49 protein-coding genes are annotated in these 50,204 nt (G+C 70.6%); 33 read left to right on the top strand and 16 right to left on the bottom strand.

The features are described from left to right. The first annotated feature begins 107 nt into the window (after positions 1-107). The 8 genes from AB0435_RS24170 to AB0435_RS24135 all read left to right on the top strand — a co-directional run bounded on the left by AB0435_RS24170 (position 108) and on the right by AB0435_RS24135 (position 7,054). The gene (locus AB0435_RS24170; protein ID WP_366427940.1) at positions 108-752 is read left to right on the top strand and encodes an HAD family hydrolase; all 645 of its coding nucleotides are present in this window, start codon (positions 108-110) and stop codon (positions 750-752) included. A gap of 66 nt (positions 753-818) precedes the next feature. Further along, complete coding sequence (locus AB0435_RS24165) at positions 819-2,063, top strand: MFS transporter (RefSeq protein WP_366427939.1); 1,245 nt, start codon at positions 819-821, stop codon at positions 2,061-2,063. Continuing rightward, positions 2,014-3,183 carry an acetoin utilization protein AcuC gene (locus tag AB0435_RS24160; RefSeq protein ID WP_366427938.1) on the top strand — a complete coding sequence of 390 codons (1,170 nt, stop codon included), beginning with the start codon at positions 2,014-2,016 and terminating at the stop codon, positions 3,181-3,183. Before AB0435_RS24165 ends, AB0435_RS24160 begins: the two co-directional genes overlap by 50 nt. A gap of 234 nt (positions 3,184-3,417) precedes the next feature. Continuing rightward, positions 3,418-4,233 carry a phosphatase gene (locus tag AB0435_RS24155; RefSeq protein ID WP_366006207.1) on the top strand — a complete coding sequence of 272 codons (816 nt, stop codon included), beginning with the start codon at positions 3,418-3,420 and terminating at the stop codon, positions 4,231-4,233. A gap of 128 nt (positions 4,234-4,361) precedes the next feature. Then, on the top strand, positions 4,362-4,571 hold the full coding sequence (locus tag AB0435_RS24150) for a helix-turn-helix domain-containing protein (RefSeq protein WP_067299677.1): 210 nt from the start codon (positions 4,362-4,364) through the stop codon (positions 4,569-4,571). 110 nt (positions 4,572-4,681) lie between these two features. Beyond that, complete coding sequence (locus AB0435_RS24145) at positions 4,682-4,780, top strand: AURKAIP1/COX24 domain-containing protein (protein ID WP_003948845.1); 99 nt, start codon at positions 4,682-4,684, stop codon at positions 4,778-4,780. A 196-nt stretch (positions 4,781-4,976) separates the two neighbouring features. Next, positions 4,977-6,023: an NAD-dependent epimerase/dehydratase family protein gene (locus AB0435_RS24140; RefSeq protein ID WP_366006206.1), complete on the top strand. Its 1,047-nt coding sequence runs from the start codon at positions 4,977-4,979 to the stop codon at positions 6,021-6,023. Positions 6,024-6,037: 14 nt separating this feature from the next. Further along, positions 6,038-7,054 carry a lysophospholipid acyltransferase family protein gene (locus tag AB0435_RS24135; RefSeq protein ID WP_366427937.1) on the top strand — a complete coding sequence of 339 codons (1,017 nt, stop codon included), beginning with the start codon at positions 6,038-6,040 and terminating at the stop codon, positions 7,052-7,054. 150 nt (positions 7,055-7,204) lie between these two features. On the opposite strand, the gene AB0435_RS24130 is transcribed toward AB0435_RS24135, so the two are convergent. The 4 genes from AB0435_RS24130 to AB0435_RS24115 form a co-directional block, all read right to left on the bottom strand. Next, positions 7,205-8,401, bottom strand: coding sequence for a DUF5667 domain-containing protein (locus AB0435_RS24130; RefSeq protein WP_366006204.1), 1,197 nt, complete (start codon positions 8,399-8,401; stop codon positions 7,205-7,207). 204 nt (positions 8,402-8,605) lie between these two features. After that, positions 8,606-9,391, bottom strand: a complete 786-nt coding sequence (locus AB0435_RS24125; protein ID WP_116212650.1) for an ECF subfamily RNA polymerase sigma factor, BldN family — start codon at positions 9,389-9,391, stop codon at positions 8,606-8,608. Positions 9,392-9,895: 504 nt separating this feature from the next. Further along, positions 9,896-10,837, bottom strand: coding sequence for an HAD-IB family hydrolase (locus AB0435_RS24120; RefSeq protein WP_366006203.1), 942 nt, complete (start codon positions 10,835-10,837; stop codon positions 9,896-9,898). A gap of 216 nt (positions 10,838-11,053) precedes the next feature. Further along, positions 11,054-11,332 carry a glutaredoxin family protein gene (locus tag AB0435_RS24115; protein WP_366427936.1) on the bottom strand — a complete coding sequence of 93 codons (279 nt, stop codon included), beginning with the start codon at positions 11,330-11,332 and terminating at the stop codon, positions 11,054-11,056. Between the two features lie 346 nt (positions 11,333-11,678). Here AB0435_RS24115 and AB0435_RS24110 point away from each other — a divergent pair, with 346 nt between their 5' ends. From AB0435_RS24110 to AB0435_RS24085, 6 genes are all read left to right on the top strand, one after another. Next, complete coding sequence (locus AB0435_RS24110) at positions 11,679-12,449, top strand: redox-sensing transcriptional repressor Rex (protein WP_366006201.1); 771 nt, start codon at positions 11,679-11,681, stop codon at positions 12,447-12,449. Next, entirely contained in the window at positions 12,446-13,849 is a 1,404-nt protein-coding gene (locus tag AB0435_RS24105) for a glutamyl-tRNA reductase (RefSeq protein WP_366006200.1), read from the top strand. Before AB0435_RS24110 ends, AB0435_RS24105 begins: the two co-directional genes overlap by 4 nt. Beyond that, positions 13,846-14,880: a hydroxymethylbilane synthase gene (gene hemC, locus AB0435_RS24100; protein ID WP_366006199.1), complete on the top strand. Its 1,035-nt coding sequence runs from the start codon at positions 13,846-13,848 to the stop codon at positions 14,878-14,880. The genes AB0435_RS24105 and hemC overlap by 4 nt, the downstream gene beginning before the upstream one ends. Then, positions 14,877-16,535, top strand: a complete 1,659-nt coding sequence (locus AB0435_RS24095) for a bifunctional uroporphyrinogen-III C-methyltransferase/uroporphyrinogen-III synthase (protein ID WP_366006198.1) — start codon at positions 14,877-14,879, stop codon at positions 16,533-16,535. The genes hemC and AB0435_RS24095 overlap by 4 nt, the downstream gene beginning before the upstream one ends. Continuing rightward, on the top strand, positions 16,532-17,521 hold the full coding sequence (hemB, locus tag AB0435_RS24090; RefSeq protein ID WP_366006197.1) for a porphobilinogen synthase: 990 nt from the start codon (positions 16,532-16,534) through the stop codon (positions 17,519-17,521). The genes AB0435_RS24095 and hemB overlap by 4 nt, the downstream gene beginning before the upstream one ends. 129 nt (positions 17,522-17,650) lie before the next feature. Next, positions 17,651-18,103 (top strand): ATP-binding protein, encoded by a 453-nt coding sequence (locus AB0435_RS24085; RefSeq protein WP_366427935.1) that lies wholly within the window; start codon positions 17,651-17,653, stop codon positions 18,101-18,103. A gap of 1 nt (position 18,104) precedes the next feature. On the opposite strand, the gene argS is transcribed toward AB0435_RS24085, so the two are convergent. Continuing rightward, a complete protein-coding gene (argS, locus tag AB0435_RS24080; protein WP_366427934.1) occupies positions 18,105-19,868 on the bottom strand; it encodes an arginine--tRNA ligase in 1,764 nt (587 codons plus the stop codon). Between the two features lie 172 nt (positions 19,869-20,040). Between argS and lysS the strand changes: the two genes are divergently transcribed. Then, complete coding sequence (lysS, locus tag AB0435_RS24075; RefSeq protein ID WP_366006193.1) at positions 20,041-21,783, top strand: lysine--tRNA ligase; 1,743 nt, start codon at positions 20,041-20,043, stop codon at positions 21,781-21,783. A gap of 81 nt (positions 21,784-21,864) precedes the next feature. On the opposite strand, the gene AB0435_RS24070 is transcribed toward lysS, so the two are convergent. Together AB0435_RS24070 and AB0435_RS24065 are read right to left on the bottom strand one after the other, a co-directional pair. Then, positions 21,865-22,578 (bottom strand): hypothetical protein, encoded by a 714-nt coding sequence (locus tag AB0435_RS24070; RefSeq protein WP_366427933.1) that lies wholly within the window; start codon positions 22,576-22,578, stop codon positions 21,865-21,867. 133 nt (positions 22,579-22,711) lie between these two features. Then, complete coding sequence (locus AB0435_RS24065) at positions 22,712-23,551, bottom strand: hypothetical protein (protein ID WP_366006191.1); 840 nt, start codon at positions 23,549-23,551, stop codon at positions 22,712-22,714. A 210-nt stretch (positions 23,552-23,761) separates the two neighbouring features. Between AB0435_RS24065 and AB0435_RS24060 the strand changes: the two genes are divergently transcribed. Beyond that, positions 23,762-24,955, top strand: coding sequence for an RtcB family protein (locus AB0435_RS24060; protein WP_366427932.1), 1,194 nt, complete (start codon positions 23,762-23,764; stop codon positions 24,953-24,955). Between the two features lie 6 nt (positions 24,956-24,961). Here the strand turns inward: AB0435_RS24060 and AB0435_RS24055 are convergent, their stop codons facing one another. The 5 genes from AB0435_RS24055 to AB0435_RS24035 all read right to left on the bottom strand — a co-directional run bounded on the left by AB0435_RS24055 (position 24,962) and on the right by AB0435_RS24035 (position 27,920). Continuing rightward, positions 24,962-25,513, bottom strand: coding sequence for an LAGLIDADG family homing endonuclease (locus tag AB0435_RS24055; protein ID WP_366006189.1), 552 nt, complete (start codon positions 25,511-25,513; stop codon positions 24,962-24,964). A gap of 100 nt (positions 25,514-25,613) precedes the next feature. Further along, entirely contained in the window at positions 25,614-25,994 is a 381-nt protein-coding gene (locus AB0435_RS24050) for a VOC family protein (protein WP_366006188.1), read from the bottom strand. A gap of 115 nt (positions 25,995-26,109) precedes the next feature. After that, positions 26,110-26,874 (bottom strand): SDR family oxidoreductase, encoded by a 765-nt coding sequence (locus AB0435_RS24045; RefSeq protein ID WP_366006187.1) that lies wholly within the window; start codon positions 26,872-26,874, stop codon positions 26,110-26,112. A gap of 80 nt (positions 26,875-26,954) precedes the next feature. Beyond that, positions 26,955-27,305, bottom strand: coding sequence for a YnfA family protein (locus AB0435_RS24040; protein ID WP_366006186.1), 351 nt, complete (start codon positions 27,303-27,305; stop codon positions 26,955-26,957). 45 nt (positions 27,306-27,350) lie between these two features. Further along, a complete protein-coding gene (locus tag AB0435_RS24035) occupies positions 27,351-27,920 on the bottom strand; it encodes a hypothetical protein (protein ID WP_366006185.1) in 570 nt (189 codons plus the stop codon). Between the two features lie 279 nt (positions 27,921-28,199). Between AB0435_RS24035 and hemL the strand changes: the two genes are divergently transcribed. The 7 genes from hemL (at position 28,200) to ccsB (ending at position 36,010) form a co-directional block, all read left to right on the top strand. Beyond that, entirely contained in the window at positions 28,200-29,507 is a 1,308-nt protein-coding gene (gene hemL, locus AB0435_RS24030) for a glutamate-1-semialdehyde 2,1-aminomutase (RefSeq protein WP_366427931.1), read from the top strand. Next, positions 29,504-30,226, top strand: coding sequence for a histidine phosphatase family protein (locus AB0435_RS24025; RefSeq protein WP_366427930.1), 723 nt, complete (start codon positions 29,504-29,506; stop codon positions 30,224-30,226). Before hemL ends, AB0435_RS24025 begins: the two co-directional genes overlap by 4 nt. A gap of 169 nt (positions 30,227-30,395) precedes the next feature. Continuing rightward, positions 30,396-31,607: a hypothetical protein gene (locus AB0435_RS24020; protein ID WP_366427941.1), complete on the top strand. Its 1,212-nt coding sequence runs from the start codon at positions 30,396-30,398 to the stop codon at positions 31,605-31,607. A 100-nt stretch (positions 31,608-31,707) separates the two neighbouring features. Further along, positions 31,708-32,331: a TlpA disulfide reductase family protein gene (locus AB0435_RS24015; RefSeq protein ID WP_366427929.1), complete on the top strand. Its 624-nt coding sequence runs from the start codon at positions 31,708-31,710 to the stop codon at positions 32,329-32,331. Between the two features lie 40 nt (positions 32,332-32,371). Next, positions 32,372-33,109 carry a cytochrome c biogenesis protein CcdA gene (locus AB0435_RS24010; protein ID WP_366006213.1) on the top strand — a complete coding sequence of 246 codons (738 nt, stop codon included), beginning with the start codon at positions 32,372-32,374 and terminating at the stop codon, positions 33,107-33,109. Between the two features lie 4 nt (positions 33,110-33,113). Further along, a complete protein-coding gene (locus AB0435_RS24005; RefSeq protein WP_366006181.1) occupies positions 33,114-34,865 on the top strand; it encodes a cytochrome c biogenesis protein ResB in 1,752 nt (583 codons plus the stop codon). Beyond that, positions 34,862-36,010: a c-type cytochrome biogenesis protein CcsB gene (gene ccsB, locus AB0435_RS24000; protein ID WP_366006180.1), complete on the top strand. Its 1,149-nt coding sequence runs from the start codon at positions 34,862-34,864 to the stop codon at positions 36,008-36,010. Before AB0435_RS24005 ends, ccsB begins: the two co-directional genes overlap by 4 nt. A gap of 57 nt (positions 36,011-36,067) precedes the next feature. Here ccsB and AB0435_RS23995 read toward each other — a convergent pair whose 3' ends face one another. After that, positions 36,068-37,495 (bottom strand): alkaline phosphatase family protein, encoded by a 1,428-nt coding sequence (locus AB0435_RS23995; protein WP_366006179.1) that lies wholly within the window; start codon positions 37,493-37,495, stop codon positions 36,068-36,070. A 215-nt stretch (positions 37,496-37,710) separates the two neighbouring features. Beyond that, positions 37,711-38,019 (bottom strand): PLDc N-terminal domain-containing protein, encoded by a 309-nt coding sequence (locus tag AB0435_RS23990; RefSeq protein WP_366427928.1) that lies wholly within the window; start codon positions 38,017-38,019, stop codon positions 37,711-37,713. 87 nt (positions 38,020-38,106) lie between these two features. On the opposite strand from AB0435_RS23990, the gene AB0435_RS23985 reads away from it, so the two are divergent. The 3 genes from AB0435_RS23985 to AB0435_RS23975 all read left to right on the top strand — a co-directional run bounded on the left by AB0435_RS23985 (position 38,107) and on the right by AB0435_RS23975 (position 41,386). Beyond that, complete coding sequence (locus AB0435_RS23985; RefSeq protein ID WP_366006177.1) at positions 38,107-39,558, top strand: menaquinone biosynthesis decarboxylase; 1,452 nt, start codon at positions 38,107-38,109, stop codon at positions 39,556-39,558. 79 nt (positions 39,559-39,637) lie between these two features. After that, complete coding sequence (gene mqnP / locus AB0435_RS23980; RefSeq protein ID WP_366006176.1) at positions 39,638-40,558, top strand: menaquinone biosynthesis prenyltransferase MqnP; 921 nt, start codon at positions 39,638-39,640, stop codon at positions 40,556-40,558. Between the two features lie 129 nt (positions 40,559-40,687). After that, complete coding sequence (locus tag AB0435_RS23975) at positions 40,688-41,386, top strand: UbiX family flavin prenyltransferase (protein ID WP_366006175.1); 699 nt, start codon at positions 40,688-40,690, stop codon at positions 41,384-41,386. 6 nt (positions 41,387-41,392) lie between these two features. On the opposite strand, the gene AB0435_RS23970 is transcribed toward AB0435_RS23975, so the two are convergent. Then, the gene (locus AB0435_RS23970) at positions 41,393-41,527 is read right to left on the bottom strand and encodes a hypothetical protein (RefSeq protein ID WP_275898584.1); all 135 of its coding nucleotides are present in this window, start codon (positions 41,525-41,527) and stop codon (positions 41,393-41,395) included. A 133-nt stretch (positions 41,528-41,660) separates the two neighbouring features. On the opposite strand from AB0435_RS23970, the gene AB0435_RS23965 reads away from it, so the two are divergent. From AB0435_RS23965 to AB0435_RS23940, 6 genes are all read left to right on the top strand, one after another. After that, positions 41,661-42,116, top strand: coding sequence for an Lrp/AsnC family transcriptional regulator (locus AB0435_RS23965; protein WP_361524367.1), 456 nt, complete (start codon positions 41,661-41,663; stop codon positions 42,114-42,116). Positions 42,117-42,175: 59 nt separating this feature from the next. Next, positions 42,176-43,339 (top strand): aminofutalosine synthase MqnE, encoded by a 1,164-nt coding sequence (gene mqnE / locus AB0435_RS23960; protein WP_366006174.1) that lies wholly within the window; start codon positions 42,176-42,178, stop codon positions 43,337-43,339. Positions 43,340-43,446: 107 nt separating this feature from the next. Continuing rightward, positions 43,447-43,950 carry a GNAT family N-acetyltransferase gene (locus tag AB0435_RS23955; RefSeq protein ID WP_366006173.1) on the top strand — a complete coding sequence of 168 codons (504 nt, stop codon included), beginning with the start codon at positions 43,447-43,449 and terminating at the stop codon, positions 43,948-43,950. A gap of 67 nt (positions 43,951-44,017) precedes the next feature. Beyond that, positions 44,018-44,308 carry a DUF4229 domain-containing protein gene (locus AB0435_RS23950; RefSeq protein ID WP_366006172.1) on the top strand — a complete coding sequence of 97 codons (291 nt, stop codon included), beginning with the start codon at positions 44,018-44,020 and terminating at the stop codon, positions 44,306-44,308. A 374-nt stretch (positions 44,309-44,682) separates the two neighbouring features. Then, positions 44,683-46,008: a dicarboxylate/amino acid:cation symporter gene (locus tag AB0435_RS23945; RefSeq protein WP_366427927.1), complete on the top strand. Its 1,326-nt coding sequence runs from the start codon at positions 44,683-44,685 to the stop codon at positions 46,006-46,008. Positions 46,009-46,161: 153 nt separating this feature from the next. Next, positions 46,162-46,815, top strand: coding sequence for a TetR/AcrR family transcriptional regulator (locus AB0435_RS23940; RefSeq protein ID WP_366006212.1), 654 nt, complete (start codon positions 46,162-46,164; stop codon positions 46,813-46,815). A 30-nt stretch (positions 46,816-46,845) separates the two neighbouring features. Here the strand turns inward: AB0435_RS23940 and AB0435_RS23935 are convergent, their stop codons facing one another. Next, on the bottom strand, positions 46,846-47,610 hold the full coding sequence (locus AB0435_RS23935) for a hypothetical protein (RefSeq protein WP_366006170.1): 765 nt from the start codon (positions 47,608-47,610) through the stop codon (positions 46,846-46,848). Between the two features lie 644 nt (positions 47,611-48,254). Between AB0435_RS23935 and AB0435_RS23930 the strand changes: the two genes are divergently transcribed. Next, positions 48,255-50,099, top strand: coding sequence for an AMP-dependent synthetase/ligase (locus tag AB0435_RS23930; RefSeq protein WP_366008599.1), 1,845 nt, complete (start codon positions 48,255-48,257; stop codon positions 50,097-50,099). The last annotated feature ends 105 nt before the right edge of the window (positions 50,100-50,204 follow it).

Genomic DNA, 50,204 nt, shown 5'->3' with positions numbered 1-50,204 from the left:
GCATGGGGGACCGTGTGGGAGAGTAGGACGCCGCCGAACAAATTTTAGCCTCAGGCCCCGGGTCATAGACCCGGGGCCTGAGGCATTTTTGCGTTTAAGGTGACGTCATGCGCTATGACCTCGTCATCTTCGACAACGACGGCGTACTCGTCGACAGCGAGCCGATCGCGAACCGGATCCTGGCCGCGTACCTCACCGAGCTGGGGCACACCACCAGCTACGAGGACTCCCTCCGTGACTACATGGGCGCCGCTGTCCACCGCGTCCACGACCTCGTACTGGAGCGGACCGGGCAGCAACTGCCGGCCGAATTCGACGACACGCTGCACTCGCGCACCTTCGAGGCGTTCGACCGGGAGCTCCAGCCGATAAAGGGTGCGGTGGAGGTGCTGGAGCAGTTGGTGGCCGAGGGGGTGTCGTACTGCGTCGCGTCGTCCGGTTCGCACGAGCGTATTCGTGTCGGGCACCGGCGCACTGGGCTGGACGAGTGGTTCGAGGACGAGTGGATCTTCAGCTCGGACGATGTCGGCAAGGGAAAGCCGGCGCCGGACCTCTTTCTCCACGCCGCCCGCTCCATGGGTGTGGAACCGGGGCGTTGCGTGGTGATCGAGGACAGCCCGCGGGGCATCCAGGCCGCGACCGCCGCGGGAATGGATGTCTACGCGCTGACCTCCCTGACGCCGAGGGACCGGCTGACCGGGGCGACCGGACGGTTCGACAGCCTCTCGGAGCTGCCGCAGCTTCTCGCGTGATTCCGCGCCGGCGAATCGTGTGAGTGAGCTACCCAGGGGTAGTGCCGCGCCGTACCCTCATCGGCCATGACGGATGCGCGCTCGCGGCTGAGACACGGTCGGCTCTCCCTGGCGGTCAGCTTCTTCATCCAGGGCGCGGTCTTCGCTCTGCTGGTGACCCGAATACCGGCGATCCAGACCCGGTACGGAATATCCGACGGGCTGCTGCCCGTCTTCCTCGCGGCCGTTCCGGTCCTCGCCGGAATCGGCAGTACCGCCACCGGGCGCCTGGTGGCGGGAGTGCGGCCCGGGGTCGTGCTCCGCTGGGTGCAGCCCGTCGTCGGCCTCGCCCTGCTCGGGGCCGGTTCGGGTCGTGAATTATGGCAAGTGGCCGTCGCCCTCGGTGTGTTCGGGCTGGCGGTCGGTGGGCTGGACGCCTCGATGAACATGCTCGGGGTGAGTCTCCAGCACGCGTACGGGCGCAGCATCATGCTCGGCTTTCATGCCGCGTACAGCCTCGGTGGCATTGTCGGGGCGACGCTCGCCTGGCTGGGTGCGCACGAGGGAATCCCACTCGTCGCGATCTACGCGCCGGTGGTCGCCGTGGCCGTGCCGGCGGCTCTCGTCGCGAGTGGCTGGTACGCCGACCGGAACCCGGGTGATGAGCAGTTCGTCGGTGGGTCCGGAAGTGGTGCCGCCGATCGGGGTATGCGCTTTCTTCTGCCGCTGTGTCTGGTGATGGCGTTCGCCTATATAGGGGACTCCACCGTCTCCAATTGGAGTGCCAAATACCTCCAGGAGGTGCTGCACGGTTCCGATCAGGTCTCCACAGTCCCGTACAACGCCTATATGGCCACGACCCTGCTGGGGCGTGCGGTCGGTGATCTGGGGGTGCGGCGTTTCGGGCCGGTGCGGGTGGTGCGGGCGGGGACGATTCTCGCGGTGTGCGGATTCGGGGTGGTGGCGGTGGCGCCCGGGGCGTGGGCCGGGATCGTGGGGTTCACCGTGCTGGGGCTGGGATTGAGCGTGATCGTTCCGCAGACGTTCGCCGCGGCCGGGAGGAATGCCGAGGAAAGGCTGGGGGCCAGGGCGTCCGACGCTGCCGTCGCCCGGCTGAATATCTTCAACTATGTGGGATTTCTGGTGGGTTCACCCCTCGTGGGCGCACTCGGGGAATTGTGGAGTTATCGGTGGGCCATGGTCGTGCCGATGATTCTGGTGCTTGCTACTTTCCGGTACGCCCCTTCGTTCGGCCTGTCGGGCGCCCGCTACGGTGGCGGGCATGAGCGGCCGAGCACAGCTGATGTGGGACGAGGCGGTAACGGGCTATGACTTCGGCCCCGGGCACCCGATGGATCCGGTGCGGCTCGCACTGACGATGCGGCTGGTGGAGGCCTACGGGCTCGACCGCGAGCTCCGGGTCACCGCGGCCCCCGCGGCGGGGGAGTCGACGCTGCGGCTGGTGCACCGCGAGGACTACATCGCGGCCGTGCGTGCGGCCTCGGCCGATCCGGCGGCGGCCGACGGATCGTACGGGCTGGGCACGGCGGACGACCCGGCGTTCGCGGGGATGCACGAGGTGTCGGCGCTGATCGCCGGGCAGTCGGTGGCCGCGGCCGAGGCGGTGTGGCGCGGGGAGGCGCTGCACGCCGTGAACTTCGCCGGCGGCCTGCACCACGCGATGCCGGGGGCGGCCGCGGGCTTCTGCGTGTACAACGACGCGGCCCTCGCCGTGGCCCGGCTGCTGGAGCTGGGGGCCGAGCGGGTCGTGTACGTGGACGTGGACGTGCACCACGGCGACGGGGTGCAGGCGGCGTTCTGGGAGGACCCGCGGGTGCTGACGATCTCGCTGCACGAGGATCCCCGCACGCTCTTCCCGCGGACGGGCTGGCCCGGGGAGACGGGGGCCGCCGAGGCGGAGGGCGGTGCGGTGAACGTGGCGCTGCCGGCCGGGACGGGGGACGCGGCGTGGCTGCGGGCCTTCCACGCGGTCGTGCCGCAGCTCGTGGCGGCCTTCCGGCCGCAGGTGCTGGTGACGCAGCACGGGGCGGACACCCACTTCGAGGATCCGCTCGCCCACCTCGCGGTCTCGCTGGACGCCCAGCGCAAGGTGGCGGAGGCCTGCCACGACCTGGCGCACACGCACACGGACGGCCGCTGGGTGGCCCTGGGAGGCGGGGGCTACGCGGTGGTGGACGTGGTGCCGCGGACGTGGGCGCACCTGGTGGCCATCGCGGCGGGGCGGCCGGTGGAGCCGGCCTCCGCCGTGCCGGAGGAGTGGCGTGCGGAGGTCTTCCGGCGCACGCGGCAGTCGGGGCCGCGGCGGATGACGGACGGGGTGGTGCCGGCGTGGCAGGACTTCGACTCCGGCTACGACCCCGGGGACCGGGTGGACCAGGCGATCCTGGCCACGCGCCGAGCGGTCTTCCCGGCCCACGGGCTGCTGCCGTAGGGCCTGTCCGGGCGGTGTGGCCGGGTGCGGGCGGGCGTGTCCGCGTACCACCGCGCCGTCCCCCGGACTTCGTCCTGGATGGACCCCCAGTGGCGCCTCCGCCGCAGGCGGCCCGCAGCGTCGGCTGTCCGGCGGATACGGCCCGGCGCCGAGCCCTCGCTTCCCCATTACGCCAAGTGTGGGATCCCGGCCCGAAAGGGCGCGCCGTCCCCCGTGGTGCGGCAGCATCGGGGTGTGTTGAGTGCTCGCACCTTGCGTGCGCATCTGCTGGCCGCCCGGCTGGCCGGGACGGTGGCCACGACGCGGGAGCGCAGTCTGGGCCGGTATCGCATGTTCGTGGCCCGGGACCCGCGGGCACTGATCGGGCTGGAGCCCGAACGGGACTGGCCTCTGGGTGAGTTGTTACAGCTGATGGGTCGAAGGTGTGGAGTTTCGGCCGATCCTGATCACGCGTCAGGTCAGGACGTGATCGACCCCGACCGTACGATCGCGGCACTCGATGCCTTCGCGGGCCGGCTCGCGGCGGCGGCCGCGAGCGGTGCTCCGGTGCTGTTCGGCACCGGTCATCCCCATCGACTCCTGGGCTTCTACGCCGGGTTGGCCGCTGGTCTCTCGGCGGCGGGATGCACTGTCCTCACCCCGGCGCAGGGTCGAAGTGTCGACATAACGACCCGGTTCGGGGTACGTACTTACAACCTTGACTACGTTGAAGGAGTCGCGCTGGTGCGTGAACCCGGCGCACGGAGGGGCGCGAGTGAGCCGGGCGCACATACGCATTCCCCGCTCCCGCTTCGGGTGGCGCTGGCGTCGGCGATGGACGCAGGAGAACCGCTGCCCGCGCTGGTCGTCGGGGACCACGGCTGGGTCTGCGGGGCAGGTCAGCTGGGCATTGAGGCCATCGGCCTGGCGGACTCGGACGACCCCGCGCCGTTTGTCGCAGAGGCGGAGGGGCGGGTGTCCGTCGCCGTTCCGCTTGATGACACTGTGCGGTCTGATTACTACCGACCGCTTACTCGCTATGTACTCAATCGAGCGTGTCTGTCACAGTAGGCGGCCGATGGCTGCTCCTCTTCCCCACTCGCATCACCCGCCCCTAACCTGGGGAGTGAGCGCGCAGCGACGAGGAGTCACCGGAGGGGAAGCCGGTGCGCGTCATGTGCGGAAGGTTCAGGTGTGTCATGGCTGCTGGCGAGAGGCCTCTCAACGAGGTCGTGTTCCTGACCGTGGCGGAAGTCGCCGCGGTGATGCGAGTGTCCAAGATGACCGTGTACCGCTTGGTGCACAGCGGTCATCTGCCGGCGATCCGGGTGGGAAGGTCGTTCCGGGTCCCAGAGCAAGCGGTGCACGAGTACCTCCGGGAGTCCTACGTGGGGGTGGAAACAGCCTGACGGGGACCTCGGATTACGTGGTTCGCCCGGTGCCGGGTAGGCTGGCCCGATGTAGGTCGTGTGGGCTCGGACGCCCCGCACCGAGTGAATCGATGTAAGCGAGGGTAGTCGTGGGCTCTGTTATCAAGAAGCGGCGCAAGCGGATGGCCAAGAAGAAGCACCGCAAGCTTCTCAAGCGCACGCGTGTTCAGCGTCGCAACAAGAAGTAAGCAGCGCCGCTGTGTTCGTCCCGCAGCCCTTCCACCGTTCAGCGGTGGGAGGGCTGCGGTGCGTTGCGGTGAGTAAAGCTTTCGCTACGGCTTGAAATGTAGCTCCGTGCATCGGCCGGTCACCACAGCGCAACGACGACCCGCTACCGTGGCCGCGACAGCACCACTGGCAAGGGGCGGAAGGAAGGCGCTGATCTTGGGCAAGGTCGTGCTCGTCACCGGAGTCGCACGGCAGCTGGGGGGCCGGTTCGTCCGCCGCCTCCTGCGTGAGCCCGATGTGGAGCGGGTCATCGGGGTGGACGCCGTGGCCCCCGAGCGCGGTCTCGGCGGGGCCGATTTCGTACGGGCGGACATCCGCCATCCCGCGATCGCCAAGGTTCTGGCCGAAGAGGGCGTCGACACCGTCGTCCACATGGACGTGAGCGGCACCCCGCTGGGCAAGCGCGGCAGCCGGGCCACGGTCAAGGAGACCAACGTCATCGGCACCATGCAGCTGCTCGGCGCCTGCCAGAAGACGCCTTCCGTGAAGCGGCTCGTGGTCAAGTCCAGCACGAATGTCTACGGTTCCGCGCCACGCGACCCCGCGATCTTCACCGAGACCACCCCGCCCAAGTCCCTGCCCAGCGGTGGCTTCGCCAAGGACGTGGTCGAGGTCGAGGGATACGTCCGGGCCTTCGCCCGCCGCCGCCCCGACGTGGCCGTGTGCGTCCTGCGCTTCGCGAACATCCTCGGGCCCCAGGCCGATTCGCCGCTCGCCGAATACTTCTCCCTGCCCGTCCTGCCGACCGTGCTCGGCTTCGACCCCCGGCTCCAGTTCGTCCACGAGAAGGACGTGCTCGAGGTGCTGCGGATCGCCGCGGGAGAGCCCCGCAGGGGCACCTTCAACAGCGGCACCTTCAACATCGCGGGCGACGGCGTGCTGCTGCTGTCCCAGGCCGCCAGGCGCCTCGGGCGCCCCACCCTCCCCTTCCTCCTGCCGACCGTCACATGGGTCGGCTCCGCGCTCCGCTCGGTCGGCGTGACGGACTTCTCCCCGGAGCAGATCCGGCTGCTCACCCACGGGCGCGTCGTCGGGACCACGGAGATGCGCGAGAGACTGGGCTTCGAACCCCGGTACACGACCGCCGGTGCCTTCGCGGACTACGCGAGCAGCCGTGGCCCCGGACTGCTGCCGCCCGACACCCTCGCCCGTACCGTCGACCGGATCGCCGCGGCCCTGCCTGCCGGCCACGGCCAGAACTGAGGAGCGCACCCACCATGGCGGACGCGAAGGTCATCCCGTTCGGCGAGGAACCGCGGGCCAGGCGGAAGGGTCAGCGAGTGGGCCGGCCCCGTACGAACCGGACGCCGTCGTCACTCGCGCCCGTCACGCAGCAGCGTGACGAGGACCCCGCCGTGGCCGCGGAGCCGGAGCGGGCCCGGGAGCAGGGCGGTGACGGCTGGGACCGCAAGCTCGCCCACGGGCTGAGCTTCCTGCGGCGGCGGATCACCGGTGAGTACGAGGTGGACGACTTCGGCTACGACCAGGAGCTGGCCGACCAGGTGGTGATGTCCGCGCTCCGCCCGTTCTACGAGAAGTATTTCCGGGTGGAGGTGAAGGGGCTCGAGAACATCCCCGACAAGGGCGCGGCGCTGGTCGTCGCCAACCACTCGGGCACGCTGCCGGTCGACGGGCTGATGCTCCAGGTCGCGATGCACGACCACCACCCGGCCGGGCGGCACATCCGGATGCTCGCCGCCGATCTGGTCTTCGCGCTGCCGGTCGTCAACGAGATCTCCCGGAAGCTCGGGCACACGCTCGCCTGCGTGGAGGACGCGGAGAAGCTGCTGGAGCGGGGCGAGGTGGTCGGGGTGATGCCGGAGGGGTTCAAGGGGATCGGGAAGCCCTTCTCCGAGCGCTACAAGCTCCAGCGCTTCGGCCGGGGCGGCTTCGTCTCCACGGCACTGCGTGCCGGGGCGCCGATCGTGCCGTGCTCGATCGTGGGCGCCGAGGAGATCTTCCCGATGGTCGGCAACGCGAAGACGGTGGCGCGGCTGCTGGGCATCCCGTACTTCCCGCTGACGCCGACCTGGCCCTGGCTGGGCCCGCTGGGCCTGGTGCCGCTGCCGACGAAGTGGACCATCCAGTTCGGCGAGCCGATCCCGACGGACGGCTATGCGCCGGAGGCCGCGGACGACCCGATGCTGATGTTCAACCTGACGGATCAGGTGCGAGAAACGATTCAGCACACGCTCTACAAGCAGCTCGTGCAGCGGCGTTCGGTGTTTTTCTGAACAGTTCCCCGGAAGACGTTCCAGTCTCCGGAAGACGTTCCAGAGAGGACGGACGCTCCGGAGATGACGGCGGCCGGTGTTCCCCCGAACTCTCCGACGTACGAGCTCGGTCCGAGGTGAGGAACACCGGCCGCCAGGGCTGCTGTCGCCCTATTTCTCCTGTTCGCTGCGGATGCCGAGGCCCGGGAGGATGTCCGGGAGGAGCGGCGGGATGGTGATGTCCGGCTGCTTGGTGGCCTTGCCGTCCTTGCCGGTGTGCGCAGGACCGGACGCGCCGGGGCTCTGCGGGGGCTGGAGGAGGCCCGTGCCCCCGAGGAGGCCCTCGTGCTCCTGGTGCGTGCCCGGGTCCGCCGAGCGCGTCTGACCGCCACCGCTGTGCTTGCCGTCGGTGGTCGACGAGGACGACGGGGGCGACGCGGGGCGGCTGCCCGTCCCGCTGTCGGAGCCGTGCCGGGGGGTGCCCGCCCTGGGTGCCGCGTGCTTGCCCGTGGGGGTGGGCAGCAGGGAGCGCAGCGGGCCGACGTCACTGTCTATGGCCGCGAAGACCGAGCTGACCTGATTGCCCACGTCGGCCAGTTGGGAAGGCAGCTTTTCCCGGAGCTGGCTCCAGCCCTCGCGGTGCAGCGAGGCGAAGGAGTCGAGCCGCTCCATCGGGCCGAGGGAGCCGTCGCGCTTGTAGGCCGCGTGCAGCAGCCGGTGGCCCTCGGAGACGTCGTGGCGCATGCCGAAGAGGGTCTTGCGGATCTCGCTCAGGGCCTCGGAGTCGAGCGGCCCGGAACGGCCGCGCTCCATCAGGCGGCGCGCCTCGTGGAGCCGGGTCGACGCCTGGTCCAGGAAGAGGCCGCCGCGGGCGGAATCGCCGTCGGCCATACCGAGCTTGATGTCTTCCATGCCGCGCTTCAGGCCGTACAGCGAGTCGCCCGGGAGGGCGTTGGAACTCGCCGCCGCGACACCGCCGAAGGCACCCGCGGCCACGCCCACCGTGAGCCCGCCCGCGGCGAGCCCCTTGGTCCAGCGGGAGCGTGGCTTCAGCCGGCTCAGCGCCCGGTGCGCCCCTCGCCCTCGGGTCCTGCTGCCGCGCGGCTCGGGAACGGCGGCAGCGGATCCTCCGGCGAACTGGCTCTCCATGGCGGCGATCAGCTGTGCCCGCTGCACGGTTTTGATCTCGGGGTCGAGCTCGGGTGCGGGCAGGCCGCCGAGCTCGCTCGCCAGGGCCAGCAGCCTCCCCCGCTCGGCGTCCTCCGCCGGTGGGTCGGGCTGTGTGGCCGCCGCGCCCTGGAGTTCCTGGTCCTCCAGGGCTTGGGCGAAGGCGTTCGCCCGCCGGTGCGCCGAAACGTTCGCGATCACAGGCGGCACCTCCTCTCGTCATGACGGTCGACTCCCCTCAAGACCGGGAGGGTTGCACGCCTTGAACGCATCCACTCGATCGAGTGAGGGGATACGGGCATGACGTGACCGCAGGGAGTCTGCATCCCGCACAACGACTGGCGCGGCGGCCGGGTTACGCGCCCTTGAGGATGTGACCGCTGGTGAGTGAACAGGCGCACACAGTTAGCGCGCGTCGTCCGGGAGGAGCCGGGCCAGGGTGCGGACGGCGCGGTACTGGAGCGTCTTGATGGCGCCCTCGTTCTTGCCCATGACGCGGGCGGTCTCGGCGACCGAGAGGCCCTGGAGGAAGCGGAGCGTGACGCACTCCTGCTGCTGGGGGTTGAGCTTGCGGACCGCCTCCAGAAGGGCGGCGTTGGAGAGGGATTCGAGGACGGAGTCCTCCGGGCTGCGCTCGACCTCGTTGGCGTCGAGCATCTCGCCGGTGGTCACCTCGAGCCGGAACCGCGACGACTTGAAGTGGTCGGCCACCAGATTGCGGGCGATGGTCACCAGCCAGGCGCCGAAGTCGCGGCCCTGCCAGGTGAAGGTGCCGATCCGGCGCAGCGCGCGCAGGAAGGTCTCGCTGGTGAGGTCCTCGGCCGTGGCCCGGCCGCCTACCCGGTAGTAGATATAGCGGTAGACCGTATCGGCGTACTGGTCGTAGAGCCGGCCGAAGGCCTCGGCCTCGCCGGCCTGGGCGCGCTCGACCAGGTCGAGCATCCGGGCGCTGTCGCTGTCGGCGCTGGGGCGGCGGGTGGTGGTGGACGTACCGGCGCCGGCGCCGCGGCGGGCGCGTCTGCCCACCGCCGCCGCGCTGCCCTCGGCGAGGGCGTAGCAGGGGCCGGCGGGGACGGGTGTGGCGAAGGCGGGGACGGCGTACGCGGTGGGGACGAAGCCGCGCAGGCGGTCGAGGACCGTTGCGCGCAGCGTAGCCAGGCCCGAGGCGTCAACCCCGACGTGTGGGTACACGGGACTCCCAGAGGCAGAGCTTCCATCACGTGCAGTACGGAACCGTTCACTCGTCGTAGGGACAAGGGGGTACCGGTTTGCGTCTGAGGAGAATAACGCTTCGTACAGGCAGCGCTACACCGAGTTGCTCAAATCACCGTTTCCGTTCGATCTCTTACCGCTTCGAGATCGATCAAATATCGAACCGTGAAAGGAAGTTGACCAGATTTGGCGAGGGTGTGGCCGAATGGGCTGCGTGTTGTGGCAATCCGGTCACGGAAGGACTGGCGGGGGCCGTGTGAGGGTATGACGACAGGATTGCCTGAGGGTGACGAACGGTTACGCGCTGTTGCGGGCGCACCCGAACGGGCCGTACGCCGGTGGCGGGATACGCGCGCCGACTGTTGACGCGGCGGCGCCGGCGCTCCCGGCGGCCGGTGATCGCGGCCGGGCCCCATGGGCCGACTCCGGTGCCGGAGGCGGCGGTCGGCATCGGACTAGGGTCGGCCTGGGGCCAGTCCGGGATCAGCGCCGGCGGCGGTGCAGGGCGATCGCGGCGGCCGCGCCGCCCGCCAGGGCGCCCACCCCGGCGGCGGCCGGGATGCCGACCTTGGCCGCCTTGCGGCCCGTACGGTAGTCGCGCAGGCGCCAGCCGCGCTCGCGGGCCAGCTTGCGCAGGCGGCTGTCCGGGTTGACGGCGTAGGGGTGGCCGACGATCGACAGCATCGGGATGTCGTTCACGGAGTCGCTGTACGCCGCGCAGCGGGCCAGGTCGAGTCCCTCGGCCGCGGCCAGCGCGCGTACGGCCTCGGCCTTCGCGGGGCCGTGCAGCGGCTCGCCGACCAGCTTGCCGGTGTAGACGCCGCCGATCGACTCGGCGACCGTGCCGAGCGCGCCGGTCAGGCCCAGCCTGCGGGCGATGATCGTGGCGGCCTCGATGGGCGCGGCCGTGACCAGCCAGACCTTCTGGCCCGCGTCCAGGTGGGCCTGGGCGAGCGCGCGGGTGCCCGGCCAGATGCGCTCCGCCATGTACTCGTCGTAGATCTCCTCGCCGATGGACATCAGCTCGGAGACGCGGTGGCCCTTGACGATGGACAGGGCGCTGTTGCGGGCGTCCTCGACGTGCTCGGGGTTCTCCGCGCCGACGACACGGAAGTAGATCTGCTGCCAGACGAAGCGGGCCAGCTCGCGCTTGTGAAAGAAATGGCGTTTGTAGAGGCCGCGTCCGAAGTGGAAGAGGGACGCGCCCTGCATCACGGTGTTGTCGAGGTCGAAGAAGGCGGCTGCCCGGACGTCGCCGACGACCGGGAAATCCGGCTCGGCGGATTCCTCGTCCTGGGCGCTCTCCGCGCTCTCGGCGTTCTCCTGAGCGGTCTTGCGGGCTGCCTCCGCCGCGGCCTCGCCTGCCAGCACGCTGCGTGCGGTGGCGGAGCGCTTGCGGGGAGTGATCCATCCCAGTGCGGCCATGCCCGGAGCATAGCCAGTTTGTTCGGGGTAACGCCTCCTCGCCTCCGGCAGTGCGGTTGCCGGGCGCGGGTGCGCGGGCGGTGGCGCTGCCGGAGCCCTGGGCACGGCCGTGCCACGTGGCCTCGGACTTCCTGGGGCCCCGTCCGCGAGCGCCCCCAACAGGCCGGATTCCGCCCGGGTTCGCCTACGCGCGCGGGGTCCGGCGCGCCCGGCTCGTCAGCCGCCCAGCGCCTTGCGCAGCCGCGCCGGGTCCACGCGCCAGAAGTCGTGCTGGGCGCCGTCCACCAGGACGACCGGAATCTGCTCCCAGTACTTGCGGTACAGCTCCTCGTCCTCGTTGATGTCCTTCTTCTCCCAGCGCGCGCCCACCTCGGCGCAGACCTCGGTGATGACCGCCTCGGCGGCGTCGCACAGGTGACAGCCGGGTTTGCCGATCAGCGTCACGGTGCTGTCGGCGGGGTTCTTGCGGGTGTTGCGGCGCAGCAGCGGGCTCATGGAGGCCATTGTGCCCGGCGGGACCTGGCACAAGAGGAATCCCGCCGGACGGATTTAGGTGCCTGAGTCGACTACCATCATGTGTCGATTTGTTGGTGTCCGGGGGTGTGGCGATGAGGAGTGAGGACGCGTGCCGCCGTCGGCCTGCCCCCGGTGCCGCCGCGGTCGCCATGGAGCGGCCGATGGTTCCCGGATCGGGGCGAAACACCGCGTGACGCCGGTCACTTTGCCCGGACAAAGCGGACACCATCTTTGTGCACGCGTTCACAAAGGCATAGCCTGCGGGGGACGGGGCGGTCCTGGGACGAGGCGCCGCCCGCAGCCCCGCTCTACCCGCAGGAGCACCGTGGCAACTGGCCGAACTCACCGACCGGCGACCCGAAGCCGAGGGATCCCCGAGGCCACCGTCGCCCGGCTACCGCTGTATCTGCGTGCACTGACCGCGCTCTCCGAGCGCTCGGTGCCCACGGTCTCCTCCGAGGAACTCGCGACCGCGGCGGGCGTCAACTCCGCCAAGCTGCGCAAGGACTTCAGCTACCTCGGCTCGTACGGCACCCGCGGTGTCGGCTACGACGTCGAGTACCTCGTCTACCAGATCTCCCGTGAGCTCGGCCTGACCCAGGACTGGCCGGTCGTCATCGTCGGCATCGGAAACCTCGGTGCCGCGCTCGCCAACTACGGCGGCTTCGCCTCGCGCGGCTTCCGCGTCGCCGCGCTGATCGACGCCGACCCGGCCATGGCCGGCAAGCCGGTGGCCGGGCTGCCCGTGCGCCACACCGACGAGCTCGAATCGATCATCAGCGACAACGGCGTGTCCATCGGCGTCATCGCGACCCCCGCCGGCGCCGCGCAGCAGGTGTGCGACCGGCTCGTCGCCGCCGGGGTCACCTCGATCCTCAACTTCGCGCCCACGGTCCTCTCCGTGCCGGAGGGCGTCGACGTCCGCAAGGTCGACCTGTCGATCGAGCTCCAGATCCTGGCCTTCCACGAGCAGCGCAAGGCGGGCGAGGAGAACGCGCCGGCCGCCGTGGCCGCCCGCGCGGGCGCGGCCGTGCGCCCGGCGCCGGAGAGCCGGAAGGGCCCGGACGGGGATGTCCCCGCCGTGATGCCGGCATGAGCCTTCTGGTCGTCGGTCTGAGCCACCGCAGCGCGCCCGTCAGCGTGCTGGAGCGTGCCGCCCTCGCGCGCGAGGAGCGGGTGAAGCTCCTGCACGACACCCTCGCGGCGGAGCCCGCCACCGAGGCGGCCGTGCTCGCCACGTGCAACCGCATCGAGCTGTACGCCGACGTGGACAAGTTCCACGCCGGTGTCGCCGAGCTGTCCACGCTGCTCGCCCGCCACACGGGCGTCGGTCTGGACGAGCTCACCCCCTATCTCTATGTGCACTACGAGGACCGGGCCGTCCACCACCTCTTCTCGGTGGCGTGCGGGCTGGACTCGATGGTCGTCGGCGAGGGCCAGATCCTCGGCCAGATCAAGGACGCGCTCGCGCTCGGCCAGGAGCTGCACACGGCCGGGCGGCTGCTGAACGACCTCTTCCAGCAGGCCCTGCGGGTCGGCAAGCGCGCCCACAGCGAGACGGGCATCGACAAGGCCGGGCAGTCCCTGGTCACCTTCGGCCTGGAGCGGCTCGCCGCCGGCGCGGACGTGACCGCGTGGGCGGCGGGCAAGCGCGCCCTGGTCATCGGCGCCGGCTCGATGTCCTCCCTCGCGGCGGCGACGCTCGCCCGCGCGGGCGTCGCGCACGTGGCGGTCGCCAACCGCACGGTGGAGCGGGCCGAGCGCCTGGCGCAGATCCTCACCGAGCCCGGCGCCGCCGGCTGCACGGCCTCGGCCGTGGAGATGGCCGCGGTGCCCGGTGAACTGGCGCTCGCGGACGTCGTGGTGAGCTGCACCGGCGCCATGGGCGTGGTCCTGACCGCCGACGTCGTCCAGGCCGCGCTCGCGAGCCGCGAGGACGCGCTCTGCGCGGTCGACCCCGCCTGCGCGGACGCGGCCGGCACGGTGCTCGCCCTCCTCGACCTGGCCATGCCGCGGGACATCGACGCCGCGGTCCACCGCCTCGCGGGCGCCCGGCTGGTCGACATCGAGTCGCTGGCCGAGGCGTCCGCCGACGCCCCCATGGCCGCCGACGTCGACCGGGTGCGCACCATCGTCTCCGACGAGGTCGCCGCCTTCGGCGCCGCGCAGCGGGCCGCGCACATCACGCCCACCGTGGTCGCCCTGCGCACCATGGCGGCGGACGTCGTGGCGAGCGAGATCGCCCGCCTCGACGGGCGGCTGCCCGACCTCGACGACAAGCAGCGCGCGGAGATCACCCAGACCGTCCGCCGCGTCGTCGACAAGCTGCTCCACGCGCCCACCGTGCGCGTCAAGGAGCTGGCCTCCACCCCCGGCGGCGCCGGGTACGCCGACGCGCTGCGGGAACTCTTCGACCTCGATCCGCAGGCGGTCGCCGCCGTGAGCCGGGCCGATTCACGGGCCGGTACGCACAACACTGCACGGGAGCCGGCATGAACGACACCTCTTCGACGGTGGACGAGGTGACCGCGCGGCAGCGACCGCTGCGCCTGGGCACCCGTCGCAGCAAGCTCGCCATGGCCCAGTCCGGGCAGGTGGCGGAGACCGTGCGGCAGCTGACCGGCCGCCCGGTCGAGCTGGTCGAGATCACGACGTACGGCGATGTCTCGCGGGAGTCGCTCGCGCAGATCGGCGGGACGGGCGTCTTCGTCTCCGCGCTGCGCGACGCGCTGGTCGCGGGGGAGATCGACCTCGCCGTGCACTCCCTCAAGGACCTGCCGACGACCCAGCCCGACGACCTGGTGCTGGCGGCGATCCCGGTCCGCGAGGACCCGCGCGACGTGCTGATCGCGCGGGACGGGCTGACCTTCGGGACCCTGCCCGCCGGAGCCCGTATCGGCACCGGCTCGCCGCGCCGCATGGCCCAGCTCAACGCCTTGGCCCGGGCGCAGGGCCGGGAGATCGAGACGGTGCCCATCCGCGGCAACATCGACACCCGGATCGCCTTCGTCACCGACGGCGAGCTGGATGCCGTGGTGCTGGCCGCGGCCGGGCTCGCCCGTATCGGCCGGACCGCGGAGATCACCGAGTACCTGGAGCCCGACGCGGTTCTGCCCGCCCCCGGCCAGGGGGCCCTGGCGATCGAGTGCGCAATGACCAACGCACCCCTCGCCGCGACGCTCGCCGAGCTCGACGACCCGTACACCCGGGTCGCCGTGACCGCCGAACGTTCCCTGCTCGCCGCCCTGGAGGCCGGCTGCTCCGCACCTGTGGGTGCGCTGGCCGACCTTTCCCCAAGCTCTCGACTTCGTTCGAGCAGGGGAGGCCCCAACGCCGACGAGCAGGTTGTCACCGAAATGCGCCTGCGCGGCGTCGTCGGCTCGACCGACGGCAAGACGCTGGTGCAGCTGTCCACCACCGGTCCCGTGCCGACGTCCAGCGAGGAAGCCGTGGCCCTGGGCCGCGAGCTCGCCGCAGCGATGCTCGACAAGGGTGCGGCCGGTCTTATGGGGGAGCGAGCACTTTGAACCCCACCGCCCCGAACCACCCCGTGCACGGGCACGTCACCTTTCTCGGTGCCGGCCCCGGAGACCCGGGACTGCTGACGCTGCGCGCCGTGGAGGCACTTGCGGCCGCGGACGTCCTGATTGCCGATCCGCAGGTGCTCGATGTGGTGCGCACGCATGCGCGCGCCCATGTGGACATGCCTGCCCAGACGGTTACTGACGAGTCATCAAAAACCGTCGGAACGCCTGAAGTACCCGTCCTCAGGGACACCGCCAATCTTGTCATGTCGGCCGCGCGCGGCGGCAAGCGGGTCGTCCGTGCGGTCCTCGGCGACCCCGGCCTCGACGGCAACGCCGGCGACGAGATGCTGGCCTGCGCCACCGAGGGCATCACCTTCGAGGTGGTGCCGGGCGTCGCCACGGCCGTGGGCGTGCCCGCCTACGCCGGGGTGCCGCTGCGCGACGGCAAGGGCGCCGACGTGCGCTTCGTGGACGCCCGTACGGCCTCGGCCACCTGCTGGTCCGAGGTCGGCGCGAGCGAGGTCACCGCGGTCGTCTCCACGACGCTCGACTCGGTCGCGGCCGCCGCCGGTGAGCTGGTCTCCGCCGGGCGCAAGCCCGACACCCCGCTCACCGTCACCGTCGCGGGCACCACCACGCGCCAGCGCACCTGGACCGCCACCCTCGGCTCGATCGCCCAGGTGCTCAAGGCCGCGAAGGTGCTGCCGTCCCCGGACGGCGGCCAGCCGGTGATAGCCGTGGTCGGCGAGCGCGGCGCGGCCGCGCGGCGCGACCAGCTCTCGTGGTTCGAGTCCAAGCCCCTCTTCGGCTGGAACGTGCTCGTGCCGCGCACCAAGGAGCAGTCCGCGTCGCTCTCCGACCAGCTCCGGTCGTACGGCGCCGTGCCCAGCGAGGTCCCGACCATCGCGGTCGAACCCCCGCGCACCCCGCAGCAGATGGAGCGCGCGGTCAAGGGTCTGGTCACCGGCCGCTACGAGTGGATCGCCTTCACTTCCGTGAACGCCGTCAAGGCGGTCCGCGAGAAGTTCGAGGAGTACGGCCTCGACGCGCGCGCCTTCGCCGGCATCAAGGTCGCGGCCGTCGGCGAGCAGACCGCGCGGTCCCTCGTCGAGTTCGGCGTGAAGCCCGACCTCGTGCCGAGCGGCGAGCAGTCGGCCGCCGGCCTGCTGGAGGACTGGCCGCCCTACGACCCGGTCTTCGACCCGATCGACCGCGTCTTCCTGCCGCGCGCCGACATCGCCACCGAGACCCTGGTGGCGGGCCTGATCGAGCTGGGCTGGGAGGTCGACGACGTCACGGCCTACCGGACCGTGCGCGCCTCGCCGCCGCCGGCCGAGACCCGCGAGGCGATCAAGGGCGGCGGCTTCGACGCCGTGCTCTTCACCTCCTCGTCCACCGTGCGGAACCTCGTCGGCATCGCCGGCAAGCCGCACAACGTCACCGTCATCGCCTGCATCGGCCCGGCCACCGCGAAGACCGCGGAGGAACACGGCCTGCGGGTGGACGTGCTGTCGCCCGAGCCCTCGGTGCACAAGCTCGCCGAGGCGCTCGCGGACTTCGGCGCGGCGCGGCGCGATGCCGCCCTGGAGGCCGGGGACCCGGTCACGCGCCCGAGCGAGCGACGGCCCGGATCGCGTAGAAGGGCACGCAGTTGAGCACGTACGGCACCTTTCCCGGCGCCCGCCCCCGGCGGCTGCGGACCAGCCCGGCCATGCGCCGGATGGTCGCGGAGCACCGGCTGCACCCGGCCGACCTGATCCTGCCCGCCTTCGTGCGGGAGGGCGCCGCCGAGCCGGTGCCGATCTCGGCCATGCCGGGCGTCGTCCAGCACACCCGGGACACCCTGCGGAAGGCGGCCGTCGAGGCGCTGGAGGCGGGCGTCTCCGGGATCATGCTCTTCGGCGTGCCCGAGGACGCGAAGAAGGACGCGGCGGGCACCGCCGGGACCGACCCCGAGGGCATCCTCCAGGTCGCCATCAGGGACGTGAAGGCCGAGGTCGGCGACGACCTCGTCATCATGTCCGACCTGTGCCTGGACGAGTACACCGACCACGGCCACTGCGGGGTCCTCGACTCCGAGGGCCGGGTGGACAACGACGCGACGCTGGAGCGCTACGCCGAGATGGCGCAGGTCCAGGCCGACGCGGGCGTCCATGTGGTGGGCCCGAGCGGCATGATGGACGGCCAGGTCGGCGTCGTCCGCGACGCCCTGGACCAGACCGGCCACGAGGACGTCTCGATCCTCGCCTACACCGCGAAGTACGCCTCCGCGTTCTACGGCCCCTTCCGCGAGGCCGTCGGCTCCTCGCTCCAGGGCGACCGCAAGACGTACCAGCAGGACCCGGCCAACGCCCGGGAGTCCCTGCGCGAGCTGGAGCTCGACCTCGCCGAGGGCGCGGACATGGTCATGGTCAAGCCGGCCCTGCCCTACCTCGACATCCTCGCCAAGGTCGCGGAGTCGGTGGACGTGCCGGTGGCCGCGTACCAGATCTCCGGCGAGTACGCGATGGTCGAGGCGGCCGCCGCCAACGGCTGGATCGACCGCGACCGGGCCATCCTGGAGACGCTCACCGGCATCAAGCGCGCGGGCGCGAACATGATCCTCACCTACTGGGCGACGGAGGTCGCACGGCAGCTCTGAGCGAGCACGGCTGTACGCACCGATGGCGGCTTCCCCGGCGGGGAGGCCGCCATCGGCGTTCCCGCCCGGTGGCGACCATTCACCTCAGAGCTCTACGTTGTGCCCATATCGCTCACCCCGGAGGCGTAGATGAGCAACGACCCCGAACTCGCCGACGACTGGGAGTACACCCTCCAGGTCCCCTCCGACCCGATGGCGCCCTGCATCGCGCGGCGCACGCTGCGCACGATCTTCCAGGAGCACGGCTTCGCCGAACTGGCGGACACCGCCGAGCTGTTGACGTCGGAGCTGGTCACCAACTCCTACCGGCACACCGACGGGCCCGCGTCCGTGCGGGTGCGGCGGGAGGGCGAGCGGGTGCGGGTGACCGTCTGGGACACCAACCCCAAACTTCCCGGGCTGAGCAGGGTCGCGCTCCCGGACGACGAGGCCGAACAGGGGCGCGGGCTGGGCCTGGTGATGAAGTGCGCCGACAGCTGGGGCGGGTTCGCGCTGCGGAACCAGCCGCAGGGGCTCGTCGGCAAGCTGATCTGGTTCGAACTGGGGGCGGGACGCGTGGCCCCGCCCCCGGTGGGCCCGTGAACTACAGCTGCTCGGGCGTGCGGATGCCCAGCAGGGACATGCCCTGACGCAGCGTGCGGCCCGTCAGCTCGGAGAGGAAGAGGCGGTTCTCGACCGTCGCCGCGTCCTCGGCCTTGAGGACCGGGCACTGGTCGTAGAACGTCGTGAACGCCGACGCCAGCTGGTACAGATACGCGGCCAGCTTGTGCGGCTCGTACGACCCGGCGACCTCGGCCAGCGTCTCCGCGAACTGGTCCAGGTGCAGCGCCAGCGCGCGCTCCGCCGGGGCCAGCGCCAGCTCCGGGTGGGCCTTGGCGGAGGCCGACTCGCCCGCCTTGCGCAGGATGGAGCGGATCCGGGCGTACGCGTACTGGAGGTAGACCGACGTGTCGCCGTTGAGGGAGACCATCCGGTCGAGGTCGAAGATGTAGTCACGGCCCAGGGACGTGGACAGGTCGGCGTACTTCACCGCGCCGATGCCCACCTGGGTGCCGCGCTCGGCGATCTCCTCCTCGGAGAGACCGAGCTTCTCGCTCTTCTCCCGGACCACGGCCGTCGCCCGCGCGATCGCCTCGTCCAGCAGGTCGATCAGCCGGACCGTCTCGCCCTCACGCGTCTTGAACGGCTTGCCGTCCTTGCCGAGCACCGTGCCGAAGGGCAGCTGGACGGCCTTGACGCCGTCGTGCAGCCAGCCGGCCCGGCGGGCGGTCTCGAAGACCATCTTGAAGTGCAGGCCCTGCCGGGCGTCCACGACGTAGAGCAGGGAGTCGGCGCCCAGCTTGCCGACCCGGTCGCGGATCGCGGAGAGGTCGGTCGCCGCGTAGCCGAAACCGCCGTCGGACTTCTGGACGATCAGCGGGGTGGGGTTGCCGTCCGGGCCCTTGACGTCGTCGAAGAACACGCACAGCGCGCCGTTGGACCGGACCGCGACACCGGACTCCTCCAGCATGCGGCAGGTGTCGGCCAGCATGTCGTTGTAGCCGGACTCGCCGACCACGTCCGCGTCCTGGATCTCCATGTCGAGCTTGCCGAAGACCGAGTAGAAGTAGATCTTCGACTCGTCCACGAACCGCTGCCACAGGGCGAGGGTCTCCGCGTCGCCCGCCTGGAGGTCCACGACCCGGCGGCGCGCCCGCTCCTTGAACGCCTCGTCGGAGTCGAAGAGCGCGCGGGACGCCTTGTAGAGCCGGTTGAGGTTCGACATGGCCTCCTCACCGGAGGCGGCGTCCTTGTGGTCCAGCTCGTGCGGGTGCTCGATCAGGTACTGGATGAGCATGCCGAACTGCGTGCCCCAGTCGCCGATGTGGTGGCGGCGCACGACCTTCTCGCCCGAGAACTCCAGGATCTTCGCGACCGCGTCACCGATCACGGCGGACCGCAGGTGGCCGACGTGCATCTCCTTCGCCACGTTCGGCTGGGCGTAGTCGATGACCGAGGTGCCCGGCCGCTCGGCGAAGGGGACGCCGAGGCGGTCGTCGGCCGCGCGGGCCGCGAGCGTCCCGGTGATCGCCCGGTCGGTGACCGTGATGTTGAGGAAGCCGGGGCCGGAGACCTCGATCTCCTGGATCAGGTCACCGGCGGGCAGACCGGCCACGACCTTGCCCGCCAGCTCGCGGGGGTTGCCCCCCAGCTTCTTGGCGAGCGCCAGCATCCCGTTGGCCTGGAAGTCGGCCCGGTCGCTTCGTCGCAGCAGCGGGTCGGCGGCACCGGCCTCCGGCAGGGCTGCCGAGAGAGCGTCCGCGATGCGCTGGTGGAGCGAGGAGGCGAGGGAAGGGACCGAGGCCATGGGGTGGGTGCCGTTCCGTTGGAGGGTGTTTTTGACACACCGAGTATCACACGCACGCGCCGCCGCCCGGGCTGCCATTTCGGCCGCCCTCCGGCCCGCCCGGGAGCAACCCCGGAGCCGCCCCGGCCGTCTGGGACAATGGTCATGCCAGGACCGTAAGGAAGGAAGTGCCGTGGCTCAGGCTCAGAGCACCGAGGCCGACTGGGTCTCCCGTTTCGCCGACGAGGTCATTGCCGAAGCGGAGCGCCGTGCCCCCGGCAAACCGATCGTCGTTGCCTCCGGCCTGTCCCCCTCCGGCCCGATCCACCTGGGCAACCTGCGCGAGGTCATGACCCCGCACCTGGTCGCGGACGAGATCCGCCGCCGCGGGCACGAGGTCAGGCACCTGATCTCCTGGGACGACTACGACCGCTACCGCAAGGTGCCCAACGGCGTCCCCGGGATCGACGACAGCTGGGCCGAGCACATCGGCAAGCCGCTGACCTCGGTGCCCGCGCCGGCCGGCTCGGCCTGCCCGAACTGGGCCGAGCACTTCAAGGCCGCCATGGTCGAGGCGCTCGCCGAGCTCGGCATCGAGTACGACCCGATCAGCCAGACCGAGCAGTACACCTCCGGTGTCTACCGCGAGCAGGTCCTGCACGCGATGAAGCACCGCGGCGACATCGACGCGATCCTCGACCAGTACCGGACGAAGGACAAGGCGACCGGCAAGCCGAAGAAGCAGCAGCAGAAGCCGGACGCCGTTATGACTGACGCCGAGCTGGAGGCCGCCGAGGGCTCCGGCGCGGCCGCCGAGGACGACGGCAGCTCCGGCGCGGGCTACTTCCCGTACAAGCCCTACTGCGGCGTCTGCGAGCGCGACCTGACCACGGTCACCGCCTACGACGACGAGAGCACCGAGCTGGCCTACACCTGCGTGTGCGGCCACTCCGAGACCGTGCTGCTCAGCGAGTTCAACCGCGGCAAGCTGGTCTGGAAGGTCGACTGGCCGATGCGCTGGGCGTACGAGGGCGTGATCTTCGAGCCCTCCGGCGTCGACCACTCCTCGCCCGGCTCCTCCTTCGTGGTCGGCGGCCAGATCGTCCGCAAGGTCTTCGGCGGCGAGCAGCCGATCGGCCCGATGTACGCCTTCGTCGGCATCAGCGGCATGGCCAAGATGTCCTCCTCCAAGGGCGGCGTCCCCACCCCGGGCGACGCGCTGAAGATCATGGAGGCGCCGCTGCTGCGCTGGCTGTACGCGCGCCGCAAGCCCAACCAGTCCTTCAAGATCGCCTTCGACCAGGAGATCCAGCGGCTCTACGACGAGTGGGACAAGCTGGAGGCCAAGGTCGCCGACGGCAGCGTGCTGCCCGCCGACGCCGCCGCGTACGCCCGTGCCGCCCGCACGGCCTCCGGCGAGCTGCCGCGCACCCCGCGCCCGCTGCCGTACCGCACGCTCGCCTCGGTCGTCGACATCACCGCCGGCCACGACGAGCAGACCCTGCGCATCCTCAGCGACCTCGACCCGGAGAACCCGGTCACCTCGCTGGAGGAGACCCGGCCGCGGCTCGACCGGGCCGAGCACTGGATCAACACCCAGGTCCCGGCCGAGTCCCGCACCATCGTCCGCTCCGAGCCCGACACCGAGCTGCTCGGCTCGCTGGACGAGCAGGGCCGTGAGTCCCTGCGCCTGCTGCTGGCGGGTCTGGACGAGCACTGGTCGCTGGACGGGCTGACCACGCTGGTCTACGGCGTGCCGAAGGTGCAGGCCGGGCTGGAGCCCGACGCCAAGCCCACGCCTGAGCTGAAGGTCGCCCAGCGCACCTTCTTCGCGCTGCTCTACCACCTGCTGGTCGGCCGTGACACCGGCCCGCGCCTGCCCACGCTGCTGCTCGCCGTGGGCGCGGACCGCGTGCGCAAGCTGCTGGCCGTGTAGCGTCCCGTACAGCACGACGACGCCGGGCGGGCCCGATGGGGCCCGCCCGGCGTCGTCGTGTCCCGGCTGTTCTCGTTCGCGCTACTTCTTGTTGGCGGCGGCGATCGAGGCCACGGCCTCCTTCGCCGCGTCCTGCGCGTTCTTCATCAGGTCGCCCGCGTCGGGGTTCTTGGCGCCCTGGAAGCCCGCGCCGGTATACTTGACGGTGATCACGACGTTGGCGGTGCGGGTCACCACGATCGCGTTGCGGTAGTCGTCGTCGTCCTTGCGGTAGTCCGCGGCGACGCTGTTCGCCTCGTCGCCGATGCCGCTGACCTTGTCGGTCTTGGCGTCCTTGGCGCCGTCCTCGGTGGTCGCCTTGGTCGTCCGCTGGCCGACGTAGGTCCCGGCGAGCTTCTCGCCCGAGCCGAGCGTCGGGTCCGCGGAGAAGCGCTTGAGCGAGATCGTCAGGCTGCGGTACTGGAGGTCCTTGGCGTCCTCGCCGTTCAGGCCGTTCCAGAAGCAGCTGGCGGAGTCGTTGGGGGCGGTCGCCGGGAGGGCCTCGCCCTCCTTCTTCTTCGCCGACGGCACCAGCTTGTCGACGCTCTTCTCGTCGACGGTCTTGCAGACCTCGGGCAGCTTGCCGAACGTCGCGGCCTTCATCGTGGCCGAGGGGCTCGGCGTCGCGGCCTGCGACGGCGAGGCCGTCGTCTTCTTCTTGGAGCCGGAGTCGTCCGAGCAGCCGGTGGCGACGAGCATCACCGGTACTGCGGCGCAGGCGAGGATTCGGGCGAGTCGCGGGGCTGTTCGGTGCATGGGTCCTTCGCTCGGTCGTGTCGGGGGCGGTCGTTGAGGTCCGCCGGCGGGCTGTCCGCCGGCCGGGTGCCCTGCCCGGCACGGTACGCGGCGGGGGAGCGCCGGTGGCCGAGGCGGGGCGATACTCGCCGGGCTAATTGCCGAAGTGCCCCGCGTCCAGCTCCTTGGCCAGGCCGTGCGCCTTGCCCTGGAGGTCCTCGCTGGTGGGGATGTGCTGCCGGTCGGCCGTCCACTGGTCGTAGGCGATGCTCACGAGGACGTTCGCGGAGCGGAAGACGATCGCGATGTCCCGGTGCACACCGGCCGCCGCGGTGACCAGCTTGTCGTCGATGAACGCGTCGTCGCCGAGGTCGTCGAGGACGCGGGGCAGGAAGCGGGGGTCGGCGGAGGGGGAGCCCGAGGCGGAGGGGCTCGCGGGGGCGGACGGCGAGCCGGTGGCGGCGCCGCCCTGCGGGTGCGTGCCCGCGCTCGCGGCGGGCGAGGACGGGGTGGCGGAGGGGGTCGCGGACGCCGACGCGTCGGGGATCTTCGCGGCGGTCGCCTGCCGGGCGTAGAGCTCCTTCGCCCGGTCGTCGTCGCTGACCCCCGGCTGGTAGGAGACCACGCGCTCGAAGTCGATGGACAGGTGCCGGGTGCCCTCCGGGGTCTCCAGCTTCCAGCGGCAGCCGACGCGGCGGTCGGTGTCGTAGGTGACGGCGGCCTGGCCGCGGTAGAGCTTCTGGACCTCGGGGTCGCTCTCGTCGTCGCCGGTCGGCAGCAGGCGGCGCAGGGTGTCCCGGTTCACATAGCCGCAGGGCTCGGGGAGGCTGTGGTACTTCCCGGGCTCCCCGGCCGGGGCCGTCGCGCCGGTGTGGCCGGTCTTGGCGTCGTCGTCCCCGCCGTGGCCGCCGGAGGGGCCGCCGCACGCGGCGAGGACCCCGGCGAGCAGTGCCGCCACCAGTGCGGCGGCCGGTGCGTATGCCCTTCGCTGCACTGTCCGTGGCTCCCTTCGCCTGCGGCTTGATCGCCCTCGCCCGCCGTGCCCGCGCTCGTGCTCGCGCGAAAACGGGTTGCCGCCGGGAAGACGGTGGCTGGAAGGTATGTCTACCGCACGCACCGCCAGGTCTGCCGGTTCCCTGTCGTGAATCGTCAGATTTGTCTGGTTTTTGCGTTATCTTGCTTTTACGGGGTTATGAGGAAAACGATGTCCTACACCGAGGTACCCGGCGTCCGTGTGCCGATCCGTATGTGGGCCGACCCGGCCACGGTCGAGGGCGTCGCCATGCAGCAACTGCGCAACGTCTCGACCCTGCCCTGGATCGAGGGCCTCGCCGTGATGCCGGACGTCCACTTCGGCAAGGGGGCCACGGTCGGCTCGGTGATCGCGATGCGGGGCGCGGTGTGCCCGGCGGCGGTCGGCGTGGACATCGGCTGCGGAATGTCGGCGGTGAAGACGTCGCTGACGGCGGAGGACCTGCCCGGCGACCTGTCGCGGCTGCGCTCCAGCATCGAGGCGGCTATTCCCGTCGGCTTCTCGATGCACGGCGACCCCGTGGACCCGCGTCGCCTGCACGGGCTGCCGACGGCGGGCTGGGACGATTTCTGGAGGCGGTTCGACGGAGTCGCGGAGGCGGTGAAGTTCCGTCGGGATCGTGCGACCAAGCAGATGGGAAGCCTTGGCCAAGGCAACCATTTTATTGAGTTTTGTATTGATTTGTCTGGTTCGGTCTGGCTCATGCTCCACTCCGGATCCCGCAACATCGGCAAGGAGCTCGCCGAGTACCACATCGGTGAGGCCCGGAAGCTGCCGCACAACCAGGACCTGATCGACCGCGACCTCGCCGTCTTCGTCGCGGACACCCCGCAGATGGCCGCCTACCGGCACGACCTGTTCTGGGCCCAGGAGTACGCGCGGCACAACCGCGAGATCATGATGGCGCTCTTCAAGGACGTGGTCCGCAAGGAGTTCAAGAAGGCGAAGCCTCTCTTTGAGCCTGAGATCTCCTGCCACCACAACTACGTCTCGGAAGAGCGGTACGAGGGTATGGACCTGCTGGTCACCCGCAAGGGAGCGATTCGCGCGGGCGACGGCGAGTTCGGCATCATCCCGGGCTCGATGGGCACAGGTTCGTACATCGTGCGTGGCCTCGGCAACGCCTCGTCCTTCAACTCCGCCTCGCACGGCGCGGGCCGTCGCATGAGCCGCAACCAGGCGAAGAAGCGCTTCTCCGAGCGGGACTTGGCGGAGCAGACGCGTGGCGTGGAGTGCCGCAAGGACCGCGGCGTGGTCGACGAGATCCCGGCCGCGTACAAGCCCATCGAGCAGGTCATGGAGCAGCAGCGGGACCTCGTCGAGGTGGTCGCCAAGCTCAAGCAGGTTGTCTGTGTGAAGGGCTGACAGGGGTCACCCGCGGCGGAGGCGCCAGAGGCGTGTGCTGCAGGACTGCTTCGACCTGCCGAGTTGTTCGGCGGCGTCGTCGACAGTGGGGACCGTCAGCAGGATCTGGTCCTCCATCCGTGTCCAGCTGCGCCGCGGCCGGGGTGGGCGCATGTGTTCCGGGCGGACCCAGGCGCTCACCTCGGCGGCGGCCGAGCCCTTGCGCTCCAGCGCCAGGCTGCCCGGGTAGTACAGATGTGCTGCCAGTGTCACGCCGGCTTCGCGCATGTAAAGGACGTTGTACGCGTGGTCCCGAGCGTTCCGGCTGGTCAGCCGGGCGATCCCGAGTGTCTGTCTGGTGTAGCGGCAAAGGTAGGTGGCGATCGCCGTGCTGGTCGTGGCGAGGCTGACGAATGGCAGGCCCTGTGCCGTGAAGCCCACGGACCCGTCGGCGTCGATCACACCCCGGAGATAGTCCCGGCGGGAGAACGGGACGCGCGGCGGCGTGATCCTCGTTTCGGCCTGCAGGAAGCCGAACATGTAGGCGTAGCGAGGATCTTCGAGGTCCATGAAGGGCATGGACCGATCGTGGACGGCCTCGCCGGTCTCACGGGTGGGAACGGCGAGGCGTCACTCGAATGTGCGGTCGTGCGGTGCGCATGGAACGCGCTGCTTCCGCTCACGCGTCCTGCGGGTACCAGCGCAGCTCGACCGTGTTGCCGTCCGGGTCGAGGACGTACAGGGACTCGGCGTCGCCGCGGGCGCCGTAGCGCTTGCCGGGGCCGTCGACGACGGTGAAGGTGCCCGCGTCGATCACCGTCTGCCAGTCCAGCGGCTCGACGACCAGGCAGATGTGGTCGACGTTGGACTCGCCGCGGGCGCGGTCGACCAGGTCGATGATGGTCGTGGGGGAGACGCGCACCGAGGGGAAGGACACCTTCCCTGCGCGCCACTCCTCCACGCGGACGGGCTCCAGGCCGAGCGGGCCGCAGTAGAAGGCGAGGGCCCGCTCGACGTCGGAGACGTTCAGGACGAGGTGGTCGAAGCCGGTGACGCGCATGCGGGTTCCCTTTCGAGCGGGCCGTCCCCCGTGGCGGCCGATGTGCACGAAGGTAGCTCCCGATGATCATCCGTGTCATCGGTCTCCGGTCCTGCGTCGCAGGTACCGGGCCTGCTCAGCCCTCGCGGTGCACCTTGTGGTTGGCGGCCTGGGCGCGGGGGCGCACGACGAGCAGGTCGATGTTCACGTGCGGGGGCCGGGTGACCGCCCAGGTGATGGTGTCCGCCACGTCCTCGGCGGTCAGCGGCTCGGCGACCCCGGCGTAGACCGCGGCGGCCTTCTCCTCGTCGCCGCGGAAGCGGGTGACGGCGAACTCGTCCGTCTTCACCATGCCCGGGGCGATCTCGACGACGCGCACGGGCCGGCCGCACAGCTCCAGGCGCAGGGTCTCGGCGATGACGTGCGCGCCGTGCTTGGCCGCGACGTAGCCGCCGCCGCCCTCGTAGGTGCCGAGCCCGGCGGTCGAGGAGACGACCAGCACCGTGCCGTCTCCGCTCGCCTCGAGCCGGGGGAGCAGCGCCTGCGTCAGGTTGAGCACGCCGAGCACGTTGACCTCGTACATCGCGCGCCAGTCCGCGGGGTCGGCGGTCGCGACGGGGTCGGTGCCGAGCGCGCCGCCGGCGTTGTTGACCAGGACGTCGATGCTGTCGAAGTCGTCGAGGTGGACGGCGAAGGTCAGGACGGCGGCGCGGTCGGTGACGTCGAGTTCGTAGGCGACCGCCTCGTGGCCGGCCTCGGTGAGCTCCGCCGCCAGCGCCTCGATGCGGTCCGCGCGGCGGGCGGTGAGGACGACGCGGTAGCCGGCGGCGGCCAGCCGGCGGGCGGTTGCGGCGCCGATGCCGCTGCTCGCGCCGGTGACGACGGCGGTGCGGGTGCTCATGGGGGGCCTCCTGAGGTGCGGCGTGCGGGATCCGCTCGCAGGATATGCGGCCCTCTGTTCGAGCGGTGCTCCCGGCGGGTTCAGCGGCCGCGCGGCGCGTACATGATGATCGCGACGCCGGCGAGGCAGACCAGCGCGCCGGTCACGTCGTAGCGGTCGGGGCGGTAGCCGTCGGCGACCATGCCCCAGGCCAGCGACCCGGCGACGAAGACGCCGCCGTACGCGGCGAGGATGCGGCCGAACTCGGCGTCCGGCTGGAGCGTGGCGACGAAGCCGTACGCGCCGAGGGCGACCACTCCGGCGCCGATCCACGTCCAGCCGCGCCCGCCTCCCGAGCCGCTGCCCCGCACGCCCTGCCAGACGAGCCAGGCGCCGCCGATCTCCAGGAGCGCGGCGAGGAGGAAGAGGGCGATGGAGCGGAGGGTGAGCATGGGTCGCACGTTACGTGCCGTCGGGGGTGTCGCGGGGACCGCCGGTCAGGGCCAGACCAGGCAGTACGGCTGGTGGCCGTTCTCGTGCAGGCGGTGGGAGAAGTCCTGCCACTCGCGGAGCAGCTGGTAGACGGTGAACGCGTCCCGCGGGCCGCCGCGGTCGGGGACGGTGGACCAGATGAAGGCGGCGGCGCCCACGGACTCCTCGCCGATGCCGCGCAGCGGGTCGACGACGGTCATGGGGAGCTTGACGACGGCGTAGTCGGGGTGGAGGACGACCAGTTCCAGCGGGGGGACCTTGTGCAGGGGTATGCCCTCGATGCCGGTGAGGACCATGGCGGCCATCGTCTCCGGCTTGATCTTGGTGAACATGCCGCCCATGCCGAGCTCGTCACCGCCGAGCTCCTCCGGGCGCATGGAGATGGGGACGTTGGCCGCGGCGGCGCTGTTGGGCGCCCCGAAGTACTTGTAGGTCACCCCCACCCGGCCACCACTCCTGCTGCTTCCCGCGCCGTCTTCTTCGCGCCGGCCCCTGTGGCGCCCCCTGCGGGACCTCTGGGCTCGCTCGGGCCCCAGGTCATCGGTGCCCTCGCCCAGTCCGCCACCGCGATGCATATCTCCACCCGACCGCTTTTTTACGCAGCACAGCCCCCGCCGCGCAACCCGATCATCGTCTCAGAGACCTCCCCCGTGAACAGCGTGTGAAACGCCCGAAGACGACTCGGTACACGGCTCTGAGACCATGGCTAGCGTGAGCTACCCATATGAAGCCCCAGTCTCGCAGACACGAGAGGGCTGACGCCCGGTCGCGAGCGAGGGAAGCCCGCACCGCTGCCAGCCGGGGCGCGCGGCCAGCCGCCGTCCCTTCCTACGTTTCCGCAGGTCAGGATCAAAGTGCCTTATTCGTATGAAGCCCCCGTCTCGCAAGCGCTGTTCGACCGTGCCGCCGTGGTGACGCCCGGCGGCGTGAATTCCCCGGTGCGCGCCTTCCGCGCCGTGGGCGGTACGCCCCGGTTCATGGTGTCCGGTACGGGTCCGTACCTGACGGACGCCGACGGCCGGGAGTATGTGGACCTCGTGTGTTCGTGGGGGCCGATGATCCTCGGCCACGCGCACCCCGAGGTGATCGCCGCCGTGCAGGAGGCGGTCGCGCGCGGCACGTCCTTCGGCACGCCCGGCGAGGGCGAGGTGGCGCTCGGCGAGGAGATCGTCTCCCGGGTCGAGCCCGTGGAGCAGGTGCGCCTGGTGTCGTCCGGCACCGAGGCGACGATGTCGGCGATCCGGCTCGCGCGCGGTTTCACCGGCCGCGCCAAGGTGATCAAGTTCGCGGGCTGCTACCACGGCCACGTGGACGCGCTGCTGGCCGCGGCGGGCTCGGGTCTCGCGACGTTCGGGCTGCCGGACACGCCCGGGGTGACGGGCGCGCAGGCGGGCGACACGATCGTGCTGCCGTACAACGACCTGGAGGCCGTGCACGCCGCCTTCCACGCGCACCCGGGCGAGATCGCCTGTGTGATCACGGAGGCGTCGCCGGGCAACATGGGCGTGGTCCCGCCGAAGCCGGGCTTCAACGCGGGCCTGAAGGCGGCCTGTGCCAAGAACGGCGCGCTGTTCATCTCGGACGAGGTCATGACCGGCTTCCGTACGAGCAAGGCGGGCTGGTACGGCGTCGACGGCGTGCGGCCGGACCTGATGACCTTCGGCAAGGTCATGGGCGGCGGCTTCCCGGCGGCGGCCTTCGGCGGCCGCGCGGACGTGATGGGCCACCTGGCCCCGGCGGGCCCGGTCTACCAGGCGGGCACGCTCTCCGGGAACCCGGTCGCCACCGCGGCGGGTCTCGCGCAGCTGCGGCTGCTGGACGATGCGGCGTACGCGAAGGTCGACGCGGTCGCCGCGGAGATCAGCGGCCTTGTGACGGCGGCTCTGACGAAGGAGGGCGTGGCGCACCGGCTCCAGACGGCGTCGAACATGTTCTCCGTGTTCTTCACCGGCCGCGAGGTCACGGACTACGAGCAGGCGAAGTCGCAGGAGTCGTTCCGCTTCAACGCCTTCTTCCACTCGATGCTGGCGCAGGGCGTCTATCTGCCGCCGTCGGCGTTCGAGTCGTGGTTCGTCTCGACGGCTCATGACAGTGCGGCGATCGAGCGGGTCGCGGCGGCGCTGCCGGCCGCGGCGCGGGCGGCAGCCGAGGCGACGGAATGACGGACGGGATGACCAACGCGATGAGCAACGACGCCGGCAAGGCCGAGGACGAGATCACTGTCGTCCACCTGATGCGGCACGGCGAGGTCCACAACCCCGAGGGCGTGCTCTACGGGCGCAAGCCGGGCTACCACCTGTCGGACCTGGGGCTGCGGATGGCCGACCGGGTCGCCGAGCACCTGGCGGGGCGGGACATCACGCATGTGGTGGCCTCCCCGCTGGAGCGCGCGCAGGAGACGGCGCAGCCGATCGCCAAGGCGCACGGTCTGGACCTGGCGACGGACGGGCGGCTGATCGAGGCGGAGAACGTCTTCGAGGGGAAGACCTTCGGGGTCGGCGACGGCGCGCTGAAGAAGCCGGCCAACTGGAAGTACCTGACGAACCCCTTCCGCCCGTCGTGGGGCGAGCCCTACGTCGAGCAGGTCGTGCGGATGATGGGCGCGCTCGGTGCGGCGCGCGACGCGGCCCGCGGCCATGAGGCCGTCTGCGTGAGCCATCAGCTGCCGATCTGGATCGTGCGCAGTTTCGCGGAGCGGCGGCGGCTGTGGCACGACCCGCGTAAACGTCAGTGCACTTTGGCGAGCCTGACGACGTTCACCTTCAGGGGGGACGAAATCGTGTCGGTCGGATACAGCGAGCCGGCCCGGGATCTGGTCCCGGCGCATCTGCTCGCGGGCGCGAAACCGGTAAAGGGCGGGGCCAAGGCATTCGGCGCCTGAGCGTAATGCCCTGCGGAGAACTCCGCGACCGCCCGGCTAAAACCGGGTAAAGCGCTGCAAAGACCGGCGAAAATGCGCAACCGCCGTACTCGACGCGCCGTCCCACGCAATGTCGTTTTATATGGACGACAAGGTGTATGGAGGCGTGGCGAGTACGGACGGAGACGACATGCGCGAGATCAGCCGACGAGGTCTCCTCGGCATGGGAGTGGGGGCGGGAGCGGCCGCCGCGCTGACCGGCGTGGCCGGCTGCTCCTCTCCCGCCGGCTCCGAGAAACACGACCCCTCGGCCAAGGCGAGCGAGCGGGCCAAGGCGAGCCCGATCGGCGACGGCTCCACCGCCGACGCCGGGCCGCAGCCCAACCAGCCGCCCAAGCCGGAGCGGCTGGAGCCCGGGCAGAAGCCCCCGCAGTTCGTGATCTTCTCCTGGGACGGCGCGGGCGAGGTCGGCAACGGCCTCTTCCCGCGCTTCCGGAAGCTCGCCCGGGACCACGGCGCGTACATGACCTTCTTCCTGTCCGGGCTCTACTGCCTCCCCGAGGCGAAGAAGGACCTCTACAAGCCGCCGAACAACCCGGTGGGCGCCTCCGACATCGGCTACCTCACCGACGAGCACATCCAGGCGACCCTGGAGAACATCCGCCAGGCCTGGCTCGACGGCCACGAGATCGGCACCCACTTCAACGGGCACTTCTGCACCGGCTCCGGCTCCGTCGCCCAGTGGACCGCCGAGGACTGGGAGTCGGAGATCGAGCAGGCCGTCTCCTTCGTCACCGAGTGGCGGACGAACACCGGCTTCAAGGACCTCGAACCGCTGCCCTTCGACTACCGCAAGGAACTCTGCGGCAGCCGCACGCCGTGTCTGCTGGGGCAGGACAATCTCCTGCCGACCGCGAAGAAACTCGGCTGGCGCTACGACGCGAGTTCCCCCGGCGGCACTCAGGTGTGGCCCGGCAAGAGGCACGGTCTCTGGGATCTGCCGTTGCAGCAGATGCCCTTCCCCGGCCATTCGTTCGAAGTCCTTTCGATGGACTACAACATCCTCGCCAATCAGTCGAAGAACACCACCAAGGGCCCGCCCGAGCACTACGAGCACTGGCGCCGCCAGGCCACCGACTCCTATATCGCCGGCTTCGACCGCGCGTACGAGACGAATCGCGCGCCGTTCTATGTCGGCAACCATTTCGAACAGTGGAACGGCGGCATCTATATGGACGCCGTCGAGGAGGCGCTGAAATACATCGCCGACGAGAAGCGCAAGGACGTCCGGCTGCTCTCCTTCCGCCAGTTCGTCGACTGGCTGGACGTCCAGGACCCGGCCGTCCTCAAGAAGCTGGCGCAGCTCGACGTCGGTGAGAAGTGGAGCGCCAAGAGCGCCTGACGAGCCGCCGCACGGGCCCGTCACCCGTGCGCCCACTCGTTGGAGGGGCCCTTGAGGGGGGTGCGGAAGATCCCTAAACGGACCATGCGAAACTTTTCACATGAGTGCCTGCCGCGCCCTTCGACGCATCGAATCCCGCCGTCGCACCACCCTGCTGGCCGCCTGCACCGCCCTCGCGGCCCTGACCCTGACCGCCTGCGGCTCGGGTGACAACCCGAAGAGCGGCGGTCAGACGCAGTTCGTGCAGGGCACCGGCGGCGTCAGTGTCGTCAACGACAAGGGCGCGCGCCAGAACGCGCCGGACCTCTCGGGCAAGACCCTGGAGGGCAAGGAGCTCGACGTCGCGAAGGACTACAAGGGCAAGGTCGTGGTCCTCAACGTCTGGGGCTCCTGGTGCTCCCCGTGCCGGGGTGAGGCGAAGAACCTCGTCACGGTCGCCAACGACTACAAGGACAAGGGCGTCCAGTTCGTGGGCATCAACACCCGCGACACCGACCCCGCCCCGGCCCTGCGGTTCGAGAAGGACTTCGAGGTCCCGTACCCGAGCCTCTACGACTCCGGCGGCCAGCTGCTGCTGCGCTTCCCCAAGGGCAGCCTCAGCCCCCAGTCGATCCCCTCGACCGTCTTCATCGACCGCAACGGCAAGATCGCGGCGCGGGCGATGAAGGCGCTGACCGAGGACGAGCTGCGCAAGACCCTCGACCCGCTCGTCGCGGAGAAGTGACCCGGTGACCGCCGTCACCACCCTCGCCGCCGTCGGGGACATGAACCAGACCGTGCTCAGCGGCGCACTGCTGCTGGCCCTGCCCATCGCCGTACTCGGCGGGCTGGTCTCCTTCTTCTCCCCCTGCGTGCTGCCGCTCGTGCCCGGCTACCTCTCCTACGTCACCGGCGTCAGCGGCTCCGACATGGCCGAGGCCAAGCGCGGCCGGATGCTCGCCGGGTCCGTGCTCTTCGTGCTCGGCTTCAGCGTGGTCTTCGTCTCCGGCGGCGCGCTCTTCGGCAACTTCGGCCAGGACCTCCAGGAGTACCAGGGCACGATCTCCAAGATCCTCGGGGTCCTCACCATCGTGATGGGCCTCGCCTTCATGGGCTTCCTCTCCCGCTGGGGGCAGCGGGAGTTCCGCTTCCACAAGAAGCCCGTGATGGGGCTGGCCGGGGCGCCGCTGCTGGGCGCGATGTTCGGCGTCGGCTGGACGCCCTGCATCGGCCCGACGCTCGCCTCCGTCAATCTGCTGGCCTTCAACCAGGGCACCGCCGGACGGGGCGCGCTGCTGATGTTCGCGTACTGCCTCGGCCTCGGCCTGCCGTTCATACTGGCCGCCCTCGCCTTCCGGCGCGCCCTCGGCGCGTTCGGCTGGATCAAGCGGCACTACGCGTGGGTCATGAGGATCGGCGGCGCCATGCTCATCGCGGTCGGCGTGCTGCTGCTCACCGGCGCCTGGGACCAGCTGATCGCCGACATGCGACAGTGGTCCAACTCCTTCGTTCCCGAGGTCTGAACACATGGCTGAGACAGAGACCACCCCCGCCACCGAGGACAAGGACATCGGCGCCGCCGGTTCCCAGCTGTCCACGGCGCCCGTCGAGGACGGCCAGGCGGTGCCCGGCTCCTTCGGCGGCGTGCGCCGCCCCGGTGCCCTGGGGTGGCTCGCCTGGTCGGGGCGGGAGGCCGTCGGCTGGGTGCGCTGGTTCTGGCGCCAGCTGACCTCGATGCGGGTCGCGCTGATCCTGCTCTTCCTGCTCTCGCTCGGCACCATCCCCGGCTCGCTCATCCCGCAGACGAGCGTCGACGCGGTGAAGGCCGAGAACTGGAAGAAGACGCACGAGACCGTCGCCTCCGTCTACGACAAGCTCGGGCTCTTCAACGTCTACACCTCGGTGTGGTTCTCCGCGATCTACATCCTGCTGTTCACGTCCCTGGTCGGCTGCATCATCCCGCGCACCTGGCAGTTCGTCGGCCAGCTCCGCGGCCGCCCGCCGGGCGCGCCGAAGCGGCTGAACCGGCTGCCCGTGTACACCACCTGGCAGACCGAGGCGGAGCCCGAGCAGGTCCTCGCGGCGACCCGGAAGCTGCTCAAGAGGCGCCGCTTCCGCACGGACGCCTCCGGCGACGCGGTGTCCGCCGAGAAGGGCTACCTGCGCGAGGCCGGCAACCTCGTCTTCCACATCGCGCTGATCGTGCTGCTCCTGGCGTTCGCCTCCGGCCAGCTGTGGAAGTCCGAGGGCCAGAAGCTGATGGTCGAGGGCGACAAGTTCGCCAACACCCTCACGCAGTACGACGACTTCAAGTCGGGCTCCCTGTTCTCCTCCGACGACCTCCGTCCCTTCGGCTTCTCGATGGACAGCTTCGAGGGGACCTACGAGCGCACCGGCCCCCAGCGCGGCACGCCGCGGACGTACGAGGCCCGGGTCACGTACTGGGACGGCGCGGACGGCGCCCCCAAGAAGGCGACGATCAAGGTGAACGAGCCGCTGGAGACGGCGGACTCGAAGGTCTATCTGATCGGCCACGGCTACGCGCCGGTCGTCACCGTCAAGGACGGCAAGGGCGAGGTCGCCTACCGCGGCGCGGTGCCCTCGCTGCCGCTGGACAGCAACATCACGGAGTCCACGGTCATCAAGGTGCCGGACTACCGCGACAAGGACGGCAACAAGAACCAGCTCGGCTTCAAGGGCCTCTTCGTGCCGACGCAGGACCCGAAGATGCCCATGGTCTCGAAGTTCCCCGCGCTGGACAATCCGCGGCTGGTCCTCACCGCCTACCGCGGCAGCCTCGGCATCGACTCCGGTCTGCCGCAGAGCGTCTATCAGCTCGACGTGTCCAAGATGAAGCAGTTCAAGGACACGGACGGCAAGAGCCCGTTCGCGCAGAACCTCAGGGTCGGCGACACCATGACGCTCCCGGACGGCGCGGGCACCGTGACGTTCGAGGGCATCAAGCCCTGGGCCACCTTCCAGGTCTCCCAGCAGCCGGGCAACGAGATGGCGCTCGTGGGCGCGGTCGCCGCCCTCGTCGGCGTGGCCGGGTCGCTGTTCATCCAGCGCCGCCGCGTGTGGGTGCGGGCCGTCCGCGGCGCCGACGGGCGGACCGTCGTCGAGATGGCGGGCCTCGGCCGCAGCGAGTCCGCGAAGCTGCCCGAGGAGATCTCCGACCTCGCCGTCGCCCTGATGCCCGACGCCCCGCCCGTGGCGCCGGAAGAACCCACCGAGCCCGCAGATTCCGCTGAACCCTCCTCCGAAGGAGCGCGCGCGTGACCTCGATCGCTGCCGCAGCCAACGAGAACCTGGCGAACATCAGCAATGTGCTGATCTATTCGGCCATGGCCGTCTACACCCTGGCCTTCCTCGCGCACATCGCGGAGTGGGTGTTGGGCAGCCGCAGCGCGGTCGGCCGCACCGCCGCCGCGATCACCGTCGAGGCACAGGCCCCGGCCGCCGCGGCCAAGGCCGCGCAGGGCGGCGGCACCGCCGTCCTGGAGCGTCCCAAGGTCGTCACCCGGTCCGCCGTCGGCAGCCGGGACGTCCCCGACGGCCCCGGCGCGGCCGGCACCAGCGAGAAGGGCGACGTCTACGGCCGCATCGCCATCTCGCTGACCGTCCTCGCCTTCGTGCTGCACGCGGGCGCCGTCCTTACCCGGGCGCTGTCCGTGGAGCGGGCGCCGTGGGGCAACATGTACGAGTTCTCCACGACCTTCGGCATGGTCGTCGTCGCGGTCTACCTCATCCTGCTGGTCGCCAAGAAGAACGTGCGCTGGCTCGGCCTCCCGCTGACCACCACGATCCTGCTCGACCTGGGCTTGGCCCTGTCGGTCCTCTACACCGACAGCGACCAGCTGGTGCCCGCCCTGCACTCGTACTGGCTGTGGATCCACGTCTCCTGCGCGATCCTCTCCGGCGCGGCCCTGTGGGTCGGCGCGTGCTCGACGCTGATGTACCTCTTCCGGGACGGCTACGAGGCGCGCCTGGTGTCGGGCCGGACGGGCGCGGGCCTGGACCGCTACCTCGCCGAGCTGCCGCAGGACCGCAAGTGGGCCCGCTTCAAGGCCAAGCTGGCCAAGGGCACGGACAACCCCGTCTCCCGGCTGCCCGCCGCCGCCACGCTCGACAAGTTCGCGTACCGCATCAACGCGACCGTCTTCCCGCTGTGGACCTTCACCATCGTCGCGGGCGCCATCTGGGCCCAGGCGGCCTGGGGCCGCTACTGGGGCTGGGACCCCAAGGAGGTCTGGTCCTTCATCACCTGGGTCGCCTACGCCTGCTACCTGCACGCCCGCGCCACCGCCGGGTGGAAGGGCCGCAAGGCCGCGTACATCGCGCTGGCCGCGTTCGCCTGCTACATCTTCAACTACTACGGCGTGAACATCTTCGTCACCGGCAAGCACTCCTACGCCGGCGTCTGACCGCTCCGTACGCGACGGCCCGCCCCCTTCCGGAAGGGGGCGGGCCGTCGCGCTGTGTCAGCGCCGCGGGCGGCTGCCCTTCTCCTGCTGCGGGGGCTTCTGGCCGGCGCCCGGCAGCGTCGGCTTGGGCAGGTGGGTGACGGCCCACTTGGCCTGGGCGAGCTGCTTGGCGGTGTCGCCGGGCAGCGCGGGCGGCCGCGGCGCGGGCCGCGGGAAGCCGAAGGCCGAGGTGAGGTCGCCGAAGGCGCGGCGGCGCCAGGCGCTGATGTTGGGCTCCTTGACGCCCGTCACGACCTCCAGGAACCGCAGGCAGGAGGTGTGGTCGAAGGCTTCCCCTGCGGCCCAGCCGCCCACCGTCCACGGCGAGACGATCATGCACGGCACGCGGAAGCCGCCGCCGATCGGCAGGCCCTTGACGAACTCGTCCGGCGTCCCCCGGGGCGGCACCGGCGGGGGTACGTGGTCGAAGAGGCCGTCGTTCTCGTCGTAGTTCAGGATGAAGACGGTCTTCGCCCACACGTCGGGGTTGTCGGCGATGGCCTCGATCTTCCTGGCGACGTAGTCCGCGCCCGCCGCGGGCAGGAAGTCCGGGTGCTCGGACTGCCCGGCGGTGGGGATCAGCCAGGAGACCGTGGGCAGCCGGTCGTTGCGGGCGTCGTCCTCGAAGGTGCCCGCCGGCTGCCGGCGCATCCCGCGCTCGTAGAGCGGGTTGCCGGGCTTGGCGTTCTTGAACTGCTGGAACTCCTCCAGCAGGTTGCACTCGTAGTTGTCCTTCTCCTGGTAGACGCGCCAGCTGACGCCGGCGGCCTGGAGGCGCTCGGCGTAGGTGGTCCAGCGGTACGGCTTCGGCGCGCTGTTGTCGATCACCGGGCCGCCGTGGCCGCCGCCGGGGTCGATGGTGCCGGTCATCCAGTAGAGCCGGTTGGGCCAGGTGGGGCCGAAGACCGAGCAGAAGTAGTTGTCGCAGAGGGTGAAGTTCTCGGCGAGCGCGAACTGGAAGGGGATGTCCTCGCGCGTGTGGTAGCCCATCACGTAGGGCCCGTTCGCGCCGTCCGCCTTGCGGTGGGCGGGCAGCCAGCGGTCCATCCTCCCGCCGTTCCACGCCTCGTGCTGCACCTCCCACGCGTGGCTCGTGGAGGGGATCGCCTGCGCGCTGGACTTGCCGGTGTTCAGCCGGAACGGCAGCAGGTGCCCGTCGGGGTTCTTCGCGTCCGGCTGGTGGAAGACGTTCTTGCCGTTCGGGAGCTTGATGGCGTGCGGGTCGGCGAAGCCGCGTACGCCCTTCAGCGTGCCGAAGTAGTGGTCGAAGGAGCGGTTCTCCTGCATCAGCAGGACCACGTGCTTGATGTCGCTCAGCGCGCCGCGCCGGGCCGGTCCGGCGGCGACCGCCCGCTGCACACTCGGCGGCAGCAGCGACAGCGCCGCGGCGCCGCCCACCGCTCCCGCCGCCGCGCCGAGGAGTCTGCGTCGGGTCATCTCGGGCATGGCGTGCCCCTCTCCCTGGAGTCGCGTGAGGCCACAGTGTGACCTGGACGACTCTCCCGGCACAGGTGTGTCGAGGGCAGGAGGAGGCGTGTGAACGGTGCGTCAAATGGCGGTGAAGGGGCGCCAGTTGGGAGAAAGGGTCATCGTACGTACGGGAGAGTTCCACCCCATCGGGTGATGCGCCGCTAGCCCGTACGGCAGCGTATTTCCGGGCGTCAGCCCTGCGTGCCGCCGCTGTTCGGGTCCTCGCGCCGCAGCGAGCGGAGGAACTCGGGGTTGTCGTCGGGAGCCACCCACCGCTGCCCGCCGTCCCGCCCGCCCGCGCCGGGCCGCTCAGCCCGGCGGCGGCGCCCCGCGACCACCCACGCGACCGGCCCGACCAGCACGGTGCCGAAGAGCAGGATGACGATCACCCAGCCGATCTTCGGCAGGCCGCGCACCTCTTCCTCGGGAGTGTTCAGGCAGTCGATGAACGCGTAGATCCACAGGCCCAGGACCAGCAGAGTCGGCAGATACCTGAGCATGGTGGCGGGCTCCCCGAGAGCGGCGGTACGGGCCGGACCCGGCCCCCGTGACGGGTCCAGGGTAATCCGTGCTTGATACTGGAACGCATGGCTTATGACGATCTCCGCTCGTTCCTCCGGGCGCTGGAGCGTGACGGTGACCTCAAGCGCATCAAGGCCGAAGTCGACCCGTACCTGGAAATCGGGGAGATCGTCGACAGGGTGAACAAGGCCGGCGGCCCCGCCCTGCTCTTCGAGAACGTCAAGGGCGCGGCGATGCCGCTCGCCATGAACGTCTTCGGCACCGACCGCCGGCTGCTCAAGGCGCTCGGCCTGAAGTCCTACGACGAGATCAGCGGCAAGATCGGCGGACTGCTCAAGCCGGAGCTGCCGCACGGCTTCGTCGGGGTCCGCGAGGCGTTCGGCAAGCTGGGCGCGATGGCCCACGTGCCGCCGCGGAAGGTCAAGGAGGCACCGGTCCAGGAGGTGGTGCTGACCGGCGACGACGTCGACCTCGACCAGCTGCCCGCGCTCTTCACCTGGCCCGAGGACGGCGGCTCCTTCTTCAACCTCGGCCTCACCCACACCAAGCACCCCGAGACCGGCGTCCGCAACCTCGGCCTCTACCGCCTCCAGCGGCACGACAAGCGCACCATCGGGATGCACTGGCAGATCCACAAGGACAGCCGCAACCACTACCAGGTGGCGGCCAAGCGCGGCGAGAGGCTGCCCGTCGCCATCGCCTTCGGCTGCCCCCCGGCCGTGACCTACGCCTCGACCGCGCCGCTCCCCGGCGACATCGACGAGTACCTCTTCGCGGGCTTCCTCTCCGGCAAGCGGATCGAGATGGTCGACTGCAAGACCGTGCCGCTCCAGGTCCCGGCCAATGCCGAGGTCGTCGTCGAGGGCTGGCTGGAGCCGGGGGAGATGCTCCCCGAGGGCCCCTTCGGCGACCACACCGGCTTCTACACCCCGCAGGAGCCCTTCCCGGCGCTGACCATCGACTGCGTGACGATGCGCCGCCGCCCGCTGCTCCAGTCGATCGTGGTCGGCCGCCCGCCGACCGAGGACGGTCCGCTGGGGCGGGCGACGGAGCGGTTCTTCCTGCCCCTGCTCAAGATCATCGTGCCGGACATCGTGGACTACCACCTGCCGGAGTCGGGCGGCTTCCACAACTGCGCGATCGTCTCGATCGACAAGAAGTACCCCAAGCACGCCCAGAAGGTGATGCACGCCATCTGGGGCGCGCACATGATGTCGCTGACCAAGCTGATCGTCGTGGTCGACAGCGACTGCGACGTGCACGACCTGCACGAAGTGTCCTGGCGGGCGCTGGGCAACACCGACTACGCGCGTGACCTCACGGTCGTCGAGGGCCCGGTCGACCACCTCGACCACGCCTCCTACCAGCAGTTCTGGGGCGGCAAGGCGGGCATCGACGCGACCGCGAAGTGGCCCGAGGAGGGCTATACGCGGGACGGGGGCTGGCCGCACATGGTCGAGTCGGATCCGGAAGTCGCCGATCGGGTGACGAAGCGCTGGAAGGAGTACGGACTGTGAGGAACAGGTCCATCATGTGGAGCGGCGGTGCGGATCCGGGTTGTCCCCGCCTCCGCGGGGGTGAACCGGAGTACGGACTGTGACGTCAGCTGCCGAGGGGGTCCTGAGTCCCGGACCCGCGCCGTCCACCGGCAAGGTGCGGGCGTTCCTGCGCCTCGTGATGATCGAGCACTCGGTCTTCGCGCTGCCCTTCGCGTACATCGCCGCGCTCACCGCGATGTTCCAGGAGTACGGCGACGTCCACTGGACGCGCCTGCTGCTGGTCACCGTCGCCATGGTGGGGCTGCGCACCTTCGCGATGGCCGTCAACCGGATCATCGACCGGGAGATCGACGCCCGCAACGCCCGTACGGCGGGGCGCGAGCTGGTCACCGGCGCGGTCTCCGTGCGGACGGCGTGGACGGGCGCGCTGGTCGCCGTCGTGGTCTTCCTGGGCGCGGCGGCGCTGCTGAACCCGCTGTGCCTGGCGCTCGCGCCGGTCGCCGTGGTCCCGATGGTGGTCTACCCGTACGGGAAACGGTTCACCAACTTCCCGCACGCGATCCTCGGCCTGGCGCAGGCGATGGGCCCGGTCGGCGCGTGGCTCGCGGTCACGGGCGAGTGGTCCTGGACCGCGGTGATACTCGGCCTGGCCGTGGGCATCTGGATCGGCGGCTTCGACCTGATCTACGCCTGCCAGGACGTGCTGGCGGACCGGGTCCACGGCGTGAAGTCCACCCCGGCGCGCTTCGGCGTCCCGGCGGCGCTGCACGGTGCGCGCGTGTGTCACGTCATCACGACGGGTCTGCTCGTCTGGTACGGCCTCGCGATCGACGCGGGTGTCTTCTGGTGGGTGGGTCTCGGCTTCGCCGCGGCGTCGTTCGTCTATGAGCACACGGTCGTCCGGCCGCACGACCTGTCCCGGCTGAACAGGGCGTTCTTCACGGTCAACGGCGTGATCGGCATCGTGCTCTTCGTCTTCGCGCTGCTGGACATCGTCAACAGCGGCCTCGGCTGGTAACCCGTAGGGGGGGTTCGGGCCCGGCCCGCTGCCCACGGGGCGGTGGGCCGCCGCGCGGCGGTGGTCGCGCGGACGGCGCAGGCCGTAGCCGATCACAAGATCCGCCGGACAGGCTCTAGGCTCAAGACCGTGGAGCCGTACGAAGAGACAGCCGCGCGTGACACCCCGGCCCCGGGCCGCAGGCCCTGGGTGGTCGGGGTGTCGGGCGCTTCCGGGACGCCGTATGCCGCCGCCGTGGTGCGGGGGCTGCTGGCCGCCGGTGAGGCCGTGGACCTGGTGGTGAGCCGCGCGTCGAGGCTGACGCTGCTGGACGAGACCGGGATCAAGTTCCGTGACGCGCACTGGCGGGAGGACCTGCGCGACTGGCTGGAGCTGGGCGCGGACGGGAAGCCGCACACGTTCGACGTGGATCTCGCGGACGTGCGGTACTGGCCGGCGGGGGATCTCGCCGCGGGGCCGTCGTCGGGTTCGTACCCGGTCAAGGGAATGCTGATCGTCCCGGCGAGCACGGCCTGTGTGGCCGGGGTGGCGCTGGGGCTCTCGAAGGACCTGTTGCAGCGCGCGGCGAGCGTGATGCTCAAGGAGCGGCGCCGGCTGGTGGTCGCGGTGCGCGAGACGCCGCTGAGCGGTCAGACGCTCAAGCAGCTGGTGGCGCTCGACGAGGCGGGCGCAGTGGTGCTGCCCGCCTCTCCGGCGTTCTACGCGGGTGCGACGCACATCCAGGATCTGGTGGATTTCGTCGCGGGGCGGGTGCTGGACGCGGCGGGTGTGCCGCACCAGCTGTACCGCCGGTGGAAGGGGGAGCTGGGTGAGGCGCGCTCCCGCTGAAGGGGGTTAGCGCTTCTTGGCGCGCGCGGTGCGGGCCGCCTTGGCCTCGGCGCGACGCTCGGCGAACTGATGGGCACGCGAGCGGTTGGCCGTGTCCTGCAGCTCGCGCATACGGGCGTAGGCCATCTCGATCGTGTACACGGGAAGATCACTCCTGAAGGATCGTCGTTGATCTAGCGGATCTTGCGAGAAATCACAGGGCGTGGACCCCTGTATGCCTTAGATTCTACATGCAATGCGGCGAGTTCGCTCATTATTTGAAAGGTGCCAGGCAATGGACGCGGTGGACAGGCAGCTCATCCAGGCCCTCCGGGAGAACGGCCGGGCGTCGTACGCCGAGCTGGGCCGGCTCGTCGGCCTCTCCGGGCCCAGCGTCACGGACCGGATCAACCGCCTGGAGGCGGCCGGCGTGATCACCGGCTACCGCGCGACCGTCGACGCCGCCTCGCTCGGCCTCGGCGTCACGGCGCTGATCGGCATCCAGCTCTCCGACGCGGCGGACCACGAGGACGTGGCGCGCCGGCTGCGGGACCTGGAGGAGATCGAGGACTGTTGGTTCATCGCGGGCGACGACTCCTACATGCTCAAGGTCCGCGTCGGCGACGTGGACGGCCTGGAGCGCACGATCCGGCGGCTGTCGGGGACCAAGGGCGTCAGCCGGACGCGCACCACGATCGTGCTCTCCACGAAGTGGGAGAACCGCGTGGGGGAGCTCCCCGAGGAGGCGTAGGGGCGGGAGAGTACGCTCGATCGGGTCGCAAAAGGCATGAAGGCAGGAGAGGCGGACGCATGGACGCTGGACTGAAGCGTGAGCTGGAGGAGAAGGTTCACGCGGGGGAGCGGCTGACCCGCGAGGACGGTATCGCCCTCTACGAGTCCGACGACCTGGCGTGGCTGGGTGGCCTCGCCCATGAGGTGCGTACGCGGAAGAACGGCGATGTCGTTCACTTCAACGTCAACCGCCACCTGAACATGACGAATGTGTGCACGGCGTCGTGTGCGTACTGCTCGTTCCAGCGGAAGCCGGGGGAGAAGGACGCGTACACGATGCGGATCGAGGAGGCTGTTCGTCTCGCGAAGGCGATGGAGAACGAGAACCTCACCGAGCTGCACATCGTCAACGGCCTGCACCCGACGCTTCCGTGGCGGTATTACCCGCGTTCGCTGCGGGCGCTGAAGGAGGCGCTGCCGCACGTCTCGCTGAAGGCGTTCACCGCGACGGAGATCCAGCACTTCGAGAAGATCTCGGGCATGCCGGCGTCGGAGATCATGGACGAGCTGATCGACGCGGGGCTGGAGTCGCTGACCGGTGGCGGTGCGGAGATCTTCGACTGGGAGGTGCGTCAGCACATCGTCGACCACGACACCCACTGGGAGGACTGGTCGCGTATCCACCGCCTGGCGCACTCCAAGGGCCTGAAGACGCCGAGCACGATGCTCTACGGGCACATCGAGGAGCCCCGCCACCGCGTCGACCACGTCCTGCGTTTGCGTGAGCTGCAGGACGAGACGGGTGGTTTCCAGGTCTTCATCCCGCTGCGGTACCAGCACGACTTCGTGGATATGAAGGACGGGAAGGTCCGTAACCGTCTCCAGGCGCGGACGAGCATGGCGACGGGCGCGGAGGCGCTGAAGACGTTCGCCGTCTCGCGGCTGCTGTTCGACAACGTGCCGCATGTGAAGGTGTTCTGGGTCATGCACGGTGTGCAGACGGCGCAGTTGGCGTTGCAGCATGGTGCGGATGACATGGACGGTTCGGTGGTCGAGTACAAGATCACGCATGATGCGGACAATTACGGGACGCCGAACAAGCTGACGCGTGATGATCTGCTGGATCTGATCCGGGACGCGGGTTTCCGTCCGGTGGAGCGGAACACGCGGTACGAGGTGATCCGTGAGTATCCGGGTCCGGACGCGTCGCTGCGGGAATCGCCCCAGCCCATGCGCGTCTGAACCTCGCAGTCCGAGGAAAGCCCTGGTGGACGACCGTCCACCAGGGCTTTCCCTATTGCGGCCGCGCACCGCGTAATGGTTGCATTGCCGCTATGCCACTTACCTTCATGCGAGACCCCGAGCTGACCCCGGCACTCCGCGAGGAGTTCCTCCGCCTGTGGGTCGATGTCACCCAGGCCGGCGGCTCCGTCGGCTTCGTGCCGCCGGTGACCGACGACGTGGTGCGCCCGGTGGCGGACGTGCTGGCCGCGGACGTCGCGGCGGGCAGGGTGCGCATGCTCGGCGCGTACGAGGACGGGCGGCTCGCCGGCACCGCGTTCTTCAGGCTCAACTCCAATCCGCTGCTGGGTCACTGGTGCACCCTCGTCACCGTGATGGTCCACCCCTCGCTCCAGGGCGGCGGCCGGGGTCGGCGGATGCTGGACGAGGCCGCGGAGATGGCCCGTGACCTGGGCTTCGAGGCGCTGCGGCTCGAAGCGCGCGGCGGCATGGGCCTGGAGAACTTCTACGCGGGCTGCGGCTACAAGGAGGTCGGCCGGGTGCCCGCCGGCATCCGCGTGGGAGCTGGCGACGATCGCGACGACATCACGATGTGGCGCCCACTGGACTGATCGCCTTCCGGGCGTGCTTGACTGGAGAGCGACCCTTTCGGTTGTCGTTGAGAAGAAGGTCCCGTCCGTGAGTAGCCAGAAGTTCGCCTCGCTCCGCTACACCGCCCTGCGGTTCGGCCTGCTCATCGCCTGCTTCGCCGTCGTCTGGGTGCTCTGCGCGCTGCACGCCATCCCGCTCGGCGCGAACGGTTCGAACCTCATCTGGATGGTGCTGCTCGCGCTCGTCATCTCCGCCCCGCTGAGCTGGGTGCTGCTGCGCAAGCAGCGTGACGCGATGTCCGAGCAGATCGTGGAGCGCGTCGACCGCGCCAAGGCGCGCTTCGACGCCAACGCCGCGCAGGAGGACGGGGCGGCCTGAGCCTCCCCTTATCGGGACGGATCGCCCTGATCGGGTGTAAGTCTCCTCACATCACCCCAACGCCCCGCCGTGGAGCAGCAGCTCCACGGCGGGGCGGCGGCGTTCTTCGGGCCCTGTGAGCAATGGGTAACCCAAAGAAGACCTTTGAGAACCCCAAAGCTCCAGTGTTAACGTATTGGACATGAAGACAGCAGCAGCGCACCGATCCCCCATGAGCCCCGCGCTCGTGGCGCGCCTGCACGTCGATCTTTGCCGCCGTGTCTCCGCGGCCTGTTGCCGCCGCTGACGTATGTCGACCCCGGCCGGAGATCCCGCGATACGTACGGACCTCCCTGGCGCCCCACGCCCTTTTTCTTGACCTTCCGGAGCTTCCGTTGTCCTCGACACCCGTGTCGTCCAAGGCGTCCCTGCGCGGGCGCATACCCAAGGTCCCCTTCTGGGGGCAGATCCTGCTCGGTCTCGTTCTCGGCGCCCTCCTCGGCTGGGCCGCCAAGAGCGGTGACATCCACTGGCTGGAGGTCACCCTCGGCAAGATCGGCGACATGTTCGTCCAGCTGCTGATGGTGGTGATCGCCCCGCTGGTGTTCTTCGCCATCCTGGTGTCGATCACCAATCTGCGGAACGTCTCCAACGCCGCCCGGCTGGCCACCCGCACCCTGATGTGGTTCATGATCACGTCGCTGATCGCGGTCCTCATCGGCCTGGCGATCGGCCTGCTCACCGACCCCGGCGCCGGCACCGGACTCACCGCGGCCGACGGCGGGCAGCCCAAGAAGCACGGCTCCTGGCTGGACTTCCTCACCGGGATCGTGCCGACCGACGTCATCACGCCGTTCAGCAAGCTCGAGGTCATGCAGATCGTCTTCATGGCCGTGGTCGCGGGCATCGCGATCCTCCAGGTCGGCGCCAAGGCCAAGCCCGTGCTCGATTTCAGCCAGGCCGCGCTGGAGCTGCTCCAGAAGGTGCTCTGGTGGGTCATCCGGCTCGCCCCGCTCGGCAGCCTGGGCCTGGTCGGCACGGCGATCGCCACGTACGGCTGGGACCTGATCGGGAAGTACGCGACGTTCACCGCGGACATCTACGTCGGCTGCGCCATCGTCCTCTTCGGCGTCTACCCGCTGCTGCTGGCCACCGTCGCCAAGGTGAACCCGCTCCAGTTCTTCAAGGGTGCCTGGCCCGCCATTCAGCTGGCCTTCGTCTCCCGCTCCTCCGTGGGCACGATGCCGCTGACCCAGCGGGTCACCGAACGCCTGGGCGTGCCCAAGGAGTACGCGAGCTTCGCGGTGCCCTTCGGCTCGACGACCAAGATGGACGGCTGCGCCTCCATCTACCCCGCGATCGCCGCGATCTTCGTGGCGCAGGTCTTCGACATGCCGCTGGGCATCCGGGACTACGTCCTGATCGCGTTCGTCTCCGTCGTCGGCTCCGCGGCCACGGCCGGTCTGACCGGTGCCACCGTGATGCTGACGCTGACCCTCTCGACGCTCGGCCTCCCGATGGAGGGCGTGGGCCTGCTGCTCGCCATCGACCCGATCGTGGACATGATGCGCACCGCGACGAACGTCGCCGGTCAGTCGGTGATACCGATCATCGTGGCCTCGCGGGAGAAGATCCTCGACCGGGAGGCGTACGCCTCGGCCACGGCCTCGCCGCTGGACCAGACCGAGCGGCCTGCCCCGGTGCCGGTGGCCGCGGCCTGATCGGCGTGGCCTGATCCTTTCCTTACGGCCCTTTCGGCCGGATCTTCCCTCCTCGGCGTCCCTCCTCCCCGTAACATTACCAACCGGTAACGTAGCGGGGGCGGAGGGACGTTTGTCGTGAATGCTGCACAGACCGACGCTGCTGAGGCCGGAATGAAGCAGAAAGGCAGGATCAAACGCATGCCGCGCGCGGTGCGCGAGCGCCAGATGCTCGACGCCGCCGTCGAGGTCTTCGCGCGCCGTGGCTACCGCGCGGCGTCGATGGACGAGATCGCCGAGGTCGCGGGCGCTTCCAAGCCACTGGTCTATCTCTATCTGAACTCCAAGGAAGACCTCTTCAGCGCCTGCATACGGCGCGAGGCCGAGGCGCTCATCCTGGCCGTGCGCCAGACGGTCGATCCGCACGCGCCCGCCGACCGGCGGCTGTGGCACGGGCTCCGCGGCTTCTTCGCGCACACGGCCGCGCACCCCGACGGCTGGGCCGTCCTGCACTGCCAGGCCCGTACGCACGGGGAGCCGTTCGCGCTCGAAGTGGCCGCGCTGCGGCAGGAACTCGTCGACGTCGTCACCCAGCTGATCGTGGCGACGGCCGCGGAGAACGGCTGCGACACCCCGCTGCCGTGGCAGGAGGCGTCCGGACTGGCCCACGCGCTCGTGGGCGCCGCCGAGTCGCTCGCCGGGTGGACCAACGCCCGTACGGACGTGGCCCCGACGGGGCGGGACACGGCGGAGACGCTGATGAACTTCGCCTGGGCCGGGCTGGACAACCTGATGAACGGGCGGCGCTGGGCGCCCGCCCGTCCATAGGTCCCGCTCCGCCCCCGTGCGCCGCAGGGCTCAGCGTTCGCCCTTGCGGCCGCGGGCGGCGAGCAGGCCCGCGCCGCCGAGGACACCGGCCGCGGCGAGCGCCCCGCCGATCAGGCCGGGGTCGCTGTCCGAGCGCTTCCGGGGCGCCTCGCCCGCGGCGACGCCGCCCTTGGGCAGCTTCTTGACGTCCTGCGCCTTCGGGGAGGCGTCCTTCTTGGATGCCTCCTTGGACGAGTCCTTCGCGGAGGCGTCGCGGGCGGCCTCGCCGTCGCGGCTCTTGACCTTGGTCTGGGTGATCTTGCCGGTCTTCTGGTCGAGGGTGACCTTCAGGCCGCCGTCGAGGGTGACGGACGGGGAGCCCGCGGTGAGCGTGCCGAAGACGAAGCCGTCAGGGCCGGTGACGACGGCCTTGTAGGAGCCGTCGCCGAGCTTGGTGACGACGGCGTACTTCCCGTCGTCGAGCTGCACGGTCCGGGACGACCCGCTCTTCTTGTCGTCGCCCTGCGTCTTCGCGGTCACGTTCTGGCCGTCGAAGTGCACGTAGATGCCGTCGGTGTAGGTCTGGCCCTTCGCGAGCACGGCGATGACCTTGCCGCTGCCGATCTGCTTGAGGTACGCCTTGCCGTCCTTGATCTCGGCCTCCATCCCGCCGCCGATGTCGACGGTGCGGCTCGCCGGCTGCGTGCTGCTCGGCGCGGGATCCGCGGCGAAGGCCGCGGTGGGGACGGCCACGGCGCCGGCGAGGACGGTGGTGGCTATGGCGGTGCGGAGGATGGTGCGCGTGGTGGTGTTCATGGCTCTGGTCTCCTTGTGGTGACGGCTCGACACGTAAGAAGTTATTTGGGACACATCGCCACGGGCATCGGCAAAACGGACAGGACTGTGGGGGCCGTAAGGACTAGGGGGCGTTGCGCCTGCGGCGGGCTTTTCCCCTACCCGCCCCTTCCCGAACTGGGGCTGCGCCCCAGGCCCCCGACCACGCTTCGCGCGGTGTCCTCAAACTCCCCCAGCTACCTCCCCCAGACTCCGTCCGGGGGTGCCCCCAGAGGTGCCCCCAACGGGCTGAATTGCGCACCCGGGCCGCAGAATCAAGGCCACGGTCCGCACCATTCAGCCCGTCCGGCGTTTGAGGACGCGGCCGCAGGCCGCTCCCGCCGCAGGCGGCGAACCGGCCCGCAGCCGGGGGTCTGGGGCACGCGCCCCAGTTTCGGGAAGGGGCGGGGCTGGGGAACAAAGCCCGCCGCAAGCGCAGCGCACCCGCACCGGAAAGCGGCCGCACCCCGACGACGACCCCGCCGTCCCCTGGAGCGCACGCGCCACAGCGCGTAGATTGGCCGCGATTTACCGCTGAGTAGGTCTACGCCGGCCACGAACAGGAGCCGCACGTGTCCGAACCGCACAGCGCAGCCGCCTCCGTACTCCACCCGCCCCGCACGACGCTGGTGCACGGCGTCGTCCGCGAGGCCGCCGTACCGCCCGTCGCCCCGCCCGTGTCCAGCGGGTCCCTCGGGGACCTGCCGTTCGAGAACGCGGCCGCCGCGCCCACCGATCCCGTGCTCAGCCGGAAGCAGCCCGACGGGACCTGGCGCGACGTCACCACCGCCACCTTCGCCGCGGAGGTGCTCGCCACCGCCAAGGGCCTGATCGCGCACGGCCTGCGGCCCGGCGACCGGCTCGCCATCATGGCCCGTACGACCTACGAATGGACGCTGCTGGACTTCGCGGCCTGGGCGGCCGGGCTGGTCGGCGTCCCCGTCTACCCCACGTCCTCCGCCCACCAGGTCCGCTGGATCCTCCAGGACTCCGGGGCCTCCGCGTGCGTCGTCGAGGGCGCGGCCCAGGAGCGGCTCGTCGAGGGCGTGCGCGCGGACCTGCCCCGGCTCGCCCACCTGTGGCGCTTCGACGCCGGGGCGGTCGGCGCGCTCATGGCCGCCGGGCGGGAGTTACCCGCCTCCGTGGTCACCGAGGCCCGGGCCACCCGCACCCCCGCGGACATCGCGACCCTCATCTACACCTCGGGCACCACCGGCCGCCCCAAGGGCTGCGTCCTCACCCACGGCAACTTCTTCACCGAGGCGGACAGTTCCAGCGAACTGCTCCACCCCCTCTACAAGGCGACCGCGAAGAGCCCGGCCGCCACCCTCCTCTTCCTGCCGCTCTCCCACGTCTTCGGGCGGACCGTCGCCGTCGGCTGCATGCGGGCGCGCGTACGGGTGGGCCACGCGCCGTCCATCCGGACCGACGACCTCCTCGCCGACCTCGCGGCCTTCCGGCCGACCTTCTTGCTCGCCATCCCTTATGTGCTGGAGAAGGTCTACAACACCGGCCGCGCCACCGCCGAGAGACTGGGCCGCGCCGCCTCCTTCGACCGCGCCGCCCGGATCGCGACGCGCTACGGCGAGGCCGAGGAGGCCCGCCGGCACGGCACCGGCGCGGGGCCCGGCCCGGCGCTGCGCGCGGCCCGCGCCCTCTACGACCCGCTCGTCTACCGCCGCATCCGGGCCGCGCTCGGCGGCGAGGTCCGCTACGTCCTCAGCGGCGGCTCACCGCTCGGCCACCGCCTCGCCGCCTTCTGCGCGGGCGCGGGCATCGAGGTCTTCGAGGGCTACGGCCTGACCGAGACCTGCGCCGCGGTCACCGTCACCCCGCCGCTGCGCCCCCGCCTCGGCACGGTCGGCTGGCCGCTGCCGGGCAGCGCCGTACGGATAGCCGACGACGGCGAGGTGCTGCTGCGCGGCGGGCAGGTGTTCTCCGGGTACTGGGACGCCGAGCGCGGCGAGGCGGTCCCCGCGGCCGACGGCGAGTGGTTCCCGACCGGTGACCTGGGCGCGCTCGACGAGGACGGCTACCTCACCATCACCGGCCGCAAGAAGGAGCTGATCATCACCTCCGGCGGCAAGAACGTCGCCCCCGCGCCCTTGGAGGACCGGCTCCGTGCGCACCCGCTGGTCGGCCAGTGCATGGTCGTGGGCGACAACCGCCCGTACATCACGGCCCTGGTGACGCTGGAGGAGGACGGGCTGGCGCACTGGGCGCGGATGCGGGGGAAGTCCGCGGTGCCGATGGAGGAGCTGGTGCGGGACCCGGAGTTGCTGGACGAGTTGCAGAAGGCCGTGGACGACGCGAACTCGCTCGTGTCACAAGCCGAGTCGATACGGCGGTTCGCGGTCCTGCCGGTGGACTTCACGGAGGAGGCGGGGCATTTGACGCCGTCGCTGAAGCTGCGCCGCGCGGCGATCGCGCGGGACTTCTCGGGGGAGGTCGAGGGGTTGTACGGGGGCTGAGGCAACCGGGGAGACCCCGGACCCCAGCGCCCTTGGGGGTCCCCCCGGACGAAGTCTGGGGGAGCGTCCTCAAGCGCCGGACGGGCTGGTTGTTCAGCCCGTCCG

The organism is Streptomyces sp. NPDC051173 (assembly GCF_040689515.1).
Taxonomy (GTDB): Bacteria; Actinomycetota; Actinomycetes; order Streptomycetales; family Streptomycetaceae; genus Streptomyces.
The sequence above is the reverse complement of the archived record's forward strand: the minus strand, read 5'-3'. Positions and strand labels throughout refer to the sequence as shown.

Coding starts and splice junctions, on each gene's coding strand:
- AB0435_RS24170 (WP_366427940.1), top strand. CDS start 108: ATGCGCTATGACCTCGTCATCTTCGACAACGACGGCGTACTCGTCGAC.
- AB0435_RS24040 (WP_366006186.1), bottom strand. CDS start 27,305: ATGCTCACCCTCCGCTCCATCGCCCTCTTCCTCCTCGCCGCGCTCCTG.
- AB0435_RS24120 (WP_366006203.1), bottom strand. CDS start 10,837: ATGGCCGCACTGGGATGGATCACTCCCCGCAAGCGCTCCGCCACCGCA.
- AB0435_RS24085 (WP_366427935.1), top strand. CDS start 17,651: ATGAGCAACGACCCCGAACTCGCCGACGACTGGGAGTACACCCTCCAG.
- AB0435_RS24055 (WP_366006189.1), bottom strand. CDS start 25,513: ATGCCCTTCATGGACCTCGAAGATCCTCGCTACGCCTACATGTTCGGC.
- AB0435_RS24005 (WP_366006181.1), top strand. CDS start 33,114: ATGGCTGAGACAGAGACCACCCCCGCCACCGAGGACAAGGACATCGGC.
- AB0435_RS24050 (WP_366006188.1), bottom strand. CDS start 25,994: ATGCGCGTCACCGGCTTCGACCACCTCGTCCTGAACGTCTCCGACGTC.
- AB0435_RS24015 (WP_366427929.1), top strand. CDS start 31,708: ATGAGTGCCTGCCGCGCCCTTCGACGCATCGAATCCCGCCGTCGCACC.
- AB0435_RS24025 (WP_366427930.1), top strand. CDS start 29,504: ATGACGGACGGGATGACCAACGCGATGAGCAACGACGCCGGCAAGGCC.
- AB0435_RS24150 (WP_067299677.1), top strand. CDS start 4,362: ATGGCTGCTGGCGAGAGGCCTCTCAACGAGGTCGTGTTCCTGACCGTG.
- AB0435_RS24010 (WP_366006213.1), top strand. CDS start 32,372: ATGAACCAGACCGTGCTCAGCGGCGCACTGCTGCTGGCCCTGCCCATC.
- AB0435_RS23935 (WP_366006170.1), bottom strand. CDS start 47,610: ATGAACACCACCACGCGCACCATCCTCCGCACCGCCATAGCCACCACC.
- AB0435_RS23940 (WP_366006212.1), top strand. CDS start 46,162: ATGAAGCAGAAAGGCAGGATCAAACGCATGCCGCGCGCGGTGCGCGAG.
- hemC (WP_366006199.1), top strand. CDS start 13,846: ATGAACGACACCTCTTCGACGGTGGACGAGGTGACCGCGCGGCAGCGA.
- AB0435_RS24105 (WP_366006200.1), top strand. CDS start 12,446: ATGAGCCTTCTGGTCGTCGGTCTGAGCCACCGCAGCGCGCCCGTCAGC.
- argS (WP_366427934.1), bottom strand. CDS start 19,868: ATGGCCTCGGTCCCTTCCCTCGCCTCCTCGCTCCACCAGCGCATCGCG.
- AB0435_RS23990 (WP_366427928.1), bottom strand. CDS start 38,019: ATGCTCAGGTATCTGCCGACTCTGCTGGTCCTGGGCCTGTGGATCTAC.
- AB0435_RS23965 (WP_361524367.1), top strand. CDS start 41,661: ATGGACGCGGTGGACAGGCAGCTCATCCAGGCCCTCCGGGAGAACGGC.
- AB0435_RS24115 (WP_366427936.1), bottom strand. CDS start 11,332: ATGAGCCCGCTGCTGCGCCGCAACACCCGCAAGAACCCCGCCGACAGC.
- AB0435_RS24135 (WP_366427937.1), top strand. CDS start 6,038: ATGGCGGACGCGAAGGTCATCCCGTTCGGCGAGGAACCGCGGGCCAGG.
- AB0435_RS24035 (WP_366006185.1), bottom strand. CDS start 27,920: ATGCATCGCGGTGGCGGACTGGGCGAGGGCACCGATGACCTGGGGCCC.
- AB0435_RS24160 (WP_366427938.1), top strand. CDS start 2,014: ATGAGCGGCCGAGCACAGCTGATGTGGGACGAGGCGGTAACGGGCTAT.
- mqnE (WP_366006174.1), top strand. CDS start 42,176: ATGGACGCTGGACTGAAGCGTGAGCTGGAGGAGAAGGTTCACGCGGGG.
- AB0435_RS23955 (WP_366006173.1), top strand. CDS start 43,447: ATGCGAGACCCCGAGCTGACCCCGGCACTCCGCGAGGAGTTCCTCCGC.
- AB0435_RS24020 (WP_366427941.1), top strand. CDS start 30,396: ATGCGCGAGATCAGCCGACGAGGTCTCCTCGGCATGGGAGTGGGGGCG.
- AB0435_RS24060 (WP_366427932.1), top strand. CDS start 23,762: ATGTCCTACACCGAGGTACCCGGCGTCCGTGTGCCGATCCGTATGTGG.
- AB0435_RS24070 (WP_366427933.1), bottom strand. CDS start 22,578: ATGCACCGAACAGCCCCGCGACTCGCCCGAATCCTCGCCTGCGCCGCA.
- AB0435_RS24165 (WP_366427939.1), top strand. CDS start 819: ATGACGGATGCGCGCTCGCGGCTGAGACACGGTCGGCTCTCCCTGGCG.
- AB0435_RS23995 (WP_366006179.1), bottom strand. CDS start 37,495: ATGCCCGAGATGACCCGACGCAGACTCCTCGGCGCGGCGGCGGGAGCG.
- AB0435_RS23985 (WP_366006177.1), top strand. CDS start 38,107: ATGGCTTATGACGATCTCCGCTCGTTCCTCCGGGCGCTGGAGCGTGAC.
- AB0435_RS24045 (WP_366006187.1), bottom strand. CDS start 26,874: ATGAGCACCCGCACCGCCGTCGTCACCGGCGCGAGCAGCGGCATCGGC.